The sequence below is a fragment of the Bacillus sp. ISL-75 genome, from assembly GCF_018613095.1.
The window spans coordinates 1-41126 of the sequence record NZ_JAGGQX010000077.1 but is presented as its reverse complement, the minus strand read 5'-3'; the positions used below and the strand labels follow the sequence as shown (position 1 = coordinate 41126).

Below are 41126 nucleotides of genomic sequence, written 5' to 3'. Positions count from 1 at the left end.
TTACCCTAAATTATGAGACAAAGCTACAAATTTTTCTATATAGTCATTGATACTAATTTCCTCTAATTCAATTGCAAGTGGATGTAGAGATACATACTAAACTGCCCGTTACTTCAATAACATGTAGTGGTATGCGGTGAAAATTTAGAACAGTAGTTTAATTTAATTACAGAACATTTTAAAAATTGGGGGGCTTAAATTAGATATGTGGATTAATAACGGATTTTCAATTTCTACGAATAAAGATTATTTAAATTTATCATTAATACATAACTTCTTGAGTAAAGAAGCATACTGGTCAAAGGGGATACCCAAGCAAACAGTAAAAAAGGCAATTGAAAATTCTCCGTTATGTTTTGGAGTTTATAAAGGTGAAGTAGGTAAAGATGTTTTTGAACAAGTTGGTTTTGCAAGGGTAATTACTGATTTAGCGACGTTTGCTTATCTTTGTGATGTGTTTATATTACCAGATTATCGGAAATTAGGGCTATCAAAATGGTTAATGGATATTATTACAAGCCATTCCGACCTAAAGGGAGTTCGTAGATTTATGTTAGCTACTAATGATGCACATTCATTATATAGCCAATATGGCTTTGAACAGAATGTTAATCCCGAACTATTTATGCAAAAGGTACTTAAAAATCCATATCAACAGTAAAATTTCTTCAACTAACTGGTGCGACGCTTAAAAAAGGCACTGCCCTTCTTAAATTAATTAATGAAAGAGATTGTGAAGTAATGTACTTAAAGTAACGGGTGCTTTAGTTAAAGAAGACCATCAAAATGAAGGTCTATTTTTTTATAGCTTAAATCTCAACATTATCGTTTAACAGAGCCATTGTAATAAAGCACTTTTGACCACATTTTGACCACCAAAATATTAAACTTCGCGTTAAATCATAATTTTGGATTATAGGCTATTTATTTAAATGATTCTTAAATTCGTTTTTTGAATTAACAAAAATATATATTATATAACACTATACGCCATTTTATACTAATCTCCCTTGAAAATTGTTTGAATTTAGTATAAAGTTTATATATACATCACATATTAAACCTGTTTAACATGGTATTAAGAGGTGATTGTATGTGCAATAAGGAGGAAGACATAGAAATGGCAATGGATGTAGCATATACTGAAAAGGAGCTGAAAGAAATGCAAAAGAATGCACGTAAACGAAAAATTCTAGCTCTGGCAAATAAAGCATGTGATCGTAATGATGAAGCTCTAAAAAAGTTGAGTAAGAATTGAAATTTGAATATTTAACTTATGAAGATATAATAGATATACACGATTTAGCGTTAGAACGTTATGGTGGATTACAAGGCCATGACAAGGGTTGTATTGAAGCTAAAGTTGCAATGCCACAAGAGGGATTTGGAGATTTTGAATACTATCCAAGATTGTTTCAAAAAGCTGCTGTTTATATGTATTTTATTACAATAAATCATTGCTTTAAGGATGGTAATAAAAGATCAGGTTATTTAGCTGCCAGTACATTTTTAAATTTAAACGGATATAGAATTATTGTTGGCAATGAAGAACTATTCAATAAATGTATAGAGATTGCTGATAAAAAATCTCGCCCAATACTTGAAGATGTTGAAATGTGGCTAGAAAAATATTCTGAGATATATGATTATGAAAATGACTTAGATGTATAATGGTTACTTGTTTATCTTTTTATAAAGGGAACAGGTAACCATTTTTATTTTAATAGAAACCCTTTACTATTCGTATAATACTAATTTTACGAATAATGGAATGTAGAGCGAATGTTTGGTATAATATTCTATATAATCCCCTTTTGACAAATAACATTCTCGAGAAAGCTCAAGAATTCTTAATCAGTAAAATCAATCCATCCTTTATCATTGTCTTTGGTTCCTTTGCTAATGGAATAACACATAAAGAAAGTGATATTGATTTAGCTTTTTATAAAAAAGAGCGAAATCTTTCCTCCTATGAAGTTTTTATGTTAGCCCAAGAACTGGCGGATATCCTTAAAATGGATGTTGACTTAGTCGATTTAACTCATGACTCTACAGTGTTCCAGGCACAAATCTTTTCAACAGGAAAAGTGATTTTCTCCAATGATGAAACATTAAGGATGAATATTGAGATGACAGCTTTAAGTATGTACGCAAAGTTAAATGAAGAACGTAAATTAATTATAGAAAATGTAGATGCAAGCGGGACTATCTATGAAAATGATGTTATTTTAAATAAGATAAGCGTTATTGAGCGCAGCAAAAAAAGAATTCTCGATGTATATGATCAAAACCCAGAAAACTTGAAAGATTATACAAAACAAGACTCCATTATTCTAAATATACAACGTGCCTGTGAAGCCTGTATTGATCTGGCTATGCATAGTAGCTCAACAACGGCTAGGATTACCACAAACCAGTCGTGATGCTTTTGATATGCTTGAATCCAGTTCAATAATTGATAAGGAAATAGCAAAACGATTAAAGGCGATGGTCGGATTCCGAAATATTGCGGTTCATGATTACCAAACTATTAACTTAAGTATTTTAGAGCAAATTGTTGAAAAACATTTAGATAATTTTACTGATTTTACTAAGCAAGTCTAAAACATTAAGGAAGGCGTCTTTTATGAAATATAAAATTAGAGTGTTTAATAAAAAAACAAACAAAGAAGCAATGAGCATTGATGAAGTTTTCGAATCTATAGAAGCAGCTGAAGCTGAGATTGACCGCCTAAAGGCTTCTCTTTCTCAAGACCTTCAATACGTAAAGGTTCCGGTTAAACAATAAAAGTGAAATAACAACATTTCTGATTTTATTGGTAGATTATTTACCTAAAAGAGTAAGAATTAAATAAAGTACTACATAATATTATTATGTTAACAACAGTTCGTAAAAATTGTATTATACGAACATTTGTTCTATAATGAAAGTATAATATATTTTACTGAGGTGTTTTTTATGGCAATTTCCAAACAACATGAACAATACGAAAACCAATTAGAAATCTTGCTTAAAGAAATGCCTAGTTACGTGGTGGAATACGTGGATGCTAAACAAGACATCCGCTCCCCTCTTACGCTCTTTAATTACGTTAGAGATTTTCGTGATTTCTTTCATTGGTTAATAACCGAAGGAATTGTTAAGTGTGATCAAATTAAGGATATCCCAACAGATACACTAGCAACTCTTTCTCTGGATGAAGCCAGGAATTATTTTAAGTTTTTGTCGAGGAAAAAATATAAAGTATCACAAACGGATGATGAAACGAAACAAATTGATGCTAAGACAGTAAACCGGCATAAGTCCTCCCTCCGCTCCTTGTTTAAATACCTAACAATCGAAGCGGAAGTAGCAAATAATGAACCCTATTTCCACAGGAATGTTATGCAAAAAATTGAAGTAACCAAAGTAAAACAGACTTTTAATGAGCGAGCTAAACAACTAACGGATAAGATTTTTATTGGAGATAAGGATCTAGAATTCTTAGATTATATAAAGGGTGAATATGAGAGTTCCCTCTCCCCTTCTCAACTTAAATATTTTAAACGTGATAGAGAACGAAATATTAGTATCCTCTCCCTTTTTTTAGGAACTGGAATACGGGTAAATGAATTATCAAATTTAAGGATTAAGGATATTGATTTTTCCTCAAAAGAGATCAGTGTAATACGGAAAGGAAATAAAAAAGATACAGTATCTGTCACCCCTTCAAGCATGCACGACCTGCAAAACTATCTTTCCATTAGAAATGAAAGATATAAAGCTAGAAACGAGGAAAATGAGTTTGTATATGTTAAGTTATACAATAATGAACCTAAACCACTAACTAATCGAGCCATTGAAGACATTGTTTACAAATACACTAAGGCGTTTGACAAAAGGATGTCCCCCCATAAACTGAGGCATACTTATGCTACGAACCTGGCAGAACAAACTAATGGTGATATTCCTTTGATTATGTCCCAACTCGGACATACTTCTTCCGATATTTCTTTGCTTTATATAAATACCACTAGAGAAAAAGCAAGACTTGCTGCGGAATCTCTAGATAAACGTAGAGAGAAACGATGACTAAACCTACAGTTTCCTAAACTGTAGGTCGGAGGTTCGAATCCTCTCTGGGACGTCAAACCATGAAAACGCCGAGTTTATGCTATTTTACCGTTGGAACAGGCGGAAGAGAGTATCGCTTGGTCTTCTTTAAATTTACTCATGATCTAGATATTTTTACAGCTCAATATAAAAAGAGTCTTAAGGAATATGAAAACTGATAAAATTGATCCAACAAAATTGGAGTTAATGAAAAGTGACAATAAAATTATTTAATCTTATAACTGAATGAATTTCACAATTCTAATCACTTGTCTCCCAAGCGTTTCAAGGCATGAAAAAAGAGTACCCCCCAAATTCTTGTATAATGTAAGTGACGAAACAAACACAATCAAGAATAGAAAAGAGCTTGACTCCCTATGCCTATTATACGACTCAGAAGCTTGTTTGACATACAGATCGCAATACTAGAGTCACTTGTTAGCTGCTTAAGCTATAAGGTTTTTTTAAGAAGGTCCATTTTATAGGTCATAGTTCAAGCAGATAGCTCAGTAACTGTTTTATCGTTAAAATTTTTAAACTATAATCCAAGTAATAGATTTTGAATTTAAAAAAGAGACAATCGCCCGAACGATTGTCTCTTTACTATTTTTAAGGATGAATCTTAATGATTTATCCTTATTAATTATTTACATGTACTTTTACACTTTTCTCGATCATGGAAAAGATGTTTTTATGGTTGTTTTTTGCAATTTCTACATAATCACTTGTAACTTTTAGCAAGTCGTTACGACGCTCTCTTACATAGTGTACATAATTCTCACTATTTTCCACAAGGTTATTATCAAATCGATCCATTAGATCGAAAGATAATTTAATTGGAGTTAACGCTAGATTCTCTACACGATCAGATACATCTCGAAATTGGTCTGTAAGCTCTGGAAAATCAATCTGTAAGGCATCATTTTTTTTATAAAGGGCGCTTACACTATCAACGATTTCACTGTTGGTCCTTTTAGATTCTTGATAAAGATTTAAAAAAGAATTTCTAAAGTCTTTATTGAACTTAATCGTTTCTTTTACAGTCTTTAGATAAGCTTCTTCTCCACTTTCTTGTAGTTCCTTTGCCCAATCTAACGATAGCGCGAATTGATTCCATATTGTGTCTACAAATGGCATGACTTGATAACCTTCTTCCTTAACTACAGCAGCTTTCTTTACTTGCTCACTTTTTTTTGTCGTTGTACTCATTTTCATTCCTCCTCTTGTCATTGGTGCCTTTCTCTATTGGATCCTTCCTTTTAAATGAAGGGATATAGAGCTCTAGTAAATTAGAATACGTTGTGAAGAATTGATCTAACATTGATTGGTAGGTTTCTAATTGATTTGCATATCCCTTTAAGTATGTAACGCCTACCTCTTTGATTTTGTAACATCGCTTTGCCGGACCATTTCCCGTAGTATCCCATTCAGATGAAACAAGGTTTTCCTTTTCAAGTTTACGAAGGAGCCGATATAAGCTTCCTTGATCAATCGTATGAAACCCAAATGTTTCAAGCTTTTGAAATAGCTCGTATCCATGATGTGACATTCTACTAAGAATTAATAATATAAAAGGCAGAACAAAACTCTTTGATGGTTGAATGTTTGATTGGCGCTATCTTTTGCCATTGGATTATCTCCTTAATTCTTCTATATGTGTAATTTACATCTATAGGGATATTATGTCAATCATTTAAATTATTTGAAATATTAAAAATATTATTTATGTTATTCCGTTGGCACAAGATACGGCTACTACTGATTCAACTGAGCAAGATTCGGAAACACCTTTAAAATGGGTCTAACTTAGGAAGGTAAAATTTCCATATCGGTTAGACCCTCCCGATCCATTTAGTGCCGACGCGACACGTACGGAATGATGGGAAGCGTCTTTTGCTTCCTTTTCAGACCGTAGTGATGCCGCCAATATTTGAACTTGATCATCTTCTTTCTAAAAATAACCTCTCCTACCGATGTATATGGGACAAAAAAAAACACGCCTTTACAGCGTGTTCAAGGATTCTTATCTTTATCGTGAAAGTTCAAAACAGCGATTACAAACATGCCAAAACTAAGCATCAAGGACAGAACTTCGAATGTAGCCATTCATAAATCGCCTCCTTACCCCTATCCTTCCCAGATCCAAGTTTGTCCCATACCAAGGATAGAAAAATAAAAAAAGATGCCTATACCTTTATCATTTATTTTTTGTTATAACCTACCGGTGTAAAAGTTTCATCACCCTTTCCACGGTGCAATGGAACACCCATGCTTCCCACTCGAAAAAACAAATGAGAATGTTCCCGTGATATAAGAAAGAACATAGGAGACAAGTGTCATGATAAGAGATCGAGGTAAAATCAGATGGCAAGGTTTCTTTATGCCTGAACATGAACCAACATTGAAACCACCTCCTTATTGGAATTTCTGTAACGAACAATCATATCGACCTAAACTGGAAACAGTTATGAAGATAAAAAAAGCTCTAAAACAACTTAGTAAAAATGTCCTCGATGATTATTTTGGAATGTGAGGCTTTTTGTAAATGAAATACTTGAGGCGAAATTAACAATTGGTAGAATTAAGGTGCAATTGATTGACTTTGGGGGGAAATTGATTGCAGATGACTGATCCGAAAAGGAATATTCAATAAAAAGGTTCCTCACAATTGTGAAATATATCGATGAAAATGATGTAAGGGTAAAGGAGATAACCGCTACCATACAAAATAACCTAATTTAGTTTTTTATGATAAAAATGGTGGCTGGATTTTGGTGTTTACAACACCTGCCACCATTTTCAGGATTGGTTTCTTTTTTTTGCATATAAAAAGCGCCTGACAGTAGCCACGACTACTCCTGTTACCTGGGCTTGATAATCATTTACCTAAGAAACTAACCCGTAACAAAAAAAATACATTTTTCGATTAGATTTTCCTAAATAGCTCGTTAATCAAACGTATGATTAGTTTTCCTGCGAATCCTTTTACATAAGGGTTTTTATCTCAAAATGCGGAAAAAGAATGCCGAAATTTTGGATTGATTTTTTTAAAAAAATAGCCGAACTGCCGAATTACTATATTAACCTCCATAGGTCGACAAGTTAAAACAATCAAAGTACTAATCAAACGTTTGATTAAATGTTTAATGAACCATTATAAACGAAGGTTTTTTCCTCTAAATTACTAAAATCCTTGTCAACTCAAGTATGTTCTTTTCCTATAAAGGCGCAACCCTAGGCGAAAGATGGAACTTCTCCTTTAACCTTTCATTCTTCTACAAGTTTTCCTAATATGTCCTATTAATCAAACGTTTGATTAAATCTACCCTCAATCCTTTTAACAAAGACTTTTTTCAGGGAAAATAAAAAAAGTATGTCTAAGATTGTTTCGACAGTTCTCATAATTTATCATTCTCTTTTGACCGAATACTTTCTAAACCAGATGCACGTTCTTTTACTTTCCGGACACAGTCTCAATTCTTCTTCATTATCCATATTGGGCCGCATTACATGAATGACTTCCCTCACTGGACTACTGTAGCTAAATTTAGTCAAAACAGAAACATAAATAAAAAAAGCAGCCAGTTTCCGTTGACCGCTTTTAAGCAAGAACACTAGCACCCTTACGCATTTTCGTATTGCTCTAAAGGAAATTTAAGCATAACAAAAAGGCTTCACGGGGAGCGAAACCTTTTTGTTATCAGAGTTCATATTATTCTAATGTCTTGATGGAAATTAAATTTTCTAACCTGCGTTACTTTCTTCTATGGCATGTTGCCAACTTGGGTAGTAATACAAAGCACTCCGCATTAAATCAGGATAAAGTTGTTTTACCTCTTTTTTACGTAGAGAATTACCTTGGTTGTGTAACTTCTGGATCTGAGTAATGACTTCCTTTGATGTGAATGGAACATCCATTTTTCATTCCTCCCTTTCCAAGTTATCTTTACTATTTTTCCCTTTGGCCAACAATATAAAACCTGAAAACATAGTTGCCTATTCTTCGCGCCTATGTTTTAACAAAGTCTAGCATATAGTATTGGTATAGTGAAGAAATCTGCTCCATATAAAAGATCCCAACAAGAATGGAGGTTGATATAATCAGTGTTTCCGAAAGTTATTCTTCAGGGAGAACAATTGTATTCCCTTTTTAACCCAATGGCGTAATAATTCCGTCCATACTAATCTATCTTTCCATTGTTGAAAACCAATGACAGTCATAGGTTTTTCTTTTTCAGACATCTCTTTAAACATATAATCGACACCTTTGATTATGGCATAGAATGTTGCAACAGGAATTAACAATGTAGTCATAAAAGTAGTAATCATTCCTTATCCCTCCATTTTTCCAATTCTTCTTCATCCACATTAATGGCATAACTTCGGCCTTCTTTCTTAAGAAACCCTTCATTCACTAATTCCACCATCATGGCATGAACCTTATTGTTTCCTAAACCTATTAATCTTGCTAACTCATTTACTCGGACCTCTCCTGTGTTCGCAATCCATCGTTTCAGCTGGTCAATCGGTTCTTCCTCTTTAATTTCTTCCAGTTCGCCTTCCACGACAACACCATCAAACAAATGAATAAGCTTATCAAAAATTCCTTCCTCCTCTTTCTTATCCAGTGTTAGAACCGGAGCTTGGAATCGTTCAAACTCATTCTTGCCGCCTTCGATCTTGGCAAAACCATCTCCTCTTCCCAACAACTTTTCTGCCCCGTTCCTATCGAGAATCGTTCTGGAATCCGTTGCTGAAGTAACTGCAAATGTAACGCGAGATGGCATATTCGCCTTAATTAACCCTGTAACGACATCTACAGAAGGACGTTGCGTGGCAAGGATTAAATGAATACCTGCGCCCCTTGCTTTTTGACATAATCGAATAATATCGGTCTCAACTGATTTATTCACCATCATTAGATCGGCAAATTCATCAATCACAAACACAATATAAGGTAACTTTTCTTCGCTTTTTAGATTATAGACTTGAATATCACGGCTTCCTGTTTGGGAAAACAATTCATACCGGCTTTCCATTTCCGCTACTAGCGCCATTAAAATAGCATTGGCTTTTCTCATATCTGTAATGACCGATTTAACCTGCGGAAAATCTTTAAACTGAGAAAATTCAACCATTTTAGGATCTATCAGATACAACATCAATTGTTCTGGAGGAATGCTTAAAATGAAACAAAGAATAATCAAATTAAGGAATACGCTTTTCCCACTTCCAGTTGTTCCAGATACCAGAAGATGTCTTAATTTGGTTAGGCAGGCAAAGATATACCCGCCATTTACATTTTCACCAATTATAAAGGGCAATAGGTTTTCTTCTTTAAATTGCTTGAATTCCTCTGATTCTAATACATCGTTAAAGTAAACAGGTGTACGTTCATCTAACGGAATAAAAATATTAACGGTATCCGGTAATTCTCCGATTTCAATGGTAATGTTTTTATTGCCCATTGCACCTTGTACATCCACCAATTTCTTCGTAATAGAGGTATAAGTGATCTCAGGAGGGACTTCCATTTGCACTTTTAAAAGACTGGCTCCCTGATATACATCGGTTACTTCTAGTGGTTTATCTACAATGCCAACCCTTCTAAAGGCATTGTTAATTGCAGTAATTTTGGTTTCATCGATTTCATCCACTTTATTGGTGCTATAAGGCATGAAACTCGAGGCCTTTTGTATAACTATACTTTCTTCAAGGGTTTTGGAAACACTGGTATGTTTAATGGGTTGTTCCAGAAGCACTTTCTGAACTGCCGAAGCAGCTGTTTTATCACAAAGCACACTATACAATTCACTTTCCGATAAGATCTGATTGGCTAAATCGACCTGGAATTGTCGATTCTCAATGTGCTTAAGAAAGCTCCGCTTATTACTTACTTTTTTAATTGTGAATTCATTAAAAAGTTGTAATTTAACAAGCGCATTTTCTAAAAAAGCGACGAATTGCTTCGCGTATTTTTGTTCAAACATCACAAATCTGCATTCAAATCGATAGTTGGTCTGAAGAATCTTTTGCTCCATTTCCTCAACCTGGTCCCGTTTAATTGTATAATTATTAAGTTTTGTTAAAACTCCTAAAATTCTTTCCTGCCATTTGATGCTGAATTTCCCTTCCAATGGGCGATCATTACCCTTTAAAAAACTTTCATATTGCGAGATGGCCGTTTCCCGCCAGTTATCCTGTCTCTTACAAAACAAAACTTGAGTAAATACTGAAGCATTCGGAACATTATCCATTAAATTAAACAAATCAAGAAACGCATTGGTATCCAAAGGCATAAACAGTGGTTTGGTTAACACCAATTCATACAAATTTATTTCCTTTACATCCTCATTTTGAAAATTCCAATCCTTTTGAAGGCACTCTCCTTCTCTTTTGTCAAAGGATGGTGTAAACAAATACTCTTCTTTATAATCCGAAATCGAATATTTCTCAAATCCGTAAACACCTTCCGCAATGAATCTGGACTGGAGAATTTGTTTCAATAATTGGTTGTTATAATCTTGAATTTCATACACATTGGTTTTCTCATTGACTATAGGGGTTTTATTCATTATCCGTGTTAGTGACATATACTCATCTATTACTCTTGACTTCCTTCATGATCTGAGCACCGCTAATCAGTAGCACCGTGGTATTCACCAAAACCATAGTTGTATTTAAAATTAATATCAATCCTGTTGTTGTTATCATATCGAACCCTCCCATTTTTTAATAAGCTTTCTCTTAATGGAATTCAGTGTATGCTGAATATGTTGTGCCCACAAAAGACCACCATAAAATTGCTTACCTAGTACCGCCAATAATCCTAATTTCACTAATATCATGACTTATTCTTCCATTTCACTAGTTTTCCAGCAAACTTTTTCACTGGATCAAATTTTCTATCTTTTAAGAGAAGTATTCTTTTTGTCGCCTTAAATGATGCTTTTCCTTCTTCGATTGAATCCAATATATCCGTCTTATCACCTGTCATGGACTTCACAAAACGTGGTGGATTGGATAGGCGATATAACCCTCCGCACACTATAAGGAGCTTGATAGACAACGTGTAAATTCCGCCTTGTAATGATTGGGTAGTGAAAATGAAAATTCCCATCATTAATATGAATACCGAATACACCAGCTGGACCATTGACAAAGACTTTACTTTGTTCCACCAAGTTTTAAAGTAATGTTCGTGTCTTTCAAATACCCAACAGGATAGAGCCAGGGGAGTAATAGCTGCCAAGCAGAATAAATCCCACCATCTTCTACCTGCCTGGAGACACACTGGAATCAAAAGGGCAATCGTTGTCAGATCAAACAAAATAACGATTAAGGTATCAAAGAACCCAAGTGTTTCACCGGCGATAAATCCATTTACATTTCCTCCATCGATTCCACCGCCAATTTTTGTAATGGCATTGGAAAGTTGATTCAGAAACGTAAAACCTGTGTTAAAAGCAAAAGGAGCAAAACCAGAGACGGCTACTGCAATGGAATAACGCTTTAAAATTTTCTTGAAATCCGTATGCTTTTTCTTCAACATCTTCATGAACGATTCGTAAATTAGCAGGAACGTAACAAGTGAAATGGAAAGTAGGGAAAAGGTTAGGGAAGTATTCTGTATAAATGGATTATCAAAGATGATTAGAGGAGTTTGAAGTGCAATTTTGGAAAGAAAATGATAAACGCTAGTGAATAAATCTGCTGTTAACTTTGGTAAAGATCCAGGTAAATTATTTAGCCAATCCAAAGCCACTATAATTTTTGCGGTGATATATTCGATATTGGCATACACAGTCTTAGTTGTTTCCACAATGGAAAATCCATCATTTTGACCTTTGAAGTTGTGAGTTAACACTCCTTGATTCTGTAAAAGCATATCGGATACGGTTGCAGCTTGTGCAGTATGAAAGACAGAAGTCAAACTAGCGGTAGTCATTGCCGTAAACGGTATAGCCACTTTCTTTAAAATGGACTGATAAACCATCCGGAGCCGCTGAAAAGTAGGCTTACCACGTAATAAATCAAGAATACGACTGGAACGGCTACCATCACTTGAACCAGACCTTTGATGATGTCTACAGTCCATTCGTTTGACTCTTTCCGATTTCCGAGCATCCGCTTTACCCCTGCCGCTACCAAAAGAATGGCCGCAAATACGACCGCTGACCCCACTGAGATCACCAGTAACTTTAAGAGAAGTTCCAGTAGTTCTGGCGGAATGCCTTCGGCTTTCGTGGGAAGTGTAGAAGCTCCTGTGCTCGGAAAAGTATTGGCCATTGATTTTAATGGTAATACCATGAAGCTGCTTGCTGTTGCTAGAAAGGTCTGAACGATTCGTTTGTATTCCTTTATTTTTTTCTTTGGAAGTTTTTTCACCTCCTCCACTAGTGTAGGGATATGAAAATTTATCTGATTATATCCAGTCATTTCATCCTCTATAATGTTTGGGGATGAATAAGAATAATTAATCAGCGGATCTGGTTCTTTGACGCAAAACCTCACCAACTTTTTTGGCTCCATCAGATTCACCCTTTTCTTTCTTTTTCTTGCTTGGCTTCCATTCATAATTATGGAAGTATGAAAATGCAGTGGAAATTCCAATTCCTGTTCCCAGTACAGCTGCCAACTTCAACGCTGACATGACGATAAAAGTCATATGGCTCCCTCCAAGAAGTTGTAAATTTTTAGAATGATTTGTAATGTTTGAATCCACTGCCTTTAGAATGGTCTTTTAATTTAGCCAACTTCGGCCTAAAATGTTTAATTACATATTTGCTGGCTATGACAATGCAAGTGGTTTGAATACCAATCAAAGCTGTTATCATATGCAATCACCTCCAGTTTTAGTAGTGTTTTTAATTTTATTACTACTTTTTTCTTTTTAGAATTTGTACGATTAAAAATAAATTGTAATTTTTTAACTAACTTTCTTCGGGCTCCGCGTCCTTAATACGATGCAAGCATTCGTTTAGGGGAGGGCAGCCTAGTGCAATCCAAATTCGAAGAAAGTAATCCAATGAAGGTTGAGAGCGATTATTAAGGATAATGCTGATATTTCCAGCATGAATATTTGTTATTTCAGCTAAATCCTTTGCCCTCATTCCTTTGTCTAACATGATTTTTTTAAATGAATTTTCAAGGCGATAAGGTTTACCCAGATCATCGATGCCAGCAAAAGAATCTTCACCCTTTAACCATTTCAGCACCTGGATCACACTGCCGGTGACAAATTCTTCAACACTTGATACTTTTTTATCCTCTTTATCAAACTGAACACGCTTATTTCGGTACTCAATGATGTCCAAAATTTCTTTGTAAAATTCTTCATTTAAAAAAACCGTGATTTTTTTGTAATTGGCCATGTATATCACTCCTTTCGAACATCCATACTATATTCATACAAACCAATAATCGTAGCAGGAGGTCATAAACATGATGAGTCTTAATAAAAATCGTGATGACAAAATCGAAGAAATCATTGGAAACAACGACGATAATTAATAAGGAGCTGATTGTCAATGCTACAATTTGGCAGCTGGTTTACACCTGATTATAAATCCGCTTGGGAAGTGCGCTTAGAATATACGAGTGATTACATCATAGAGAAAACTGGATTGAACAGAAGCGAATTGACAAACTTACTTCACTATCTGGATGAGCAAAATATTATCAGGTAAAGATGCAATCAAATGCAACTTTATCTGGGATAATAATGAAATAAAATGAAGATTCAGCTCGGATAATGAATGATTCACTGCATTCATATGCGCCTGCATGTAATCCATAAAGCTCATTTTCAATTGAGTCACTCGGGTGCATGTTGCACATATTGTTTTACGTTCATGTTTTGGATATCATTGACGTAGGGGGAAGGGTCGATAGACCTTCCTCCTTCTTTGAGGCCGATATGAAGATGATAACCTCCATTAACGCCAACTACATGACCGGAGTTTCCTGTATAACTTAATAAGTCTCCTGCATGCACTTTGTCTCCAACATTCACAGTCGTTTTTGACATATGATCATAAATCGAAACTTTTCCATCCTCCCACCTAACTAATACGCCATTTCCGATATTGTCTTTGTAGTGCGTTACCTCCTCAACGATTCCATCTCGAATAGTTCTTAAAGGAGTTCCTTCTGGCATTGCAAAATCGTAACCCGAATGCCCTTTTGAACGAAACGTTTCTTGCGCTCAAAAAGTCGATGTAATTTTATACATGTTAACCTACCCTTTATTAGATTTTTTATATAGGCTGCTCTTATAGATTGTTTTTTTAGGAAAGTAATTTTTTCGTTCGTTACTGGAAAACGAAAAGGGTGCTTTTTTTCGTTACTGGGCTTTTCAGTAATTACTGAAGGCTCAGTAATTACCCTAGTAACGAGTTAGACAAGATTTCTTAGCGGGATGAGTAACGAGTCAGTAACAAACGAATAACGAGCCAGTAACGAGTTTTTTCTTTCCTAGAATAGAATGATCTCCTTGTAAATTCACAATTTTCTTGTGATAAAAAACCTCCTTTCTTAATTTTATGAGTAAAATACTTGGTTATATTCATGGACTAATGAAAAATTCATAATTTTTTATGTTTTTTAAAAGGCGAGCAATTTCCAATAATTCCCCCTATTGACTTTTCCTATGCAAGTGCTTACTTTTGTTCCAGTAAAAACTTGACGAAGGGGAGAGATGAAGGGTAATGGAGAATATCGTCATATTAAAAAATGCTGAATTTGTGGAGTATTCATACACTGATGGTTCAAAACAAATGGTTGGTATGGTTAGAGGGGGATAGCTTTGTAAATATGAACCTTCCTACTGATCCAAATCCAAGACAGTTTTTATCATTTGCGAATCCGCACTATAAGGATATGGTTAAAACACTTAAGTCTGAACAGCATATGTTTTCAAGAAAGAATTCTGGAGGCATTACCATCTTTGTTTATTCTTGCGACAGTAATGGCGATGGTTCCGATTCCCTTACATTTAATAAAGGAGACGGAATTGCCAATGATGGTCAAACATACCCTGCGTTAAAAGTACATGGTCGAGTGAACAGTCTTGTAAAAGTAACCCTTGAAATTGGCCTTAGCAAAGACCACGTTGGTGAAGTCGCCAGTGCCTTAAACTTTAGCAAAAAGCTTTTAAAGCTACAGTCTACAGAATAAAGAAGGGGTATTCTATTGGCACAAAGCTGCTATTGGTAGCAAAGCCGCTCACATTATTTATCATGAGGGAGACAATAAATTTCAAAGTTGAAGTTTATGACAATGTTGTAGCTGTTTTATGTGCCTTTCTGTTTTTAAGGTAAACCACCACGGGCAAGTACATGGTGTTCAAGGATTATTTGTTGCCGATAATAGTGTCCTTCCTACTCTAACAGCCGCAGGTCCAACGCTATCAAATACAGTATTAGCTATAAGACTAGTAGACCATATTGTCCGTCAGTCTGGATAAAACATTTCTAACTCAATATTTTTTTACCATTACAAAAAAGGGAAAGGACCATTTGGTTCTTACCCTTTTTACATATACGAAATTAATATCTTATTACCAATCCTTATCTTCTATTCTTTCTTTGTTCTGTTAAATCAATGGTAAGCTGTTTCATGCGCTGCTTCGTTAATGGATATAGAAAGACTAATATTAAGAAAATCAATAGATAGATGGCACCAGGTACGATGGTAGCCAGTGCATAGATTCCTTCCAAGGTACTCTCTATTTGTACTTGACGAGCTGAATTATAGCCTATGGCTGTAATGGCAAAACCGCCGATTCCACCAGCAATAGCTTGACCAACTTTGCGGGCAAAGGAATAGAATGAATAAACCGTCCCATCTTCTCTTAGTCCAGTTAATAATTCATGGTAATCGATGACATCTGTCACAAATGCCCATATCATCGTATTAAAGAAGGCATATCCAAACATTCCAATAGCTGATAACGCAATGTATTGAGATGTAGATATATTCGGAAGGAAGAATAAAAGAATATATACAGCTGCAGCAAGTAACATTCCTATTGAAGTGGTTTCCTTTTTACCGAATTTGTTCACTAACGGTTTTACTAATGGAATGGCGATAAATACGGCGACAGTTTGAATGATCCCTACAATACTTAATGCTGCTGTATTGCTGAAGTAATCTTTAAACAAATAAACGTTAACTGCACCAATCAGCATCGTACTCATCATGAATATTAGTGAAGCCCCAAGGATTGAAATTAATGGTTTGTTTTTTAATAGACCTTTAATTGTATGACCTAGCTTAGCTTTTGACCCTTCATTTTCCTCCAGCACGATCCGTTCAGTAGTTAATTTATAACAAGCAAGGTAACAAGAGTAAGAAAGAATGCCAAAAATTACGGCTGCCATTAGAAATCCATTTGTACTTGCCTTATTGTCTACAAATATTAGTATAGGTCCAACTGCATTGATCATTAAGCTTGCCGACATCGCACCCATTGTTCTGAATGTTGATAAAGATGTACGTTCCACAGGATCATTGGTAATAACTGAGGCCATTGAACCGTACGGAATATTAACCATACTGTAAAACGTTCCCCATAGGATGTAAGTGACAAAAGCATATGCTTCATAAAACCCGTTTGACATTCCAGGGATATGAACGAACATTAATACTCCAGAAATAACTAGAGGAAATGACATTCTAAAAATCCAAGGTTTAAATTTACCATGCTTACCAGGTTTTCTAGTGTCAATAAACCGTCCCCAGGTGACATCTGCAATGGCATCCCACAAACGTGCAACTAAAAAAAGAATCCCAACAAAAGCTGCACTGATCCCATAAACATCGGTATAATAAACCATTAAGAATGAGCTTACTAAAATAAAGAAGAAATCGTTCCCGAAATCCCCAAACATATAGCCAATTTTATCTCTAAATCCAAATGGTCTAACCTTGTCATTTGAAGAGATAGTTTCAGGGTCTATCCTTTTTTGACTTGCACTTTGACTCATTTCAATCCCTCATTTCTTTAATTCCAAAAAAGATTATCGTTTTTGATCCAAACTATGTTGTCCTTCGATAAAACGAACTGTCCCTGTTTTTGCACGCATAACAACGGAGTGTGTTGTTCCAATTTTCCCTTTATATTGCACACCTCTTAAAAGTTCACCATTGGTTACACCTGTTGCAACAAAATAGGCATCATCGCCTTTTACGATGTCATCCATAAATAGAACCTTATTAAAATCGGTTATGCCCATTTTATTTAACCTAATTTTTTCTTCTTCCGTTTGTTGAATCAGTTTGCCTTGAAAGTCTCCACCCAGGCTCTTGAGCGCAGCTGCTGCTATTACACCTTCAGGAGCTCCTCCAGAGCCAAGCATGATATCAACACCTGTATTATCAAATGCTGTATTTATTGCAGCAGCAATATCACCATCTTGCATCAGCTTAATTCTTGCTCCCGAATTACGGATTTCCTCAATCATTTTTTCATGTCTTTCTCGATCCAATATAGCCACAACTAGATCTTCGATATTTTTATTTTTTGCTGCTGCAACGGCCTTTAAATTGTCAATGAAAGGTGCATTAATATCAATTTTCCCTGCTGATTCAGGACCCACAGCAATCTTTTCCATATACATATCTGGAGCATGTAATAAATTGCCTCGCTCTGCAACTGCAATGACAGCAAGAGCATTCCAAGAACCTGCAGCAACAATATTGGTTCCCTCCAAAGGGTCTACAGCAATATCAACTTCTGTCCCATCACATGTTCCTAATTGTTCGCCAATATACAACATGGGTGCTTCATCCATTTCACCTTCCCCTATAACAACCGTCCCTTTTATCTGAATTGAATTAAACATTTCCCTCATAGCTTGTGTAGCTGCTGCATCCGCTTCTTCTTTCTTACCTCTGCCCATCCACCGTCCAGCCGCTAGTGCAGCAGCTTCTGTTACTCGAACCAGTTCCATTGATAAATTTCTATCATTTTTATTATCTCCCATTATTGTTTGAAATGATTTTCTATTAAATAAAATTTACTTTCGTTAATCTTCAATTAAATTATCTTGACTTCGAGATAAACAATAAAAAATAATTCCTACTTTCTATGATTTATCACACCCAAATCCATTAACTTGCCTTTCTCATGATTCCACTCTTCGAATAAAGGTTAAATACTTGAGCTGGATGTAAAAGCCCCTGCCTATAGAACGATAACCCTTTAAATTATCTTTGAATTTATTTGCTTTATGGTTAGGAAATGGAGTTGAAAGTAAAACCATTCCATTAATAAAATAAATTGCTACAGGCACGAAAAAGGATAATCCATAGAATAAATCGTGAGAAATAAAAAATACAATCATAATCGGTAAAAGAGTTGCCCCTACTGAGATAAACGCCTTTAGCAAAACAGTCGCTGAGCCTGAATTCTTTGGAAAAAGCTTCAACCAGGGCTGGAAACGTCCCAGAATCCATAATAGAAAAACTAAAGCCTGCTATAATGCGAAAACAAATGCTACTTGGACGTTAGGGGCTAATGGAATACCTGCTATAAAATGAATAACAAGCGGTTTTCTTCACAATTTATCTGAAAGCCTTCCTGAAAAACTTAATGTAACAAGTTTACCCAGCCCTATTGCTGAAATTAATAAGCTAATTCCAAGAGAATCAGTACCAAATTGTTCCGACAGGAAACTCATATTAGATACTAAAATGATATTCATCATCCCTAATAACAAATAATTAAAATAATTAATATACAAGCTTGAGGCCATTCTAAAAAATGGACTTCTCATAAAGACCTCCTTATATTGCAATTAGGTAAATCTCATTTACCCTTAATTAAATAATCTTGATTTCGAGATTATTTTCAAAAAAATATTACTCTTCTATTCTAGTTCCATCAGATTAAATAATTAATAACTAAGTAACTTTATATAACCATAATAACTTTTTTAAATTTAGCTGTCAATTTATATGTGTCAAATTCGTGAACGAAAAAGAACAGATTCTATTCATTTGGTAATTTGGTTCCAGTAAATACTTTATTTTAACAACTAATTTTGTTATTATAAATATATAGTTATTAAAAATAACCAAGATACTATTATGGGGTGTTAATAGATGGATGTAGAAAATAAATTATGCAATAAAGTTGAAGAATGCTACCATATTATGGGAAAGAAATGGATGGGTCTCATTATTCATGCTTTAATGGAGGAGCCAAAAAGATTCAGTGAAGTTCATACCTTCATTCCCGACTTAAGTAAAAGAGTATTAAATGAACGGATGAAAGAGCTCGAGGAAAATGGAATTGTATTAAGAAATGTTATTGCTGACCGTCCTGTACGGACCGAATATTCTTTAACCCAAAAAGGGACAGAACTCGGACGATCGCTCAAAGCTTTAGAGGAATGGGCAGATAAATGGTTATAAATTAAAAGATCTCTCTAATTTTCAGAGAGGTTTTTCACTGCATTTTAATTTCGTTATTCACCGTAGCTTACAATCAAATTAGCGATATGTGCATAATCTCCTCCTGCAAGTAATGCGCAATTTTAGTTATTTCCTCATATAAAAAAGGCGGCAGAACCGCCGCCTAAACTTTAAAAGAACGTTTTACTTAAAAGGTTAAAAAATGAATTTCTACATCTCTGGATGCACCTGATTATTTCAAAGAAACTTTACCTTGAATTTCAATTTTAACATCTGCTTTTTTCAATAAATTTCCGACGTCGCACCCTTTATCTGCTGTTTCTGCCGCTCTTTGTGCGGATTGAATTTGTTCTTCTGTTGCATTTTCAGATAAAACGATATGAGGATAATGGGTAATTTTAAACTCATTATCAGATATATTTGCCTCAGATTTCACTGTAACTTCCGCCACAGGCAGTTTTCTGCTTTCAAGAACAAACGTAAGAGTTGCAGCATAACAAGTCGTTACTGAAGCAACGAGTACCTCTTTTGGATTTGCTCCGGTCCATCTTTGCATCTTCTTTTTGTAAGACTATAATTAACATTTTCTCCGTCTCTTAATTTATTTAAAAATGCATCATGTTGTTCTTTTGTCATATTATGCAATGATGGAGGTAGAGTCATTCCTCTCAGTTCCTCGATTGTCCAGCCGAGTATATCTGTAAAAGTTGGATTTGCATGTAAAATAGCACCATCTTGACCAATTAAAAAAATAGCATCATTGGTATTCTCCCAGATTAGTTCAAATGCTTCTTACCCAATTTTCGGATTATCTAAAATTTGACTAGCCATTTTCATTCCTCATTTCTTCTATCCCTATAATTTTCGGCTAATTAGAAAAGAAGCCAATCATCCCTTTGTATTAGCTCTCTGTAAAAATTTTATTTAAGATAAATTAGGTACTTTTACCTTTATATACATTATTGTTGCAGAGCACCTTAAGTATTAGATAATCTTAAAGATACAGTAATTTAAGTTCAAAATTTCGGCAAAAGTTGCCTACTCTCCTTTTAGGAAGGTCACTCACTATAATTTTGTTTTCGACCAATTTTTATTATAATATGACGAACAATAAATCCAATTCCCTGGAATAAGAGACATCATTGGAAGCCAAATTGGACCAAATGCTATGCCAAAAATCTTATTAGGTGAGTACATAAGACCTATTGTTACAAAATAGGCTCCAAAAGCAAATGGGACAAACGATAAGCAAGGATTTCCCCCTTCCGCAAATTTATAAGCATCATACATGGAAAACATATAAACACAAGGGTAAAACATAATCCATTGGTGATCAACCACTCTTTCAGCTTCTTTTATTTTCCCAAGAAAACTCAACATAATAGCTTGGTTAAAAAAACTGTTCACATTAATGGTGAATTCCAAAACGATAAACATAATTCCTTTAATAAGGTGACCATTTAGCAGTTGCCCAAAGCCTGGGAAAGCAACGCTCCAAAGTATTGCCTCCAATTTAGTTGTCTTTTTCATTAAATATCAGCCTTTAATATCGGTATATATGATGCTTTACCTTACAATTTTGATTCGGGACCTTTTGTTTCTCTTATAGATTTTTCCACTAATTTCTGAAACCCATATATAATAACTGCTAAAGAAATACAAAACACATACCACATTGTATGACTTAATTTTTTTAATTTAAATACTCCTACTCTTTCCCATATTTCCGCAAAAGGATAAGCACAAATAACATCCAATACTGCATTTGTAACGAAAAATTTTAAAAAATTGCCGTATGTCAGTTTAAATATCCATAGTGTGGCTACAAAAAAAGGACCCAATATATATGTAAAATCAACCAAACCGGGAGATATAGGATTTTTATTTATCCACCATTTTCTCTTATTAGCAATAACACTGAACATACTTATAAATAAATTAGTAAAACTTGCTACAGGTAAAAACCTGAAAAATGATTTTTTCCCAAGAAAAGGTACCGTTAGCCATGGAATGAATAGCATTCCTAAAGAAAAGACCACTTTTTTATTATTTTTAAACATATACTTGCTCCTTTAATTGGTATATTAATTTTAAATCTATGGTTCCAGTCTTCAACCATTTTGCCATTTTTAATTAACAACCTCTAAAGTAACATCAATATTCCCTCTTGTTGCTTTTGAGTATGGACAGAATTCGTGTGCCTTTTGTACTAGCTCTTCTAATTTTTCCTTTTCAATCCCATGTCCTTTTACTTGTAACGTTACAGCAATTTTGAATCCTTGATCAGCTTCATCTTTTAAGAAACTTACATTTGCAGTTACCTCTGAATCAAATTTGACACGCTCTCGCCTTGCAATGTTCTGTAAAGCCCCATCAAAACAAGCAGAGTAGCCACAAGCAAACAATTGTTCAGGATTTGTGGCATTTGGTAATTCACTTGCCCTTGGGGTTCCTGGCATGGCTAAATCCATTTTTATATTGCCATCAGCTGATTCCACTCTTCCATGTCTTCCCCCAACAGCTGTTGCAGATGAAGTAAATAAAGGTTCTTGTTTTGTCATCGTTTTTCTCCTTTATTGTAAAATGTTAGCACGTTACATATATTAAAAGTGACCTAAAAACCTTACTTTAAATATAATTTCCTACCTATGATTTCTTTGGGTAGTATTTACTATTCCCTCGAGTTTAAAAGTATTTTCTATGTAATTAAAAACTAATCGAAAAGTTCCGATTAGCTTTTTTAATTGATTTAGTTTTTATTGGTTCGCTTTTTTTACCCATTCTGCAACTGTAACAGTACGCTTTGCTTGATGTTTTACAGCTGCTTGAACATCTTCAATCATTTTACCATCTTGACCAACTGTAACACTTGTTCCATATGGGTTACCGCCAGCTCCAAATGTAACGGGATCTGTATAACCAGGAGCGGCCACAATTGCCCCCCAATGGTACATTGTTGTATAAAGTGATAAAATAGTTGCCTCTTGACCGCCGTGAGGGTTTTGTGCAGAAGTCATTGCACTTACAACTTTATTCATTAGTTTCCCATTAAACCAAAGACCACCAGTTGTATCTAGGAATTGTTTCATTTGAGCTGGAATGTTGCCGAATCGAGTAGGCACACTGAAAATAATTGCATCTGCCCATTCTAGATCTTCTAATTTCACTTCAGGTACATCTTTTGTTGCTTCCACATGAGATTTCCAAACTGGATTCCCTTCAATAGCTGATTGTGGAGCAAGTTCAGGTACTTTTAATACTTTTACTTCAGCACCAGCTTCCTTTGCACCCTCTTCTGCCCATTTTGATAATTGATAGTTTGTTCCACCCATGCTGTAATAAATAACTGCCAGTTTTACATTTGTCACGTTTTCATTCTCCTCTTTTGCTGAATTTCCAAATAATTTGGATAAAAAACCCATGTTGTTACACCGCCTATTATTTACTTATTTTTAATTTTTATTTATATTAAAGTGCTTTTGCATTGGTTGAAGCCCTTTGAAAGATTAGTTTACTTAATGAGAATAGCTTGCTTCCATTAATGACAAGATATACGGCAATAGCTAAGAATGCTAAGTCTAATTCATAACCAGCCATTTGACCATTGCCTAAAAAACCAATTGCTAGTTTTACTTTTAATGTTGCTCCGATCATCAATAATGCAAACAAAGCTGCTACTAGTCTTGTTGCCAATCCAAGGATTAATAGGATCCCTCCAATAATTTCGAGTAAAGCAACTCCATATGCCGTAACTCCTGGTAAGCCCAGACTTTCAAACCATCCGGCCGTGTTCTCTATTCCACCTTGAAACTTTACAACTCCATGAATAAAAAATATTGCTCCTAATGTAACGCGTAAAATAAGTGCTCCAATTTCATTTTTTAACATCTTCGTAATTCTCCCGTATAGTTATTTTATTTAGTTATAAAATGCTTTCGATACCAATTTGCGGCAGCTTCTACTTCTTGACTGGTTAATTGATGGCCTCTATTTTCCCAATGAAGTTCTACCTTCGCATTTGCCTTTTCTAATAAAGACTGAAGCTCTGAAGATTCCATAGGGGAACAAATGGGATCATTTGTCCCCGCTGCAATAAATACTGATTTCCCTGTTAAATCAGGAAGGTCAATTCCTTTTCGCGGCACCATAGGATGATGAAGAATCGCACCCTTTAATGCATGTTGATAGTGAAATAATAAACTAGCAGCAATATTTGCTCCATTTGAGTAACCTAAAGCAAGAATATTATCGCGGTCAAAATCATACTTTTCGGCAGCTTCATCTAGAAACTCGTTTAATTCTTTTGTTCGAAAAATAAGATCTTCCTCATCAAAGACACCTTCTGCTAATCTGCGGAAAAACCTAGGCATGCCATTTTCTAATACATTCCCACGAATACTTAATACATTTGCCTCATCATCAATCATTCCTGCAAGTGGCAGCAGGTCTAATTCATTGCCTCCAGTACCATGAAGCAGTAACAACGTTGGTTTTGTCGGATTTTGTCCCTTATTGAATATATGTTTCATTATTTATCTCCTTCCAGAATCAATGTTGTATTTTTTCAATCGAATCTCCCAAAATGGAAGACTGCCCTTTGGGATGATGTAACTCGTTACTCTAACCTGCCTTGTTCCAATTCGTCCTTTTAACTGTTTCTCCCAAGGAAAAAAGGTAATAATCGTTCCTGGCTCACCCATTTCATTTCCAACATAGAGGTGATACACTTCAGGACGGTCGAAGTTGATTGTTTTTTAATAAGTCTTAACCCAAACACACCAGCATAAAAGTCGATATTCCTTTGGGCATCATTGACCATTGCCGTGATATGATGGATACCTAACGTTTTTTGCATTGTTTTTCCCTCCGGTTCACCTCAGGATTTTTTTGATGTTTTATTTAGGTCTTTCAAAAGTAAACAACTCACCAATTTTTGCATAGTTGGTGCCAGCCAATCGGCTTACCGCTACTAAACCCCTTGGATCTATTCTTCTCTTTTCATAAATGTCACTTTCAATATGAAACTGAACGATTCTCCCAATAAAATGATCACACCCTGGCGAATCCAAACCACCTAATTCAATGGAATGCTCCAAAGAACATTCCATTCGAATTTTGGCTTCCTTTACACCTGGTACAGAAATTTTCACACTTTCTACTGGTGTTAAATTAGCTAACTCTATCTCATTCTCATCAGGAGGGAGACTTGCTGCTGTTTGATTGATTTTATCAACATTTTGTTCATCAACAATGTGAATCACAAACTCCTTTGACTCCAAAATATTTCTGCTGTATCCTTTTGCCGCCCCTCTTTTCGCTGAATGGATAAAGAAACCATCGGGGGGTTTGACGAAAAATATTAAAATAACTAAAGGGTGCACCATTTAAAATTCCATCTTTCGATAGCGTGGTAACAAAAGCTATCGGTCTTGGAATAATACTGCCAATTAGAAACTTATAATTTTCTTTTTGAGACAATGAGTCTGGATCGATTGAAAGCGTAAAATCAGTCTAATTCTCTTACTTTAAATGGTAGCAACCCACGTTCAATTTGTTCCCTATGTGTTTCATACTGTGCAGGCAGCATTAACTTCTCTCCCATCGTTTCTTGTGATTCATCATGGGCAAACCCTGGAGGATCTGTTGCAATTTCAAATAGGATTTCCCCGTGTTCTCTAAAATAAATTGCATTAAAATAGTTTCGATCCTGTACAGGAGTGACGCCATATCCATTTGCAGCAACATACTTTTGCCATTCCAATTGATCCTGGTCATCACTAGCCCGCCAAGCAATATGATGTACGGTTCCCACACCCATACGCCCACGTCCCATCGACGTTAATTTTAGGTCAATAACATTTCCGATATCAGCTGAAGAACGGTAACGGGCGAAATCTCCCTCTTTACCCTTGAGTTCAAGTCCCATAACTTTTTCTAACAAATCTGCCGTTTTATTAGGCTGACTTGATAAAAGAGTGGCTCCGCCAAATCCCTTTATAGCAACATCAGGTGTTACCCCGCTAAAGGTCCAATTATTAACTTCGCCTTCTTCCCTTTCAACAATTTCAAGGTGAAGACCATGCGGATCATCAAATTCCAAATATTTCTCGCCGAATCTTTCCATTTTAGTAAAAGGAACTTTAAACTTTGCTAATCTGTTTTCCCAAAATTCTAAGGCACCTTTAGGAACAACATAGGAGGTTACTCCTACTTGACCATCTCCAATCGTTCCTTGACGAGCTCCTGCCCAAGGGAAGAATGTGATGATAGTTCCAGGTTTTCCTCCTTCATCTCCGAAATAAAGATGATACGTGCCAGGATCATCAAAGTTTACCGTTTGTTTCACTAGGCGTAATCCTAAAACACCTGCATAAAAATCAACATTCTCCTGTGGATGACCTACAATAGCAGTGATATGATGAATACCCATTGTTTTTTTACTCATTTTGAAACACTCCTTTTAAATTATAATATCTATCAATTGATTAAAATATTATTAATATTTATAAATCAAGATTCTCTAATTCGAGATATTTTAGAATAAAAATGCATCCAATGCATATTGTCCAGGTCCAATTAATGCTAAACCAATTACAACCGCTATCAACGTCAAATTAAATTCGTATCCATTTTGTGTTGCCCAATATCCATTAGGAGCATGAACCTTTACAATTGCCATTACCATTGTAGCTGCAATCATGATCCCCGCAAGAGGAGTAAGAAGCCCTAAAGTAAACAACAATCCCCCAATTAATTCTGCTAATCCTGCCATGAGGGCCACCATCACACCTGGTTTCAAACCTAGCGACTCCATCCAGCCTCCTGTACCCTTTAAGCCGTAACCACCAAACCATCCAAATAATTTCTGTGCACCGTGAGCCATGAAAGACAGCCCAATCACTAACCTAATAATCAATAATCCAATACTCATCATTTTATTTTCCTCCTATTTTCATTTATCTCGAATCCGAGATATTAATTTAAAAAAATTTATTATTACACTCTGTTTCTAACCTTTTTTAAAAAGTTGACCATCAACTCGGGCTCATCACCAGTTAAATCTCCAAAAAAAGAATCAACCATGTCTTGATACTTCGGCATGATGTTTTCCATCATTTCCAATCCTTCTGCAGTTAAGGTTATATGAATAACCCGCCTGTCTTCTCTACAGTTGTTTCTTTTTATGGTTCCTTTTTGTTCAAGTTTATCAATTACATACGTCATCGAGCCGCTTGAGATCAGGATTCTATTTCCAATTTGCTGAATGGTTTGTTTTCCTTGGTAGAAAAGTACCTCTAAAACGGAAAACTCGGTTATACTAAGATTATTTTTGGACATTTCATCTCTTATCCGTTCCTGAATGGCTTTTGAGGTTTGCATTAGCAGCAAAAATGGCTGGTTGATACATTTCCTTTCCATATTTACACCTCCTGTTCAAATACCCTGAATTAATATATCTTCAATTAGAGATAACGTCAATACATATTTACAAAATAGCTAATATCTATTTTTCCTCTATTGAGCTTCTTCAATAAAGTTATATACTTCATCAAGTTGGAATACACGCATTTTACGTGGCAAGAAACTCCGTATTTCTTCTTCATTAAAGCCTACTTGTAATCTTTTCTCATCAAGGATTAATGGTTTTCTTAATAACCCAGGATTCTCATTAATAAGTTTATACAATTCTCGAAGTGAAAGAGAGTCGATATTTACATTTAACTTTCGGAAAGTTTTTGACTTTGTAGAGATAATTTCATCTGTGCCATCTTCTGTAAAACGAAGGATATCCTTAATCTCATCTACTGAAAGCTTTTCAGAAAGAATATTTCTTTCTTTGTAAGGAATTTGATGTTCATCAAACCAAGCTTTAGCTCTTCGGCATGAAGTACAACTAGGTGATATATATAAAGTAACCATTATTAACACTCCCCTAATGTTTTTTGTCAGTTCGACTGATATCAATTAGCCTACGCATATATCTTAATTTAAATTATCTCTAATTTAGATATCTCAGATTAAGGATATTTTTATTATATATCATCTTCTCCTTTTGTCAACAGCAAATATTAGACTAAAAATAAAACCCCTTTATGAAATTTTCATAAAGGGGAGCAGGTTTACTGCACATTAAATTCCTCTAGCAGCATTTCCTCAGTTTGAGGCATCGTTAAACCCAGATGCCAGCATCCCATTCCTCCTAGTCCATATTGCCGAACTAACCGGAACTTTACAAGCAGGCTTCGTGGGTCTTCAAACCACACTTCGTGTAATATTCCCTTATTGTCTACATAACGAAACCACGGTGCAGCAGCCTTCTCGTCAAAATGCACAGCACTTTGATAGCCTGTATATAAATCGATGGCATGTTGGGTTGAATAAGCTTTTCCGGACTGTTTCTCCTCTTTTATTGTCCAATCATAAGCATACTGAGGAATTCCAAGCATCAACTTTTTTCTATCTACAACGGATACAGCATAATCAAGTGTTGCTTTTACTTTTTCAATGGGGGCGATTGGGCCTGATGGGCCTCCCGGCCAATGCCAATCATAAGTCATTAAAAATAACCTATCCAGATACTTTCCAAGCGTTTGATAATCATATCCTGCTGAATAGGATGGCTCCTGGTCTCCTTTTTTAGGCGGGACAGCCATCATGACCTCCATTCCTGCTGGATGGAGTTTTTCAGCCAATTCTTTAATAAATTGGTTAAGGAGGCTTCGATCTTTAGGTCTAACTTGTTCAAAGTCGATAACAACACCTTTATAGTCGTGGCTATCCAAAAGGGAATAGATATTGTTAATAAATTTTTGTCTCTGCCAATCAGTACTAATTAATGTATGAATTAGCTCAGGATCGAATCCCTTTTCGCTTAAATTGGATAAAGTAGCATATGGAGTCAGATTCTTTTTCCATGCGATTTTATGTGCTTCATTCTCTTGCACTTCAATCAGATTGCCTTGTACATTAGGTTTATACTCAAACACAAAAATACTAGAAAGGGTACTTTTATAATTATTAATCATCCAGGTATTCGTGTTCTTATCTTTTGGAACAAAGTAGGTTCCAGTCCAAACATCCACTTTGGGTGGATGGGGGATATTCAATTTTTGTCCAGGAACAATCACTCTACTTTTCAACCCATTTTGGTTCATTAACGTTTGTTCACTAATTGCATGTCGTTTTGCAATCTCCCAAACGCTGTCTCCTGGCTGCACGATGTAAGTGGAACCCGGTATTAACATTGCCTGCCCAGGAACTAGTCCCTTATTTTTAGCTAAACCATTTACCTTTGCAAGTTCGTCTTTGTTAATTTTATATTGTTTTGATATTTTACCTAAGCTATCTCCATATTTCACTTCATGAATGACTTGAGCATTTGTCAAACTTGGGGTCAACATAATGATACAAACTGAAATTAATAATATTTTAAAATTTTTTACCATAAATAATCCTCCTTATGTATTTGTACTATGTTTTTACCTTGTAAATCCTTTTGAGCTTTAGAACAAAATCGGGTTTCTTGTGTTAATCGGATATAGTTTCCCATCTAACGCAAATGAAATTTTACCCGTTTCTTCAGAAACAACAAGAGCAAGTGCATCGCTTTTTTCGGATATTCCAAGTGCCGCCCGGTGACGTGTTCCAAGTTTCTTTTCTTCTGTTACAATTGTTGTCAGCGGAAGAACATTTGCTGCCGATACGACTGTATTTCCTCGTATTAAAACTGCCCCATCATGTAATGGGTTCCCTGGGTAAAAAATGGCTTCCAATAATTTTGGTGTTACAAGAGCTCCTATTGTTGTTCCGTTTTGTATGATTGTGTCAATAGCATCACCACGTTCAACTACTATGAGTGCACCATGGTTTTGTTTTGATAAATACTGAACCGATTGAGATAAAACTTCATATGTATCAGTAAAGGATGATAAATAGCAATTTAAATAATAGGAAGCTGCCATGGATTCAATTTTTATTAAATGTTTTTTTACATCCTCTAGACTTCCTAATACACAGTAGTTTTCGTTACCCAGCACAGTTAAATTGGAATGGAGTAAATCAATAATATATCTAATACCATCCTCTAAATTTTGCTTCAATGGTGAAAAATCACAATTACTCTCCATGTAGAAATTCCTCCAAATATTTATTGGCTAAAAACTTATTCCTATATTTTTTATTTACTATTACACGTTAGAATTAGTATTAGTTTGGTGTTTAAGAAATATAGATGGACATTCCCTAAAAATTTTCATGCAACTTTAATTGATTTATCCGCCTAAATTTACTATAATGCATTTAGGTTATTAAAAGTATACATGTTACTTTTTATATACATTAATTTAAGAAGCGAGGTAAGGAAAATGAGTATGTTAGAATCAAAAGTAATTCAAACTAGATCTGAAAAAGAGATATTTATAGAAGAAAAATCAAACATTGAAATTAACGAGTTCCGTACTCTTGATAAGTACACTCCTTTTTATGAATTTATGATTGGACTTGATTTAATTCGGATTAGGGATAATGAGTATTATGGAAATAAAAAAAGTTACATTAATATAAGAATTTCAGAAGATTTACAATCTCTTTTTGTATTAGATCCTGATCTCCAAAGTATCTTTGCAGTCAAAAATATACATGAAAAAGAAGCAGCAATGGAATTAATTCAATATTTATTAGTTGATTCTCAAACTTTTAAACAAGTGGTATCAGATTTGATAGGTAACCTAAGAAAAGTAAATGTAGTTAGCAGCTTGGAAATCAAGGAATTAAAGGCTAAACTGGCTGTGCTGGAAAGATTATTAAATGTAAGTGAGGAAGATGTTAAATTCACAATTCGAATGGAAAAAATAGCTTAGTTTTTTGGAAGGAGAAAAGCCCCCATTTAACTGGCCTTTCTCCTTTTTTAATTTTAATAGGTCATACTGCATAAAAAGCAGCACCCTCATCTAAGACCAACGGGTTCGGTTTTGAAATACAAACAACAAAAAAGAGCTGCCGAAGTGCAACTCTCTTGTCTTACTCACTATTTCAAGTTTTATGACGCTTCATGAATAGTTGTCATAAACTCCTCAAATGCTCCCACCTTCAATGGTCTGCTATAGTAGTAACCTTGTCCAAGTATATAACCATCTTTGCTAAGTTCATCAACACAATCACGGTGCTTTTTTACTCTCTATTCGCCTGAAAATCCTGTCATATCAACAAAAAAACAGTCCAATTCGTTTGCGAATCGGACCGCTTATTAGTGTGCTATTTAATTTTTTGTACTCGATAACAGAATCGGTTATTCTAAAACAAGAGTGCTTTCATTTACTATTATTTAGAAATGCGTGTTTGTAATTCTTCTCTTTCTGCTTCATATCCGGGTTTTCCTAGAAGTGCAAACATGTTCTTCTTATACGCCTCTACTCCTGGTTGGTCAAAAGGATTTACTCCCATTAGCAAGCCGCTGATTCCACATGCTTTCTCAAAGAAATAAACCATTTCACCGAAGGTATATTCATTTAATTGATCCAACTCCACGGATAAGTTTGGAACTCCTCCATCAACATGGGCTAAAACCGTACCCTGTGCAGCATTCTTATTAACATAATCCATTGTCTTGCCAGCTAAATAATTCAATCCATCAAGATCAGTCTCTTCAGTCCCAAGAGTAATATCTGTTTTAGGTTCTTTTACTGATACAACGGTTTCAATAAGGTCCCGGCGTCCTTCTTGGACATATTGACCCATGGAATGAAGATCGGTGGTGAAATCAACAGAAGCAGGATACAACCCTTTTTGGTCCTTTCCTTCACTCTCACCAAATAATTGCTTCCACCATTCAGATACATAATGAAGGGCAGGTTCGAAGTTCACCAAGAGTTCAATCGATTTTCCTTTTCGGTAAAGTGCATTTCTGACTGACGCGTACTGATAACTTTGGTTTTCTGCCAAGTTCGGGTTATTATACTTATCCGCAGCAGCTGCTGCACCTGCCATCATTTTATCAATATCTAATCCTGCGGTTGCGATTGGTAATAGACCTACTGCGGTTAACACAGAATATCTGCCGCCAACATCATCAGGAATAACAAAAGTTTCATATCCTTCTTCATCGGCAAGCGTTTTTAAGGCACCTTTAGCACGATCTGTTGTCGCATAAATACGTTTTTTCGCTTCTTCTTTACCATACTTTTGCTCCAAATAATCCCGGAAAATTCGGAACGCAATAGCAGGCTCTGTTGTTGTACCTGATTTTGAGATGACATTGACTGAAATATCTTTGTCCTTAATCACATCAAATAAATGGGTTAGATATGTAGCACTAATATTTTGTCCAGCAAAATAAATCTCTGTTTTGTCATCCATTTGGTTATGAAACGTATGAGAAAGTGCTTCAATAGCAGCTCTAGCACCAAGATAAGAGCCCCCAATTCCGATTACGATTAATGCGTCCGAATTACTCCGAATTCTTTCTGAAGCGGCTTTGATTCTTGCAAATTCTTCTTTGTCATAGTTATGCGGTAAATCTACCCATCCAAGAAAATCAGATCCTGGTCCTTTTTTACCATGGAGCATCTCATGTGCTGTTTTCACAAATTCACTTAAATAATCGACTTCATGCTGCTGCATGAAAGATAATGCATTAAAATAATCAAAAGTAATAGCCATTATTGGTTCTCCTCTTTCTTTCATTTAAATAATTTGTAAGGACGTTAGTTCCTAACCTTACCAGGATAAGAGATAACGCCCTTCAGATTTCAGCAATTTTTAGACAGTTTTCCAGTCAGCCGCAAATTTTTCAATACCTTGGTCTGTTAAAGGATGTTTAGATAATTGCTCAATGACCTTAAATGGAATTGTAGCTATGTGAGCTCCAGCCAACGCTACGCGGGTTACATGGTCAGGATGACGAACAGATGCTGCAATGATTTGTGAATCTAGATTTTGAACACGGAACATCTGGGCAATTTTTGCGACAAGTTCTACACCATCTTCATTAATATCATCTAAACGGCCTAAGAATGGAGAAACATACGTAGCTCCTGCACGCGCCGCCAACAATGCCTGGTTCACACTAAAAATCAGGGTAACGTTGGTTTTAACACCTTTTTTAGTTAAATAGCGGCAAGTCTCTAGTCCATCAAGTGTCATTGGAACTTTGATTGTAATATTCTTATCGCCGCCGTTAATTTTAATAAGCTCATCTGCTTCTGCAATCATTTGGTCAGCAGTTAAAGCATTAGGTGTTACTTCCGCTGAAACTGACTCCACTTCTGGAACTGCATTTAAGATTTCTGCAATACGATCTTCGAATTTTACGCCTTCCTTAGCCACTAATGAAGGGTTGGTTGTAACACCTGATAACACGCCAATTTTATAGGCCTTCTTGATTTCCTCTAGGTTTGCAGTATCGATAAAAAATTTCATAGTGTTTTTCCTCCAATTTTTTTAAGTGAATTTTATTTTTTTTCGACAGTATGTCCGCCAAATTCATTTCTTAGTGCAGCTACAACTTTTCCTGTAAAGGTATCATTTTCAAGGGAGCGATATCGCATTAATAATGACATGGCAATGACTGGTGTGGCTGTTTTGAGGTCTAAAGCTGCTTCTACAGTCCATTTTCCTTCACCAGAGGAATGCATAATCCCTTTAATTTCATCCAAATTTGGATATTTTGAGAATGCATTTTCTGTTAATTCCATCAGCCATGAACGAATAACGGATCCATTATTCCAAACTCGTGCGACCTTTTCGTAATCAAAATCAAATTCACTTTTTTCCAGTACTTCAAAGCCTTCTCCAATAGCAGCCATCATGGCATATTCGATTCCATTATGAACCATCTTTAAGAAATGCCCGCTTCCAGCCTTACCGGCATATAAGAAGCCATTCTCCACTGCTGTATCTTTGAAAAGGGGCTCAACCACTTCCCAGGCTTCTGGATCACCGCCAATCATATAACAAGCGCCATTTCGAGCACCTTCCATACCGCCTGAAGTACCAGCGTCCATAAATCTCACGCCAATTTCCTTTAATTCGTTGTAGCGTTGAATCGATTCTTTATAGTGGGAATTACCTGCTTCAACGACAATATCACCTTTTTCTAAAAACGGTAAGATCTCACCAATAACTGAATCAACCACTACATGAGGGACCATGATCCAGACAATTCTTGGATGATCTAAGGACTGAATGAGTTCTTTATAACTTGATACACCAGTTGCTCCATATTGTTTCATATTCTCTACTGCACTTGGATTAACATCAAATGCTACCACTTCGTGCTGGTGATCCATTAAATTTTGCCCTAAGTTCAATCCCATTTTTCCTAAACCAATAAGTCCGACCTTCATTATGTTCTCCTCCAATGTGTAAATAATTTGTTCTATTTCGTTCGTGTGACAGCCTTCTACTTAAGAATGTTGTAAGACACTTTTCGCAATACGTACAACATTTTCAGCCGTAAATCCAAACTGCTTCATAACTGCAGCTCCATCACCTGAGGCACCAAAAGTCTCTATGGAAAGGATTTTCCCTTCAAATCCCACAAACCTCTCCCATCCAAGCGAAATACCCATTTCTATGGCAACTCGTTTAGAAATTGAAGAAGGGAGTATCTCTTCTTTATATTCCGTTGATTGCTGACTAAACAATTCCCAGCTTGGCATAGCAACAACACGCACAGAGATATTTTCCTTTTCGAGTTCTGTTTTTGCGCTTACAGCCAACGATACTTCAGAACCTGTAGCAATTAAAATTACGTCAGGTGATGAATTTGTTTCTTCTAGTACATATGCTCCTCTAGATAGGTTCTCCAAATTAGCTTTTGTCTCATTAAAGACCGGTAAGTTTTGGCGGCTTAAGATCAATGCAACCGGACCTTCTGTCTGCTGAAGCGCATATGCCCAAGCATTTGCAGTTTCATTTGCATCCGTTGGTCTGATCACCGTTAAACCTGGTATGGAACGAAGTGCTGCCAGATGCTCAACCGGTTCATGGGTAGGACCATCCTCACCAACTGCAATGGAGTCATGTGTAAACACATAGATGACTGGAAGCTTTGATAGTGCCGCCAGACGGATAGACGGACGAAGATAATCATTAAAAACAAAGAATGTACTTACAAAAGGTTTCACACCACCGTGATAGGCCATTCCATTGGCTGCTGCTCCCATTGCATGTTCACGGACACCAAAGTAAACATTACGTGCACCGTATGATTCAACTGCATACATTTGTTCAGCTTTAATTTCCGTCATTGTAGAATGGGAAAGGTCTGCACTCCCGCCAAAGATTGCTGGAACAGATTTCACATAATGGTTGATTGCTTCTCCGCTGGCAACGCGTGTTGATATACTTTTCCCAGTGTCAAATGTTAATAAATCTTTTGTATCAATCAGAACTTTTCCATTTATCGCATTTGTTAATTGACCAGCTAACTCTGGATATTCTTGCTGATAAGACTGGAATAAGTTATTCCAGTTTTGTTCAGTATCAATGCCCTTACGCTTTATTTGCGCAAAGCGCTCCTTTACTTCCTCTGGAACATAGAAATCTTCTTCATATAGCCAGTTATAGGCTTGTTTTGTCGCTTTTCCTTCTTCTGCTCCCAGTGGTGCCCCATGTGCTTTATTGGTCCCTGCTACCTTTGGACTGCCATATCCAATAATCGTTCTGATTTCAATTAAACTTGGCTTGGCTGAATTTTGTTTGGCAGCTTCAATGGCGTTAGAAATGGCTTCAAGGTCATTTCCATCATCCACTCTCAAATAGTGCCAATTGGCTGATTCTGCTCTTTTCTCAATATTCTCTGAGAACGATGCATTTAATTCCCCGTCTAGTGAAATCTCATTTGAATCATATAATACAACCAGCTTCCCAAGTTTCATGTGACCAGCCATCGACATCGCTTCATAGGAAACACCTTCCATTAAGTCGCCATCTCCGACTAACGCATAGGTGTAGTGATCTATAACCAGGTGACCTTCTTTATTAAACTTTGCTGCTAAATGTGCTTCTGCGATTGCCATACCAACCGCATTCCCAATTCCTTGCCCTAATGGACCCGTGGTTGCTTCTACGCCAGCTGTATGACCGAATTCAGGATGCCCCGGCGTTCTGCTATTTAATTTTCGAAAGTTTTTCAAATCATCAATCGTGACATCATATCCAGCTAAATGAAGCATGCTATACAGCAAACTGGATCCATGTCCTGCAGATAAAACAAATCGGTCGCGGTTAAACCATTTTGGGTTTTCAGGGTTGTGATTAAGATGTTTTGCCCATAATGCATACGTCATTGGTGCTGCCCCCATCGGGAGACCAGGATGACCTGAATTTGCTGCATTAACGGCATCGATAGATAATGTTCTAATGGTAGTAACTGCTAAGTTATCAATGTTTTGTGTCATTTTAATAATCCTCCTGGATACCTTTATTTCTGAAGTACCTTCTCTTTATTTACTTCAACTTTTTCATCTAGCCACCATTCAAACCCATTTTCTAATAAAAGGGTATTTGCGGCATCCGGACCATATGAACCTGATGAATATTCATGTAGTGGGAGTAAGTTTTTCTCGAATGCATCAAGAATTGGTTGAACCCATTCCCAAGACAATTCGACTTCTTTCCAATGGGCAAAGAATGTAGAATTTCCGATTAAAGCATCATAAATTAGCCTTTCATAAGCCTCAGGTACTCCTAAGCCATTGCCTACTGAATCCTCACAAGAAAAATTAATTCTAACAGGTTCGATTTTTCCATTATTCATCGGGTTTTTACTGTTTAATTGTAGTGAGACATTTTCGCCTGGGCTTATTTCGATGATTAATAAATTAGGCTCTACTTTTTGGTTATCGTTTATATAGTGTAAATCTAATGTATTTTTAAATTCGATTACTATACGAGTGGACTTTTCCCTCATTCTTTTTCCTGTCCGAATATAAAAGGGAACACCAGACCAAAACGGATTATCAATCCAAATTCGAGCAGCAACAAATGTATCAGTGTTGGAAGAAGGATCCACTCCAGGTTCATCCTTATACCCTGGAACTCTTTGACCATTAATCTCACCAGAAATGTACTGGCCACGAACGATTTGGGTTTGAACATCTTCTTTTTTTACTGGTCGGAGAGTTTCCATTACCTTCCTTTTTTCATTCCTGATTTCTGAAGCATTGATTTTTTTGGGGAGATTCATTGCCATCATCATTAGCATTTGCAGCATGTGGTTTTGAACCATATCGCGTATTGCTCCTGCTTGATCGTAATAACCAGCTCTTGTCTCAACCCCTACCGTTTCACTCGCAGTAATTTGAACGTTAGCGATATGTTCTCTATTCCATATTGATTGTAAGACTGGATTCGCAAATTCTAGTGCCTCTAAATTCTGAACCATTGGCTTACCCAAGTAGTGGTCAATTCGAAATATCTCTTCTTCTTCAAATGCAGAACTTAATTTTTTATTTAGTTGACGGGCAGATTGAAGATCATGCCCAAATGGTTTTTCAATCATCAAACGTTTCCAACCGTTCGTTGCTCCCAATCCACTATCCCTGATATTCAAAGCAATAATGTCAAAAAATTCTGGGGCAACAGAAAGATAAAACATTCGATTTTCCTTTATTTGCAGTTCCTCTTCTCTTTGCTTAACCAACTGTAGTAATTTTTGATAATCTCCTGTATTGTTAATGTCTAAAGTGTTATACTGGAAAGCATCTAGAAAATCTCCCATTTTCGCAGCATCATGTTCTAAACGGCGTGAAAAGGTTAATATAGACTCTTTTACTTTTTCTTGAAAATCACTTTGAGATAAGTTACCTCTTCCAAGCCCAATAACAGATATTGATTGAGGTAATTTTTGATCTAAATACAAATTATAAAGAGCAGGGAAAATTTTCCTTTTCGCTAAATCCCCTGTTGCCCCAAATAAGACAAAGGTCATTGATTCCAATTTAAGTCCTCCTATTAATTGATAAACATTACTTTAATTTAAAGTAAACTCAAAAAATCATATCTTTCCTATTCTTACCCACTCTAGCTCCGCTCATATATGGTAATTTTCTTATCGTGATTCAAGGTAATGACAATGTCAGCCATTCCAATAAATAGTCCATTTTCGACCACACCTGGTATCATATTAAGATTTTTTTCTAAATCTTCAGGAAACCTTATTTTGGGGAAACTACAGTCAAAAATATAGTTACCGTTATCTGTTATAAAAGGAATCCCATTTTTTTCTCGCAACTTAGGACTGCCTCCAATCTCATGTATATGTTTCATTGTCATATCAAATCCGAAAGGGACCACCTCGACTGGGAGTGGGAAGGACCCTAATTTATTGACAATTTTTTGTGGGTCAGCTACTACTATAAAAGTTTCAGCTGCTTTTGCGATTATTTTCTCTCTTAAAAGGGCTCCGCCTCCTCCTTTAATCAGGTCTAAATCACAATTCACTTCATCCGCACCATCTATGGCAAGATCAATATGATCAATTTCATTAAAGGAAACAAGAGGGATCCCTAATTCCATTGCTAATTTTTCCGTTTGTTTGGACGTTGGGATACCTTTAATAGCAAATCCTTGTTGAACTAATTTTCCAAGTTTTGAAATGGTATAGAAAACAGTAGTGCCAGTTCCTAATCCAACTACCATCCCTTCTCTTACAAAATCTACAGCTTTCTCTCCAACTTCTTGTTTTTCATTCAAGGCCTTTTGCCCCTTTCACTTAAAGGTCTGGAGATCACTTTATTAATTTAACCATTGTTTCTTAATTTGCTCTTGTGCGATATTCAAGATCCGTTTTTCAGGTGTGTCCTTTTTAACAATTACATTGGTTAAATAATTTTTTCCTTTATAATGGAGTTTCACAGTTACTTGTATCATAATTGTCACCCTATTCTTTGTTTATTTTACATTTTGATAATCTTTTTTTACCAAGGAATTAAAAATAGTCCCGGTTACTTTATGTAACCATAATACCTTCTTGCGAAAATATCGTCAAGTAAAATATCTCGAATTAGAGATTTTTAATTTATAAATAAAATTAGTAATATGAAATAATAAAAAATAGGGGGATAAATCAAATTACAATTTATCCCCCTATTTTTTGGTAACCAAACCTATTTATTTACTAATTTTAAACAATGTATTTTCTTTATTATGCAGTAAAACCGGCACTCCTTGTCCACTCCCGACACATAGTGTTGCAATGCCAAATTGTTTCTTCCTGGTGTTCATTACGTGAACGAGTTTTGTCATAAGCACTGCTCCGGTTGCCCCAAGGAGATGGCCATGTGCATTGGCACGACCATTGAGGTTAACCCCTTCTATATCCATTTTTGATTCTCGAATGACACCAACAGCCCAGCCCTTAATTTTGCAAGGGTTGCCACCAATCTGCCACCAAACATAGCAAATTGCCGCCCAAACTCAACAAATTTCACCTAAGGTTAAAACAACAACACCTTATAATATCAATCATTTCAAAATGTAATACAGTTTAAGTATACACATTCCTAAACTGTAGTTGGATTTTGTGAATACACAGGAAAATTTAACTATTTACATTACTTGATGTCATTGGAGGCCAGTTATTGAATGAGCTATTAGAGGCGAAACTAACAATATCTAGAATTAAATCGGAGGTCCTGAATCTAGCTGCGGAGTTGGTTGCGGATGAGAGTCCGGATAAGGAGTACGCAATAAAACGACTGGTGGGTATCGTTGAATTTATCGAGGAATATTATGTAAACGTTAAGGATATCGAGTTGTAACAAAAAGACGGAGATTACTCTCCGTCTGCTGCTGCGATTTCATAATCCAATGGAATCAGTTCGTTAATATAAACTTCTTTACTAACGCTGTAAAACGTTTCTCCGTTGTCTGTAACTACGACTACATCCGGATTCTTACCGACTTGAGCTTCGATAAGGTATCGTTTGGAGCGCCTAATATTGCGGAAATATTTATCATAGATTAGTTTATACATAATTATCTCTAACTGCTTTATTTAAAAGGCCTATGCTGCGGTCTAAATCTTCTTTAACTTGCTTCTTATACCGTCTAACTTCATCCTTATTGGCGATTTCATATACCTTAAGCTCTTGGCGCTTTGACCCCTCTTTTATAATGCGAGACCTTGTGATGATTCCATCATCCAGCAGTTCGTGTAATCCTTTGTAAACTTCAGAATGGTTGGGCTTATAATTAAAATATTTAAATGTTTCATAAAAATCATCCAACATCTCTTGGCCGTATGGTCTCCCCTGCTCGATCCACGAGAGCAAATACAGCTTCACAAACGCACGCTGCTTGATTAAAAAGTTATCTCGGTTGCGTGATTTTACCTCTTTTTCCTTTATTATATTATCCTTCAAAACAAACCCTCCTTGCTGACCGTTTGGTGGTGTTACTTGAATTATAAACTATACTTTGTCCGGGCGTGTATATAATAGTAGATGTGAATTTAGCACATATTGAAATTAGAAATTTTTTTTGCAGCCACAAGTTGTTCTAGAGCTATAATTTCAATTTGTCACGAATTATCTGTGTATTTATTTGGAGTTATTTTCTTATTCTTAAAAAATTAGAAAAAAACATCGTAATCTTACATTCTTCGACCTTTTTTCTCTTTTCCATTGTTAATCAAACGTTTGTTTAGTTCCGGTATGAATCCTTGCTTATAAAGGAATATTTCATCCTAGCATGTAAAAAGATTGTCACGCGATTTTTGTAGTTTTCTTCTTAATTCTCAAAAATTAGAAAAAACATCGTAATCTTACATTCTTCGACCTTTTTTCCCTTTTCCTTTGTTAATCAAACGTTTGTTTAGTTTTGGTATGATCCCTTGCTTATAAAGGACTTTTCCATCCTTGAAGCAAAAAAATTGTCGAGATTGGGATACGTTTAAATAACCTTTTGTAGTTAATACAGATATCAAACTTCAAAGTCCAATTTAATAAAATTCCAAATTCGATATGTATATTTTTCAGAGTCTTATTCATACAGATAGTCTCGATTTAATAAGGTAGAATGTTTTATGTTTGAACTATTCGGAAGTAAACCACGGAGAAGAATAGGAAGATAGGAAGATAGGAAGATTTCTTGATTCATGAGGAATAAACCAAGGATGCTTATCAGGAAAAAAAACAATCCGAAATGCAATCAGAATGATTTTATCTATTTCAATACATTTTATTAAAGATCACCCCAAGTAAGTATTAGAGTACTCGTTTTTGAAATTTATAACAAATATAATATTCCATTTATTTAACATGGAATAAAAAAAACCTTAAGAATAGCTCCTTAAGGCGAATAAAAATTATGTAATTCTATGTATTTTATATGAGTAGATGCGCTTGATTGCGGAGGCAGGATTTGAACCTGCGACCTTCGGGTTATGAGCCCGACGAGCTACCAGACTGCTCCACCCCGCGATAATAAAAAGTATTACGTTTGTTTAATATTAAATTAAACAGCCTGGCAACGTCCTACTCTCACAGGGACGCGTGTCCCAACTACCATCGGCGCTGAGAAGCTTAACTTCCGTGTTCGGTATGGGAACGGGTGTGACCTTCTCGCCATTGCTGCCAGACTATTTTGTTGAGGTATCATTCCCTCAAAA

Annotated in this window: 48 protein-coding genes, 1 tRNA gene, 1 rRNA gene and 8 pseudogenes; 15 read left to right on the top strand and 43 right to left on the bottom strand. The window is 35.7% G+C overall.

Annotated features, from left to right (window positions below; genetic code table 11):
* Positions 1-205 precede the first annotated feature (205 nt).
* The 8 genes and pseudogenes from J7E63_RS26890 to J7E63_RS26855 all read left to right on the top strand — a co-directional run bounded on the left by J7E63_RS26890 (position 206) and on the right by J7E63_RS26855 (position 4272).
* Entirely contained in the window at positions 206-661 is a 456-nt protein-coding gene (locus tag J7E63_RS26890; protein ID WP_215018109.1) for a GNAT family N-acetyltransferase, read from the top strand.
* Positions 662-1093: 432 nt separating this feature from the next.
* A complete protein-coding gene (locus J7E63_RS26885) occupies positions 1094-1258 on the top strand; it encodes a hypothetical protein (protein WP_215001407.1) in 165 nt (54 codons plus the stop codon).
* Positions 1255-1671 (top strand): type II toxin-antitoxin system death-on-curing family toxin, encoded by a 417-nt coding sequence (locus J7E63_RS26880; protein WP_215018107.1) that lies wholly within the window; start codon positions 1255-1257, stop codon positions 1669-1671. The genes J7E63_RS26885 and J7E63_RS26880 overlap by 4 nt, the downstream gene beginning before the upstream one ends.
* A gap of 95 nt (positions 1672-1766) precedes the next feature.
* Positions 1767-2216 (top strand): annotated as a pseudogene (mntA, locus tag J7E63_RS29930) (type VII toxin-antitoxin system MntA family adenylyltransferase antitoxin); the annotation flags it as partial.
* Positions 2217-2300: 84 nt separating this feature from the next.
* A pseudogene (hepT, locus tag J7E63_RS26870) lies at positions 2301-2604 on the top strand (type VII toxin-antitoxin system HepT family RNase toxin).
* Between the two features lie 22 nt (positions 2605-2626).
* The gene (locus tag J7E63_RS26865; protein ID WP_214713497.1) at positions 2627-2788 is read left to right on the top strand and encodes a hypothetical protein; all 162 of its coding nucleotides are present in this window, start codon (positions 2627-2629) and stop codon (positions 2786-2788) included.
* Between the two features lie 171 nt (positions 2789-2959).
* Positions 2960-4072 (top strand): tyrosine recombinase XerS, encoded by a 1113-nt coding sequence (gene xerS, locus J7E63_RS26860; RefSeq protein WP_215018103.1) that lies wholly within the window; start codon positions 2960-2962, stop codon positions 4070-4072.
* Between the two features lie 62 nt (positions 4073-4134).
* Positions 4135-4272 (top strand): hypothetical protein, encoded by a 138-nt coding sequence (locus tag J7E63_RS26855; protein WP_215018101.1) that lies wholly within the window; start codon positions 4135-4137, stop codon positions 4270-4272.
* Positions 4273-4732: 460 nt separating this feature from the next.
* On the opposite strand, the gene J7E63_RS26850 is transcribed toward J7E63_RS26855, so the two are convergent.
* The 3 genes from J7E63_RS26850 to J7E63_RS29925 all read right to left on the bottom strand — a co-directional run bounded on the left by J7E63_RS26850 (position 4733) and on the right by J7E63_RS29925 (position 6199).
* Positions 4733-5302 (bottom strand): hypothetical protein, encoded by a 570-nt coding sequence (locus J7E63_RS26850; RefSeq protein WP_215018098.1) that lies wholly within the window; start codon positions 5300-5302, stop codon positions 4733-4735.
* Positions 5277-5642, bottom strand: a complete 366-nt coding sequence (locus tag J7E63_RS26845; protein WP_215018096.1) for a helix-turn-helix transcriptional regulator — start codon at positions 5640-5642, stop codon at positions 5277-5279. The genes J7E63_RS26850 and J7E63_RS26845 overlap by 26 nt, the downstream gene beginning before the upstream one ends.
* Positions 5643-6106: 464 nt before the next feature.
* Entirely contained in the window at positions 6107-6199 is a 93-nt protein-coding gene (locus J7E63_RS29925; RefSeq protein ID WP_251027064.1) for a putative holin-like toxin, read from the bottom strand.
* 232 nt (positions 6200-6431) lie between these two features.
* Here J7E63_RS29925 and J7E63_RS26840 point away from each other — a divergent pair, with 232 nt between their 5' ends.
* Positions 6432-6626: a hypothetical protein gene (locus tag J7E63_RS26840; protein WP_214733297.1), complete on the top strand. Its 195-nt coding sequence runs from the start codon at positions 6432-6434 to the stop codon at positions 6624-6626.
* A 1211-nt stretch (positions 6627-7837) separates the two neighbouring features.
* On the opposite strand, the gene J7E63_RS26835 is transcribed toward J7E63_RS26840, so the two are convergent.
* The 8 genes and pseudogenes from J7E63_RS26835 to J7E63_RS26805 all read right to left on the bottom strand — a co-directional run bounded on the left by J7E63_RS26835 (position 7838) and on the right by J7E63_RS26805 (position 13467).
* On the bottom strand, positions 7838-8011 hold the full coding sequence (locus J7E63_RS26835) for a hypothetical protein (protein WP_215018094.1): 174 nt from the start codon (positions 8009-8011) through the stop codon (positions 7838-7840).
* 183 nt (positions 8012-8194) lie between these two features.
* The gene (locus tag J7E63_RS26830) at positions 8195-8422 is read right to left on the bottom strand and encodes a hypothetical protein (protein WP_215018093.1); all 228 of its coding nucleotides are present in this window, start codon (positions 8420-8422) and stop codon (positions 8195-8197) included.
* Positions 8419-8658, bottom strand: coding sequence for a helix-turn-helix domain-containing protein (locus J7E63_RS30780; protein WP_483861491.1), 240 nt, complete (start codon positions 8656-8658; stop codon positions 8419-8421). Before J7E63_RS30780 ends, J7E63_RS26830 begins: the two co-directional genes overlap by 4 nt.
* Positions 8659-8784: 126 nt before the next feature.
* Positions 8785-9561, bottom strand: a pseudogene (locus tag J7E63_RS30775) (FtsK/SpoIIIE domain-containing protein); the annotation flags it as partial.
* Positions 9562-10937: 1376 nt separating this feature from the next.
* A complete protein-coding gene (locus J7E63_RS26820) occupies positions 10938-12089 on the bottom strand; it encodes a hypothetical protein (RefSeq protein ID WP_215018089.1) in 1152 nt (383 codons plus the stop codon).
* Positions 12068-12481, bottom strand: a complete 414-nt coding sequence (locus J7E63_RS26815) for a hypothetical protein (RefSeq protein ID WP_215018087.1) — start codon at positions 12479-12481, stop codon at positions 12068-12070. Before J7E63_RS26815 ends, J7E63_RS26820 begins: the two co-directional genes overlap by 22 nt.
* Before the next feature lie 88 nt (positions 12482-12569).
* Positions 12570-12761, bottom strand: coding sequence for a DUF7394 family protein (locus tag J7E63_RS26810; protein WP_214733302.1), 192 nt, complete (start codon positions 12759-12761; stop codon positions 12570-12572).
* Between the two features lie 265 nt (positions 12762-13026).
* A complete protein-coding gene (locus J7E63_RS26805) occupies positions 13027-13467 on the bottom strand; it encodes a helix-turn-helix domain-containing protein (RefSeq protein ID WP_214733304.1) in 441 nt (146 codons plus the stop codon).
* A gap of 156 nt (positions 13468-13623) precedes the next feature.
* Here J7E63_RS26805 and J7E63_RS26800 point away from each other — a divergent pair, with 156 nt between their 5' ends.
* The gene (locus J7E63_RS26800; protein ID WP_215018085.1) at positions 13624-13782 is read left to right on the top strand and encodes a hypothetical protein; all 159 of its coding nucleotides are present in this window, start codon (positions 13624-13626) and stop codon (positions 13780-13782) included.
* Between the two features lie 128 nt (positions 13783-13910).
* Here J7E63_RS26800 and J7E63_RS26795 read toward each other — a convergent pair.
* Positions 13911-14264: pseudogene (locus J7E63_RS26795) on the bottom strand (M23 family metallopeptidase); the annotation flags it as partial.
* Between the two features lie 593 nt (positions 14265-14857).
* Between J7E63_RS26795 and J7E63_RS26790 the strand changes: the two are divergent.
* Together J7E63_RS26790 and J7E63_RS26785 are read left to right on the top strand one after the other, a co-directional pair.
* Complete coding sequence (locus J7E63_RS26790) at positions 14858-15271, top strand: AIPR family protein (protein WP_215018081.1); 414 nt, start codon at positions 14858-14860, stop codon at positions 15269-15271.
* A 115-nt stretch (positions 15272-15386) separates the two neighbouring features.
* A pseudogene (locus J7E63_RS26785) lies at positions 15387-15560 on the top strand (GMC oxidoreductase); the annotation flags it as partial.
* A gap of 103 nt (positions 15561-15663) precedes the next feature.
* Here the strand turns inward: J7E63_RS26785 and J7E63_RS26780 are convergent.
* From J7E63_RS26780 to J7E63_RS30655, 3 genes and pseudogenes are all read right to left on the bottom strand, one after another.
* Complete coding sequence (locus J7E63_RS26780) at positions 15664-17082, bottom strand: MFS transporter (RefSeq protein ID WP_215018078.1); 1419 nt, start codon at positions 17080-17082, stop codon at positions 15664-15666.
* A gap of 33 nt (positions 17083-17115) precedes the next feature.
* Entirely contained in the window at positions 17116-18081 is a 966-nt protein-coding gene (gene glpX / locus J7E63_RS26775; RefSeq protein ID WP_215018076.1) for a class II fructose-bisphosphatase, read from the bottom strand.
* Positions 18082-18324: 243 nt separating this feature from the next.
* Positions 18325-18873 (bottom strand): annotated as a pseudogene (locus J7E63_RS30655) (MFS transporter); the annotation flags it as partial.
* A 328-nt stretch (positions 18874-19201) separates the two neighbouring features.
* On the opposite strand from J7E63_RS30655, the gene J7E63_RS26765 reads away from it, so the two are divergent.
* Positions 19202-19513 carry a winged helix-turn-helix transcriptional regulator gene (locus tag J7E63_RS26765; RefSeq protein WP_215018072.1) on the top strand — a complete coding sequence of 104 codons (312 nt, stop codon included), beginning with the start codon at positions 19202-19204 and terminating at the stop codon, positions 19511-19513.
* A gap of 232 nt (positions 19514-19745) precedes the next feature.
* Here J7E63_RS26765 and J7E63_RS26760 read toward each other — a convergent pair whose 3' ends face one another.
* The 16 genes and pseudogenes from J7E63_RS26760 to cdaS all read right to left on the bottom strand — a co-directional run bounded on the left by J7E63_RS26760 (position 19746) and on the right by cdaS (position 29640).
* The gene (locus J7E63_RS26760) at positions 19746-20069 is read right to left on the bottom strand and encodes an OsmC family protein (RefSeq protein WP_215018070.1); all 324 of its coding nucleotides are present in this window, start codon (positions 20067-20069) and stop codon (positions 19746-19748) included.
* Positions 20018-20290 carry a PAS domain S-box protein gene (locus tag J7E63_RS30650; protein ID WP_215018115.1) on the bottom strand — a complete coding sequence of 91 codons (273 nt, stop codon included), beginning with the start codon at positions 20288-20290 and terminating at the stop codon, positions 20018-20020. Before J7E63_RS30650 ends, J7E63_RS26760 begins: the two co-directional genes overlap by 52 nt.
* Positions 20291-20578: 288 nt before the next feature.
* Positions 20579-21043 (bottom strand): hypothetical protein, encoded by a 465-nt coding sequence (locus J7E63_RS26750; RefSeq protein ID WP_215018068.1) that lies wholly within the window; start codon positions 21041-21043, stop codon positions 20579-20581.
* 41 nt (positions 21044-21084) lie between these two features.
* Positions 21085-21573: a hypothetical protein gene (locus J7E63_RS26745; protein WP_215018067.1), complete on the bottom strand. Its 489-nt coding sequence runs from the start codon at positions 21571-21573 to the stop codon at positions 21085-21087.
* Positions 21574-21642: 69 nt separating this feature from the next.
* Complete coding sequence (locus J7E63_RS26740) at positions 21643-22074, bottom strand: organic hydroperoxide resistance protein (protein ID WP_215018065.1); 432 nt, start codon at positions 22072-22074, stop codon at positions 21643-21645.
* 195 nt (positions 22075-22269) lie between these two features.
* A complete protein-coding gene (gene wrbA / locus J7E63_RS26735) occupies positions 22270-22935 on the bottom strand; it encodes an NAD(P)H:quinone oxidoreductase (protein ID WP_215018063.1) in 666 nt (221 codons plus the stop codon).
* 46 nt (positions 22936-22981) lie between these two features.
* Positions 22982-23401: a DoxX family protein gene (locus J7E63_RS26730; RefSeq protein ID WP_215018061.1), complete on the bottom strand. Its 420-nt coding sequence runs from the start codon at positions 23399-23401 to the stop codon at positions 22982-22984.
* Positions 23402-23427: 26 nt separating this feature from the next.
* Positions 23428-24042 (bottom strand): alpha/beta hydrolase, encoded by a 615-nt coding sequence (locus tag J7E63_RS26725; RefSeq protein WP_215018058.1) that lies wholly within the window; start codon positions 24040-24042, stop codon positions 23428-23430.
* 21 nt (positions 24043-24063) lie between these two features.
* A pseudogene (locus J7E63_RS30255) lies at positions 24064-24368 on the bottom strand (VOC family protein); the annotation flags it as partial.
* A 40-nt stretch (positions 24369-24408) separates the two neighbouring features.
* Positions 24409-25006, bottom strand: a pseudogene (locus tag J7E63_RS26715) (flavin reductase family protein).
* Between the two features lie 13 nt (positions 25007-25019).
* Complete coding sequence (locus tag J7E63_RS26710; RefSeq protein WP_215018054.1) at positions 25020-25958, bottom strand: ring-cleaving dioxygenase; 939 nt, start codon at positions 25956-25958, stop codon at positions 25020-25022.
* A gap of 90 nt (positions 25959-26048) precedes the next feature.
* Positions 26049-26447: a DoxX family protein gene (locus tag J7E63_RS26705; protein ID WP_215018053.1), complete on the bottom strand. Its 399-nt coding sequence runs from the start codon at positions 26445-26447 to the stop codon at positions 26049-26051.
* A gap of 62 nt (positions 26448-26509) precedes the next feature.
* On the bottom strand, positions 26510-26932 hold the full coding sequence (locus tag J7E63_RS26700; protein ID WP_215018051.1) for a MarR family winged helix-turn-helix transcriptional regulator: 423 nt from the start codon (positions 26930-26932) through the stop codon (positions 26510-26512).
* A gap of 96 nt (positions 26933-27028) precedes the next feature.
* A complete protein-coding gene (gene spxA, locus J7E63_RS26695) occupies positions 27029-27433 on the bottom strand; it encodes a transcriptional regulator SpxA (protein ID WP_215018049.1) in 405 nt (134 codons plus the stop codon).
* Positions 27434-27633: 200 nt separating this feature from the next.
* Positions 27634-28959, bottom strand: coding sequence for a glycoside hydrolase family 18 protein (locus tag J7E63_RS26690; protein ID WP_215018046.1), 1326 nt, complete (start codon positions 28957-28959; stop codon positions 27634-27636).
* A gap of 57 nt (positions 28960-29016) precedes the next feature.
* Entirely contained in the window at positions 29017-29640 is a 624-nt protein-coding gene (cdaS, locus tag J7E63_RS26685) for a sporulation-specific diadenylate cyclase CdaS (protein ID WP_215018044.1), read from the bottom strand.
* A gap of 237 nt (positions 29641-29877) precedes the next feature.
* On the opposite strand from cdaS, the gene J7E63_RS26680 reads away from it, so the two are divergent.
* Positions 29878-30372 (top strand): hypothetical protein, encoded by a 495-nt coding sequence (locus J7E63_RS26680; RefSeq protein ID WP_215018042.1) that lies wholly within the window; start codon positions 29878-29880, stop codon positions 30370-30372.
* Positions 30373-30832: 460 nt separating this feature from the next.
* On the opposite strand, the gene J7E63_RS26675 is transcribed toward J7E63_RS26680, so the two are convergent.
* From J7E63_RS26675 to J7E63_RS26640, 8 genes are all read right to left on the bottom strand, one after another.
* Positions 30833-32170, bottom strand: coding sequence for a glucose-6-phosphate isomerase (locus J7E63_RS26675; protein WP_215018040.1), 1338 nt, complete (start codon positions 32168-32170; stop codon positions 30833-30835).
* A gap of 99 nt (positions 32171-32269) precedes the next feature.
* A complete protein-coding gene (fsa, locus tag J7E63_RS26670) occupies positions 32270-32929 on the bottom strand; it encodes a fructose-6-phosphate aldolase (RefSeq protein ID WP_215018038.1) in 660 nt (219 codons plus the stop codon).
* 32 nt (positions 32930-32961) lie between these two features.
* On the bottom strand, positions 32962-33855 hold the full coding sequence (gnd, locus tag J7E63_RS26665) for a phosphogluconate dehydrogenase (NAD(+)-dependent, decarboxylating) (protein WP_215018036.1): 894 nt from the start codon (positions 33853-33855) through the stop codon (positions 32962-32964).
* Between the two features lie 60 nt (positions 33856-33915).
* Positions 33916-35913 carry a transketolase gene (tkt, locus tag J7E63_RS26660; RefSeq protein ID WP_215018033.1) on the bottom strand — a complete coding sequence of 666 codons (1998 nt, stop codon included), beginning with the start codon at positions 35911-35913 and terminating at the stop codon, positions 33916-33918.
* A gap of 23 nt (positions 35914-35936) precedes the next feature.
* Entirely contained in the window at positions 35937-37445 is a 1509-nt protein-coding gene (gene zwf, locus J7E63_RS26655; protein ID WP_215018113.1) for a glucose-6-phosphate dehydrogenase, read from the bottom strand.
* A 92-nt stretch (positions 37446-37537) separates the two neighbouring features.
* Positions 37538-38209: a ribose-5-phosphate isomerase RpiA gene (gene rpiA / locus J7E63_RS26650; RefSeq protein WP_215018030.1), complete on the bottom strand. Its 672-nt coding sequence runs from the start codon at positions 38207-38209 to the stop codon at positions 37538-37540.
* A gap of 42 nt (positions 38210-38251) precedes the next feature.
* On the bottom strand, positions 38252-38386 hold the full coding sequence (locus J7E63_RS26645) for a BA3454 family stress response protein (RefSeq protein WP_215018027.1): 135 nt from the start codon (positions 38384-38386) through the stop codon (positions 38252-38254).
* A 240-nt stretch (positions 38387-38626) separates the two neighbouring features.
* On the bottom strand, positions 38627-38854 hold the full coding sequence (locus J7E63_RS26640; RefSeq protein ID WP_308162030.1) for a hypothetical protein: 228 nt from the start codon (positions 38852-38854) through the stop codon (positions 38627-38629).
* Between the two features lie 242 nt (positions 38855-39096).
* Here J7E63_RS26640 and J7E63_RS26635 point away from each other — a divergent pair, with 242 nt between their 5' ends.
* Positions 39097-39276: a hypothetical protein gene (locus tag J7E63_RS26635; protein ID WP_215018021.1), complete on the top strand. Its 180-nt coding sequence runs from the start codon at positions 39097-39099 to the stop codon at positions 39274-39276.
* 14 nt (positions 39277-39290) lie between these two features.
* On the opposite strand, the gene J7E63_RS26630 is transcribed toward J7E63_RS26635, so the two are convergent.
* The 4 genes from J7E63_RS26630 to rrf all read right to left on the bottom strand — a co-directional run bounded on the left by J7E63_RS26630 (position 39291) and on the right by rrf (position 41096).
* Positions 39291-39491 (bottom strand): hypothetical protein, encoded by a 201-nt coding sequence (locus J7E63_RS26630; protein ID WP_215018018.1) that lies wholly within the window; start codon positions 39489-39491, stop codon positions 39291-39293.
* Entirely contained in the window at positions 39484-39879 is a 396-nt protein-coding gene (locus J7E63_RS26625; protein WP_251033801.1) for a helix-turn-helix domain-containing protein, read from the bottom strand. Before J7E63_RS26625 ends, J7E63_RS26630 begins: the two co-directional genes overlap by 8 nt.
* Before the next feature lie 985 nt (positions 39880-40864).
* Positions 40865-40938, bottom strand: a tRNA-Met gene (locus J7E63_RS26620).
* 41 nt (positions 40939-40979) lie between these two features.
* Positions 40980-41096, bottom strand: a 5S ribosomal RNA gene (rrf, locus tag J7E63_RS26615).
* Positions 41097-41126 lie beyond the last annotated feature (30 nt).

Coding starts and splice junctions, on each gene's coding strand:
- J7E63_RS26890 (WP_215018109.1), top strand. CDS start 206: ATGTGGATTAATAACGGATTTTCAATTTCTACGAATAAAGATTATTTA.
- J7E63_RS26885 (WP_215001407.1), top strand. CDS start 1,094: ATGTGCAATAAGGAGGAAGACATAGAAATGGCAATGGATGTAGCATAT.
- J7E63_RS26865 (WP_214713497.1), top strand. CDS start 2,627: ATGAAATATAAAATTAGAGTGTTTAATAAAAAAACAAACAAAGAAGCA.
- xerS (WP_215018103.1), top strand. CDS start 2,960: ATGGCAATTTCCAAACAACATGAACAATACGAAAACCAATTAGAAATC.
- J7E63_RS26855 (WP_215018101.1), top strand. CDS start 4,135: ATGAAAACGCCGAGTTTATGCTATTTTACCGTTGGAACAGGCGGAAGA.
- J7E63_RS26850 (WP_215018098.1), bottom strand. CDS start 5,302: ATGAGTACAACGACAAAAAAAAGTGAGCAAGTAAAGAAAGCTGCTGTA.
- J7E63_RS26845 (WP_215018096.1), bottom strand. CDS start 5,642: ATGTCACATCATGGATACGAGCTATTTCAAAAGCTTGAAACATTTGGG.
- J7E63_RS29925 (WP_251027064.1), bottom strand. CDS start 6,199: ATGGCTACATTCGAAGTTCTGTCCTTGATGCTTAGTTTTGGCATGTTT.
- J7E63_RS26840 (WP_214733297.1), top strand. CDS start 6,432: ATGATAAGAGATCGAGGTAAAATCAGATGGCAAGGTTTCTTTATGCCT.
- J7E63_RS26835 (WP_215018094.1), bottom strand. CDS start 8,011: ATGGATGTTCCATTCACATCAAAGGAAGTCATTACTCAGATCCAGAAG.
- J7E63_RS26830 (WP_215018093.1), bottom strand. CDS start 8,422: ATGATTACTACTTTTATGACTACATTGTTAATTCCTGTTGCAACATTC.
- J7E63_RS26820 (WP_215018089.1), bottom strand. CDS start 12,089: ATGGTTTATCAGTCCATTTTAAAGAAAGTGGCTATACCGTTTACGGCA.
- J7E63_RS26810 (WP_214733302.1), bottom strand. CDS start 12,761: ATGACTTTTATCGTCATGTCAGCGTTGAAGTTGGCAGCTGTACTGGGA.
- J7E63_RS26805 (WP_214733304.1), bottom strand. CDS start 13,467: ATGGCCAATTACAAAAAAATCACGGTTTTTTTAAATGAAGAATTTTAC.
- J7E63_RS26800 (WP_215018085.1), top strand. CDS start 13,624: ATGCTACAATTTGGCAGCTGGTTTACACCTGATTATAAATCCGCTTGG.
- J7E63_RS26790 (WP_215018081.1), top strand. CDS start 14,858: ATGGTTCAAAACAAATGGTTGGTATGGTTAGAGGGGGATAGCTTTGTA.
- J7E63_RS26780 (WP_215018078.1), bottom strand. CDS start 17,082: ATGAGTCAAAGTGCAAGTCAAAAAAGGATAGACCCTGAAACTATCTCT.
- glpX (WP_215018076.1), bottom strand. CDS start 18,081: ATGGGAGATAATAAAAATGATAGAAATTTATCAATGGAACTGGTTCGA.
- J7E63_RS26765 (WP_215018072.1), top strand. CDS start 19,202: ATGGATGTAGAAAATAAATTATGCAATAAAGTTGAAGAATGCTACCAT.
- J7E63_RS26760 (WP_215018070.1), bottom strand. CDS start 20,069: ATGCAAAGATGGACCGGAGCAAATCCAAAAGAGGTACTCGTTGCTTCA.
- J7E63_RS26750 (WP_215018068.1), bottom strand. CDS start 21,043: ATGAAAAAGACAACTAAATTGGAGGCAATACTTTGGAGCGTTGCTTTC.
- J7E63_RS26745 (WP_215018067.1), bottom strand. CDS start 21,573: ATGTTTAAAAATAATAAAAAAGTGGTCTTTTCTTTAGGAATGCTATTC.
- J7E63_RS26740 (WP_215018065.1), bottom strand. CDS start 22,074: ATGACAAAACAAGAACCTTTATTTACTTCATCTGCAACAGCTGTTGGG.
- wrbA (WP_215018063.1), bottom strand. CDS start 22,935: ATGGGTTTTTTATCCAAATTATTTGGAAATTCAGCAAAAGAGGAGAAT.
- J7E63_RS26730 (WP_215018061.1), bottom strand. CDS start 23,401: ATGTTAAAAAATGAAATTGGAGCACTTATTTTACGCGTTACATTAGGA.
- J7E63_RS26725 (WP_215018058.1), bottom strand. CDS start 24,042: ATGAAACATATATTCAATAAGGGACAAAATCCGACAAAACCAACGTTG.
- J7E63_RS26710 (WP_215018054.1), bottom strand. CDS start 25,958: ATGAGTAAAAAAACAATGGGTATTCATCATATCACTGCTATTGTAGGT.
- J7E63_RS26705 (WP_215018053.1), bottom strand. CDS start 26,447: ATGATGAGTATTGGATTATTGATTATTAGGTTAGTGATTGGGCTGTCT.
- J7E63_RS26700 (WP_215018051.1), bottom strand. CDS start 26,932: ATGGAAAGGAAATGTATCAACCAGCCATTTTTGCTGCTAATGCAAACC.
- spxA (WP_215018049.1), bottom strand. CDS start 27,433: ATGGTTACTTTATATATATCACCTAGTTGTACTTCATGCCGAAGAGCT.
- J7E63_RS26690 (WP_215018046.1), bottom strand. CDS start 28,959: ATGGTAAAAAATTTTAAAATATTATTAATTTCAGTTTGTATCATTATG.
- cdaS (WP_215018044.1), bottom strand. CDS start 29,640: ATGGAGAGTAATTGTGATTTTTCACCATTGAAGCAAAATTTAGAGGAT.
- J7E63_RS26680 (WP_215018042.1), top strand. CDS start 29,878: ATGAGTATGTTAGAATCAAAAGTAATTCAAACTAGATCTGAAAAAGAG.
- J7E63_RS26675 (WP_215018040.1), bottom strand. CDS start 32,170: ATGGCTATTACTTTTGATTATTTTAATGCATTATCTTTCATGCAGCAG.
- fsa (WP_215018038.1), bottom strand. CDS start 32,929: ATGAAATTTTTTATCGATACTGCAAACCTAGAGGAAATCAAGAAGGCC.
- gnd (WP_215018036.1), bottom strand. CDS start 33,855: ATGAAGGTCGGACTTATTGGTTTAGGAAAAATGGGATTGAACTTAGGG.
- tkt (WP_215018033.1), bottom strand. CDS start 35,913: ATGACACAAAACATTGATAACTTAGCAGTTACTACCATTAGAACATTA.
- zwf (WP_215018113.1), bottom strand. CDS start 37,445: ATGACCTTTGTCTTATTTGGGGCAACAGGGGATTTAGCGAAAAGGAAA.
- J7E63_RS26645 (WP_215018027.1), bottom strand. CDS start 38,386: ATGATACAAGTAACTGTGAAACTCCATTATAAAGGAAAAAATTATTTA.
- J7E63_RS26630 (WP_215018018.1), bottom strand. CDS start 39,491: ATGTATAAACTAATCTATGATAAATATTTCCGCAATATTAGGCGCTCC.